55 protein-coding genes, 1 pseudogene and 2 riboswitches (1 of these 58 only partly in view) are annotated in these 57671 nt (G+C 47.6%); of the genes and pseudogenes, 20 read left to right on the top strand and 36 right to left on the bottom strand.

Translation table 11 applies throughout. From position 1 onward, the window contains the following. Positions 1–96, bottom strand: partial view of an HD domain-containing protein gene (locus tag AC3B4V_RS09790; protein WP_488378290.1) — the beginning only. Its footprint begins 1212 nt before the window's first position; only the first 96 of its 1308 coding nucleotides appear in the window; the start codon lies at positions 94–96; the stop codon falls past the left edge of the window. A gap of 145 nt (positions 97–241) precedes the next feature. Here AC3B4V_RS09790 and lipL point away from each other — a divergent pair, with 145 nt between their 5' ends. Then, positions 242–1063 carry an octanoyl-[GcvH]:protein N-octanoyltransferase gene (gene lipL / locus AC3B4V_RS09785; protein ID WP_488378289.1) on the top strand — a complete coding sequence of 274 codons (822 nt, stop codon included), beginning with the start codon at positions 242–244 and terminating at the stop codon, positions 1061–1063. A 16-nt stretch (positions 1064–1079) separates the two neighbouring features. Continuing rightward, positions 1080–1928 carry a DegV family protein gene (locus tag AC3B4V_RS09780; protein WP_488378288.1) on the top strand — a complete coding sequence of 283 codons (849 nt, stop codon included), beginning with the start codon at positions 1080–1082 and terminating at the stop codon, positions 1926–1928. A gap of 65 nt (positions 1929–1993) precedes the next feature. Here AC3B4V_RS09780 and AC3B4V_RS09775 read toward each other — a convergent pair whose 3' ends face one another. The 8 genes from AC3B4V_RS09775 to AC3B4V_RS09740 all read right to left on the bottom strand — a co-directional run bounded on the left by AC3B4V_RS09775 (position 1994) and on the right by AC3B4V_RS09740 (position 8837). Next, positions 1994–2209: a hypothetical protein gene (locus AC3B4V_RS09775; protein ID WP_087681793.1), complete on the bottom strand. Its 216-nt coding sequence runs from the start codon at positions 2207–2209 to the stop codon at positions 1994–1996. A gap of 49 nt (positions 2210–2258) precedes the next feature. After that, positions 2259–3779: a flotillin lipid rafts scaffold protein FloT gene (gene floT / locus AC3B4V_RS09770; protein WP_410755802.1), complete on the bottom strand. Its 1521-nt coding sequence runs from the start codon at positions 3777–3779 to the stop codon at positions 2259–2261. After that, positions 3776–4297 (bottom strand): NfeD family membrane protein, encoded by a 522-nt coding sequence (locus tag AC3B4V_RS09765; RefSeq protein ID WP_488378287.1) that lies wholly within the window; start codon positions 4295–4297, stop codon positions 3776–3778. The genes floT and AC3B4V_RS09765 overlap by 4 nt, the downstream gene beginning before the upstream one ends. Beyond that, positions 4287–4514 carry a hypothetical protein gene (locus AC3B4V_RS09760; protein ID WP_488378286.1) on the bottom strand — a complete coding sequence of 76 codons (228 nt, stop codon included), beginning with the start codon at positions 4512–4514 and terminating at the stop codon, positions 4287–4289. The genes AC3B4V_RS09765 and AC3B4V_RS09760 overlap by 11 nt, the downstream gene beginning before the upstream one ends. A 152-nt stretch (positions 4515–4666) precedes the next feature. After that, the gene (locus AC3B4V_RS09755) at positions 4667–5854 is read right to left on the bottom strand and encodes a multidrug effflux MFS transporter (RefSeq protein WP_488378285.1); all 1188 of its coding nucleotides are present in this window, start codon (positions 5852–5854) and stop codon (positions 4667–4669) included. Positions 5855–5865: 11 nt separating this feature from the next. Next, positions 5866–6999, bottom strand: coding sequence for a YfbR-like 5'-deoxynucleotidase (locus AC3B4V_RS09750; RefSeq protein ID WP_488378284.1), 1134 nt, complete (start codon positions 6997–6999; stop codon positions 5866–5868). 51 nt (positions 7000–7050) lie between these two features. Then, positions 7051–7815, bottom strand: coding sequence for a TerC family protein (locus tag AC3B4V_RS09745; protein ID WP_410755806.1), 765 nt, complete (start codon positions 7813–7815; stop codon positions 7051–7053). 164 nt (positions 7816–7979) lie between these two features. Beyond that, positions 7980–8837 (bottom strand): TerC family protein, encoded by an 858-nt coding sequence (locus tag AC3B4V_RS09740; protein WP_041255251.1) that lies wholly within the window; start codon positions 8835–8837, stop codon positions 7980–7982. A 328-nt stretch (positions 8838–9165) separates the two neighbouring features. Between AC3B4V_RS09740 and folE2 the strand changes: the two genes are divergently transcribed. From folE2 to AC3B4V_RS09720, 4 genes are all read left to right on the top strand, one after another. Then, positions 9166–10071 carry a GTP cyclohydrolase FolE2 gene (gene folE2, locus AC3B4V_RS09735; RefSeq protein WP_035399184.1) on the top strand — a complete coding sequence of 302 codons (906 nt, stop codon included), beginning with the start codon at positions 9166–9168 and terminating at the stop codon, positions 10069–10071. Between the two features lie 109 nt (positions 10072–10180). Further along, the gene (locus AC3B4V_RS09730; protein WP_488378283.1) at positions 10181–11947 is read left to right on the top strand and encodes a LytS/YhcK type 5TM receptor domain-containing protein; all 1767 of its coding nucleotides are present in this window, start codon (positions 10181–10183) and stop codon (positions 11945–11947) included. Then, on the top strand, positions 11928–12623 hold the full coding sequence (locus tag AC3B4V_RS09725) for a LytR/AlgR family response regulator transcription factor (protein WP_029343193.1): 696 nt from the start codon (positions 11928–11930) through the stop codon (positions 12621–12623). The genes AC3B4V_RS09730 and AC3B4V_RS09725 overlap by 20 nt, the downstream gene beginning before the upstream one ends. A gap of 139 nt (positions 12624–12762) precedes the next feature. Then, positions 12763–14556, top strand: a complete 1794-nt coding sequence (locus AC3B4V_RS09720) for a carbon starvation CstA family protein (protein WP_195866192.1) — start codon at positions 12763–12765, stop codon at positions 14554–14556. A 61-nt stretch (positions 14557–14617) separates the two neighbouring features. Here the strand turns inward: AC3B4V_RS09720 and AC3B4V_RS09715 are convergent, their stop codons facing one another. The 12 genes and pseudogenes from AC3B4V_RS09715 to pta form a co-directional block, all read right to left on the bottom strand. Continuing rightward, a complete protein-coding gene (locus AC3B4V_RS09715) occupies positions 14618–15442 on the bottom strand; it encodes an energy-coupling factor transporter transmembrane component T family protein (protein ID WP_488378282.1) in 825 nt (274 codons plus the stop codon). Further along, on the bottom strand, positions 15433–17136 hold the full coding sequence (locus AC3B4V_RS09710) for an ABC transporter ATP-binding protein (RefSeq protein WP_488378281.1): 1704 nt from the start codon (positions 17134–17136) through the stop codon (positions 15433–15435). Before AC3B4V_RS09710 ends, AC3B4V_RS09715 begins: the two co-directional genes overlap by 10 nt. Before the next feature lie 70 nt (positions 17137–17206). Continuing rightward, positions 17207–17758 (bottom strand): ECF-type riboflavin transporter substrate-binding protein, encoded by a 552-nt coding sequence (locus AC3B4V_RS09705; protein ID WP_058704610.1) that lies wholly within the window; start codon positions 17756–17758, stop codon positions 17207–17209. Beyond that, entirely contained in the window at positions 17755–18612 is an 858-nt protein-coding gene (locus tag AC3B4V_RS09700; protein WP_411212032.1) for an SAM hydrolase/SAM-dependent halogenase family protein, read from the bottom strand. The genes AC3B4V_RS09705 and AC3B4V_RS09700 overlap by 4 nt, the downstream gene beginning before the upstream one ends. A 372-nt stretch (positions 18613–18984) precedes the next feature. Next, positions 18985–19428, bottom strand: coding sequence for a GDYXXLXY domain-containing protein (locus AC3B4V_RS09695; protein ID WP_047391952.1), 444 nt, complete (start codon positions 19426–19428; stop codon positions 18985–18987). Continuing rightward, positions 19425–20612, bottom strand: coding sequence for a DUF2157 domain-containing protein (locus AC3B4V_RS09690; RefSeq protein ID WP_488378280.1), 1188 nt, complete (start codon positions 20610–20612; stop codon positions 19425–19427). Before AC3B4V_RS09690 ends, AC3B4V_RS09695 begins: the two co-directional genes overlap by 4 nt. Before the next feature lie 168 nt (positions 20613–20780). Beyond that, complete coding sequence (locus AC3B4V_RS09685; protein WP_488378279.1) at positions 20781–22760, bottom strand: methyl-accepting chemotaxis protein; 1980 nt, start codon at positions 22758–22760, stop codon at positions 20781–20783. Between the two features lie 155 nt (positions 22761–22915). After that, a complete protein-coding gene (locus tag AC3B4V_RS09680; RefSeq protein ID WP_023466762.1) occupies positions 22916–23215 on the bottom strand; it encodes a rhodanese-like domain-containing protein in 300 nt (99 codons plus the stop codon). Between the two features lie 120 nt (positions 23216–23335). Then, positions 23336–24712 carry an amino acid permease gene (locus AC3B4V_RS09675; RefSeq protein ID WP_064300494.1) on the bottom strand — a complete coding sequence of 459 codons (1377 nt, stop codon included), beginning with the start codon at positions 24710–24712 and terminating at the stop codon, positions 23336–23338. A gap of 220 nt (positions 24713–24932) precedes the next feature. Next, complete coding sequence (locus AC3B4V_RS09670) at positions 24933–26234, bottom strand: nucleobase:cation symporter-2 family protein (RefSeq protein ID WP_488378278.1); 1302 nt, start codon at positions 26232–26234, stop codon at positions 24933–24935. Then, complete coding sequence (locus tag AC3B4V_RS09665; protein ID WP_023466757.1) at positions 26231–26815, bottom strand: xanthine phosphoribosyltransferase; 585 nt, start codon at positions 26813–26815, stop codon at positions 26231–26233. Before AC3B4V_RS09665 ends, AC3B4V_RS09670 begins: the two co-directional genes overlap by 4 nt. A gap of 75 nt (positions 26816–26890) precedes the next feature. Continuing rightward, a riboswitch (purine riboswitch) is annotated at positions 26891–26990 on the bottom strand. 70 nt (positions 26991–27060) lie between these two features. Continuing rightward, positions 27061–28046: pseudogene (pta, locus tag AC3B4V_RS09660) on the bottom strand (phosphate acetyltransferase). A gap of 344 nt (positions 28047–28390) precedes the next feature. Here pta and hemQ point away from each other — a divergent pair. Both hemQ and AC3B4V_RS09650 read left to right on the top strand, forming a co-directional pair. Further along, on the top strand, positions 28391–29167 hold the full coding sequence (gene hemQ / locus AC3B4V_RS09655; protein ID WP_488378277.1) for a hydrogen peroxide-dependent heme synthase: 777 nt from the start codon (positions 28391–28393) through the stop codon (positions 29165–29167). Between the two features lie 103 nt (positions 29168–29270). Continuing rightward, the gene (locus AC3B4V_RS09650; protein ID WP_023466754.1) at positions 29271–29420 is read left to right on the top strand and encodes a hypothetical protein; all 150 of its coding nucleotides are present in this window, start codon (positions 29271–29273) and stop codon (positions 29418–29420) included. A gap of 97 nt (positions 29421–29517) precedes the next feature. Here the strand turns inward: AC3B4V_RS09650 and AC3B4V_RS09645 are convergent, their stop codons facing one another. Further along, complete coding sequence (locus tag AC3B4V_RS09645) at positions 29518–29886, bottom strand: DUF423 domain-containing protein (RefSeq protein ID WP_023466753.1); 369 nt, start codon at positions 29884–29886, stop codon at positions 29518–29520. Between the two features lie 2 nt (positions 29887–29888). Next, positions 29889–30494: a trimeric intracellular cation channel family protein gene (locus tag AC3B4V_RS09640; RefSeq protein ID WP_023466752.1), complete on the bottom strand. Its 606-nt coding sequence runs from the start codon at positions 30492–30494 to the stop codon at positions 29889–29891. Between the two features lie 165 nt (positions 30495–30659). On the opposite strand from AC3B4V_RS09640, the gene AC3B4V_RS09635 reads away from it, so the two are divergent. The 4 genes from AC3B4V_RS09635 to AC3B4V_RS09620 all read left to right on the top strand — a co-directional run bounded on the left by AC3B4V_RS09635 (position 30660) and on the right by AC3B4V_RS09620 (position 35092). Then, positions 30660–32288, top strand: a complete 1629-nt coding sequence (locus AC3B4V_RS09635) for an ABC1 kinase family protein (protein WP_058265463.1) — start codon at positions 30660–30662, stop codon at positions 32286–32288. A gap of 142 nt (positions 32289–32430) precedes the next feature. Further along, positions 32431–33282 (top strand): GRP family sugar transporter, encoded by an 852-nt coding sequence (locus tag AC3B4V_RS09630; RefSeq protein WP_174514744.1) that lies wholly within the window; start codon positions 32431–32433, stop codon positions 33280–33282. A 17-nt stretch (positions 33283–33299) separates the two neighbouring features. Further along, positions 33300–34085 carry a glucose 1-dehydrogenase gene (locus AC3B4V_RS09625; protein WP_075642779.1) on the top strand — a complete coding sequence of 262 codons (786 nt, stop codon included), beginning with the start codon at positions 33300–33302 and terminating at the stop codon, positions 34083–34085. A gap of 32 nt (positions 34086–34117) precedes the next feature. Continuing rightward, the gene (locus AC3B4V_RS09620) at positions 34118–35092 is read left to right on the top strand and encodes a cation diffusion facilitator family transporter (protein WP_488378276.1); all 975 of its coding nucleotides are present in this window, start codon (positions 34118–34120) and stop codon (positions 35090–35092) included. Between the two features lie 44 nt (positions 35093–35136). Here AC3B4V_RS09620 and AC3B4V_RS09615 read toward each other — a convergent pair whose 3' ends face one another. From AC3B4V_RS09615 to AC3B4V_RS09605, 3 genes are all read right to left on the bottom strand, one after another. Then, positions 35137–35832 (bottom strand): thermonuclease family protein, encoded by a 696-nt coding sequence (locus AC3B4V_RS09615; RefSeq protein WP_488378275.1) that lies wholly within the window; start codon positions 35830–35832, stop codon positions 35137–35139. Between the two features lie 90 nt (positions 35833–35922). Continuing rightward, positions 35923–36573, bottom strand: a complete 651-nt coding sequence (locus tag AC3B4V_RS09610; protein WP_336449457.1) for an SDR family NAD(P)-dependent oxidoreductase — start codon at positions 36571–36573, stop codon at positions 35923–35925. Positions 36574–36633: 60 nt separating this feature from the next. Then, positions 36634–36900 carry a DUF5327 family protein gene (locus AC3B4V_RS09605; RefSeq protein WP_058265458.1) on the bottom strand — a complete coding sequence of 89 codons (267 nt, stop codon included), beginning with the start codon at positions 36898–36900 and terminating at the stop codon, positions 36634–36636. A 57-nt stretch (positions 36901–36957) separates the two neighbouring features. On the opposite strand from AC3B4V_RS09605, the gene AC3B4V_RS09600 reads away from it, so the two are divergent. Both AC3B4V_RS09600 and AC3B4V_RS09595 read left to right on the top strand, forming a co-directional pair. Beyond that, positions 36958–37926 carry a Gfo/Idh/MocA family oxidoreductase gene (locus AC3B4V_RS09600; RefSeq protein WP_411212025.1) on the top strand — a complete coding sequence of 323 codons (969 nt, stop codon included), beginning with the start codon at positions 36958–36960 and terminating at the stop codon, positions 37924–37926. 32 nt (positions 37927–37958) lie between these two features. Continuing rightward, the gene (locus AC3B4V_RS09595; protein ID WP_058265456.1) at positions 37959–39620 is read left to right on the top strand and encodes a glycerol-3-phosphate dehydrogenase/oxidase; all 1662 of its coding nucleotides are present in this window, start codon (positions 37959–37961) and stop codon (positions 39618–39620) included. Between the two features lie 46 nt (positions 39621–39666). Here AC3B4V_RS09595 and bcaP read toward each other — a convergent pair whose 3' ends face one another. The 6 genes from bcaP to AC3B4V_RS09565 form a co-directional block, all read right to left on the bottom strand. Beyond that, a complete protein-coding gene (gene bcaP / locus AC3B4V_RS09590) occupies positions 39667–41103 on the bottom strand; it encodes a branched-chain amino acid transporter BcaP (protein WP_488378274.1) in 1437 nt (478 codons plus the stop codon). 225 nt (positions 41104–41328) lie between these two features. Next, positions 41329–42624: a DUF2252 domain-containing protein gene (locus AC3B4V_RS09585; RefSeq protein ID WP_488378273.1), complete on the bottom strand. Its 1296-nt coding sequence runs from the start codon at positions 42622–42624 to the stop codon at positions 41329–41331. 67 nt (positions 42625–42691) lie between these two features. Then, positions 42692–43639 carry a peptide-methionine (S)-S-oxide reductase MsrA gene (gene msrA / locus AC3B4V_RS09580; protein WP_214772003.1) on the bottom strand — a complete coding sequence of 316 codons (948 nt, stop codon included), beginning with the start codon at positions 43637–43639 and terminating at the stop codon, positions 42692–42694. Between the two features lie 69 nt (positions 43640–43708). Continuing rightward, complete coding sequence (locus AC3B4V_RS09575; protein ID WP_035399267.1) at positions 43709–43891, bottom strand: hypothetical protein; 183 nt, start codon at positions 43889–43891, stop codon at positions 43709–43711. A 60-nt stretch (positions 43892–43951) separates the two neighbouring features. Next, on the bottom strand, positions 43952–45712 hold the full coding sequence (locus tag AC3B4V_RS09570) for a solute:sodium symporter family transporter (RefSeq protein WP_488378272.1): 1761 nt from the start codon (positions 45710–45712) through the stop codon (positions 43952–43954). A 150-nt stretch (positions 45713–45862) separates the two neighbouring features. Next, complete coding sequence (locus AC3B4V_RS09565; RefSeq protein ID WP_055969897.1) at positions 45863–47344, bottom strand: amino acid permease; 1482 nt, start codon at positions 47342–47344, stop codon at positions 45863–45865. Between the two features lie 131 nt (positions 47345–47475). Beyond that, a riboswitch (Lysine riboswitch) is annotated at positions 47476–47664 on the bottom strand. 166 nt (positions 47665–47830) lie between these two features. On the opposite strand from AC3B4V_RS09565, the gene AC3B4V_RS09560 reads away from it, so the two are divergent. Together AC3B4V_RS09560 and AC3B4V_RS09555 are read left to right on the top strand one after the other, a co-directional pair. Then, positions 47831–48286: a MarR family winged helix-turn-helix transcriptional regulator gene (locus AC3B4V_RS09560; RefSeq protein WP_058265451.1), complete on the top strand. Its 456-nt coding sequence runs from the start codon at positions 47831–47833 to the stop codon at positions 48284–48286. A gap of 138 nt (positions 48287–48424) precedes the next feature. Continuing rightward, positions 48425–49516, top strand: a complete 1092-nt coding sequence (locus tag AC3B4V_RS09555; RefSeq protein WP_488378271.1) for a diguanylate cyclase — start codon at positions 48425–48427, stop codon at positions 49514–49516. 42 nt (positions 49517–49558) lie between these two features. Here the strand turns inward: AC3B4V_RS09555 and AC3B4V_RS09550 are convergent, their stop codons facing one another. After that, entirely contained in the window at positions 49559–50113 is a 555-nt protein-coding gene (locus AC3B4V_RS09550; RefSeq protein ID WP_488378270.1) for a TetR/AcrR family transcriptional regulator, read from the bottom strand. 242 nt (positions 50114–50355) lie between these two features. Here AC3B4V_RS09550 and AC3B4V_RS09545 point away from each other — a divergent pair, with 242 nt between their 5' ends. The 4 genes from AC3B4V_RS09545 to AC3B4V_RS09530 all read left to right on the top strand — a co-directional run bounded on the left by AC3B4V_RS09545 (position 50356) and on the right by AC3B4V_RS09530 (position 54302). Beyond that, positions 50356–51012, top strand: a complete 657-nt coding sequence (locus AC3B4V_RS09545; protein WP_035399222.1) for an HlyD family secretion protein — start codon at positions 50356–50358, stop codon at positions 51010–51012. 12 nt (positions 51013–51024) lie between these two features. Then, positions 51025–52716 carry a DHA2 family efflux MFS transporter permease subunit gene (locus tag AC3B4V_RS09540; RefSeq protein WP_064300480.1) on the top strand — a complete coding sequence of 564 codons (1692 nt, stop codon included), beginning with the start codon at positions 51025–51027 and terminating at the stop codon, positions 52714–52716. Between the two features lie 345 nt (positions 52717–53061). Beyond that, the gene (locus tag AC3B4V_RS09535) at positions 53062–53619 is read left to right on the top strand and encodes a hypothetical protein (RefSeq protein ID WP_023466728.1); all 558 of its coding nucleotides are present in this window, start codon (positions 53062–53064) and stop codon (positions 53617–53619) included. Positions 53620–53744: 125 nt separating this feature from the next. Next, positions 53745–54302: a nitroreductase family protein gene (locus AC3B4V_RS09530; RefSeq protein WP_023466727.1), complete on the top strand. Its 558-nt coding sequence runs from the start codon at positions 53745–53747 to the stop codon at positions 54300–54302. A gap of 120 nt (positions 54303–54422) precedes the next feature. On the opposite strand, the gene AC3B4V_RS09525 is transcribed toward AC3B4V_RS09530, so the two are convergent. From AC3B4V_RS09525 to AC3B4V_RS09515, 3 genes are read right to left on the bottom strand one after another with little or no spacing between them, the layout of a single operon-like run. Further along, positions 54423–55625: a CDP-glycerol glycerophosphotransferase family protein gene (locus tag AC3B4V_RS09525; protein ID WP_082874235.1), complete on the bottom strand. Its 1203-nt coding sequence runs from the start codon at positions 55623–55625 to the stop codon at positions 54423–54425. A gap of 31 nt (positions 55626–55656) precedes the next feature. Next, positions 55657–56682 (bottom strand): ribitol-5-phosphate dehydrogenase, encoded by a 1026-nt coding sequence (locus tag AC3B4V_RS09520; protein ID WP_064300479.1) that lies wholly within the window; start codon positions 56680–56682, stop codon positions 55657–55659. Further along, positions 56679–57392, bottom strand: coding sequence for an IspD/TarI family cytidylyltransferase (locus AC3B4V_RS09515; protein WP_056064491.1), 714 nt, complete (start codon positions 57390–57392; stop codon positions 56679–56681). The genes AC3B4V_RS09520 and AC3B4V_RS09515 overlap by 4 nt, the downstream gene beginning before the upstream one ends. Between the last annotated feature and the right edge of the window lie 279 nt (positions 57393–57671).

The raw sequence follows: 57671 nt of genomic DNA, 5'->3' as shown, positions 1-57671 counted from the left end.
CAGTTGCCAAATCAATTGATCACTGACATAGATATAGCGGTGAACCGGATCCTTGAAGACCTTCGTTTCCTTTAATTGTCCTAATGATTGATACATATGTTTCTCTCCTTTAAATCGTGTCTATGTCGTTGTTGTTCGGTTTTGTTTCCAAGGATTCCTGTCTCCCGCGGCGCTTCGCACAGAAACTTTACACACCCTGTGCTATAATGATGTCGCAAATCTACAATAAAGGAACGAGCCTATGGGAATCGAACTCTTAAAACAAGAACATTATCGTATTTTTGATCAAACGTCACTCGGAACTGCTTTCCATGCGACACAATCGTTTGCGATGGACGACACATTATGTGCTTCCGTTGCAACAGAAGGAGCCGCACTCCGCTCTTGGATTCACCACGAAACCGTCGTCCTCGGCATTCAGGATGCCCGTCTTCCTTATCTTGCTGACGGTGTAGCCGTCCTGCATGAACATGGTTTCTCGCCCGTCGTCCGTAACTCAGGTGGTCTTGCCGTCGTCCTCGACGCCGGTGTCTTGAATATTTCACTCGTCCTACCGGAACGCGGTGGCATCGATATCGACAGTGGTTACGAAGCGATGCTTGCGCTCGTCCGCAGCATGTTCGCACAAGAAACGGACGCGATTGTCGCTGGTGAAGTCGTCGGATCGTATTGTCCCGGTTCTTATGACTTATCGATTGCGGGTAAAAAATTCGCTGGTATCTCCCAGCGTCGTGTCCGTGGCGGAGTTGCCGTTCAAATCTATCTTTGTGTCAACGGAAGTGGAAGTCAACGCGCCGCTTTAGTCCGTGACTTTTACGAGGCAGCGCTTCAAGGTGAGACGACGAAATTCGTCTACCCGACCGTCGTGCCAGAAACGATGGCGTCACTCGAGGAACTGCTTGGTACTTCCTTGACAGTCGAGGAGTGCTTACGTCGTGCATATGAAGCGTTACTTGCGCTCGGCGCTGATTTGACGCCCGCAACTTTGACGGAACTCGAGAATGAGCGTTTCGGCGTCAACTTGAGTCGGATGCTTGATCGAAACGAAAAAGCCCTAGGTTAAGAAAGGAGAGAACGTGATGATCCGATTGATCACAGACAGTGGTGCTGATGCACCAAAAGACATGTTAGATGCTTATGATTTTACGGTCATGCCATTCGGCGTATTGATCGATGAAGACACGTTCTTCGACGGAGAATCGATATCTCCAAAACAACTGTATGATAAGATGCGTGACGGTGCAGCACCGAAGACATTCCAGGTCGAAGTCAGCCGGATGGTCGAGGTTTTCACGCGTCACTTCGAACAAGGGGATCCCTTCCTCTATCTCGCCTTCTCAAGCGAATTATCAGGAACGTATCAAACAGCGAAGATGCTTACGGAGGAACTCGCGGAAAAGTATCCGAACGTTCCTTACCTAGTACTTGATACGAAAACTGCTTCGACAGGACAAGGATTGTTCGTTCTTGACGTCGCAGAATATGCGAAGACGCATTCGTTTGAAGAAACAGCGGCTTATGCTGTAGCCAAGGTGAATACGATTCGTCATCTGTTTACAGTCGAATCACTCGAATATTTGATGCGCGGTGGACGCGTTTCGCGAGCTAGCGCCTTCATTGGTGGTCTCTTATCGATCTTGCCACTGTTGACAGTCGAAGACGGGAAGTTGATCCCAAAAGAGAAGATCCGTGGTCAGAAAAAAGTCATGAACCGGATCGTCGAGTGGATGGAAGAAGCACGCCCAGCGATTGACGGACATCGAATCATGATTGGTCATGGGGATTCGATCGAACGGGCAGAACAGTTAAAACAATTGATTGAAGCACAATTTTCACCAAACGAAGTTATCTTGACGATCGCCGGCGCAGCGATCGGTTCACATACCGGACCGGGACTTGTCGTCATTGGGTATGACCTACCACGTTAATGGCACTCATTCTTATCTTATAGTACGACAAAAGGGACAGACTCTGTTTAGAGCCTGCCCCTTTTTTATGAATTGTATCCGAAAAACAGCAGTGCCATGCTTAATCCAAGCGAAGAGACGATGAACACGATCGCCATCCCACCCATTCCGAAAACTAACAGCTTCGGTAAATCACGTCGCTTCTTCAGAAGGGCTGTCAATAACCCGACGTTGATCAAGAGGACGACGAGGAACGGAAGCAACAGCATCCAACGATCTTGCAGTAATGCCAAACCATCCATGATGAGATATCCTTTCAGAAACTACTTCTACGAGTGCCGAGTAATTATATCAGTCTTCTGTTTTCGATGCTGCCACCGCATCATGGGAATTCAAGTTGACCGTCAACGGCTTTGCTGTTCCTTTACCGGAGAAATTCTCAATCAACTCTTTGACATCTAATCCGGACGACGCCTTTAATGTTTCTTGCAGTGACGCCATCAAATCCGTCGCATAACCGGTGACACGGTTCGCACCGCCACCTTCACTACTACCTGTATCAACGACTGTGATTTTATCGATGTTACCGAGTGGTGCAGCGATCTCTTTCGCGTACTCTGGCATCATCCGAATGACCATGTCGAGAATCGCTGCTTGTCCGAATTGTTCGAACGCCTGCGCGATTTTTTCTTTTGCTTCTGCTTCCGCAAGACCTTTCAAACGAATGATCTCCGCTTCTGTTTCCCCTTGCGCCCGCTCCGCGTCCGCTTTCGCAAGACCATCCAGACGAATTCGTTCTGCATCTGCTTTTGCCGATGCCTCGATCCGGTATTTCGTTGCATCTGCTTCCGCATATTGCTTCGCACGGTCCGCTTGGGCAGCTTGCTCAATCGAGTAACGATCGGCATCGGCGCGTTTTTTGACTTCCGCATCATATTGTTTCTCACGACGGAGGATTTCGCGTTCTTCGAGCTCGATTTGTTTTTGACGCTCGATGATTTTGATTTGCATCTGTTGCTCCGTGACTTCTTGTTGTGCGCGTGCATTCTCAAGATCATACGCTTGGTCGGCTTTCGCCTTCGCGATATCTTGTTCACGGCGGTAATCTGCCATCTTCAATTGATTTTCTTTTTCCGCTTCAGCGATCTCGGTCGCACGTTCAAGTTCTGCTTTTTTCGCATCTTTTGAAGCTTCCGCCCGCTTGATGCGTGTCTCTTTTTCCGCGTCTGCCGTTGCGATGTCCGCATCCCGGCGCACCTGTGCAATCCGCGGTTTCCCGAGGGATTCTAAGTATCCGTTCTTGTCACGGACGTCTTTGATCGTAAACGAAACGATGACGAGTCCCATCTTCGCCAGGTCTTGAGACGCGACACGCTGGACTTCTTGTGAGAACTTATCACGGTTCTTATAAATTTCTTCGACGGTCATCGACCCGAGAATCGAACGCAAGTGTCCTTCAAGAACTTCACGCGCTTCCCCTTCCCGCTCTTCCTTTGATTTCCCGAGGAACTGCTCCGCTGCCGTTGCAATCTCAGAAATCGAGCTACCGATCTTGATGATCGCTGTACCGTCTGCCATGACCGGTACACCTTGCTCCGTATAGACTTCAGGTGTCGTGACTTCGAGTTTACTCGATAACAAACTTAGTGGTGTCGCCTGTTGGAAGACAGGTAACACGAATGTTCCGCCACCTCGAATAATTTTTACTCGGTTGCCGGACTCATCGGTATTGACGTTGCGTCCTCCGAGATAACTACCGGATACGATCAACGCTTCTTCTGGACCGACCGTTCGGTACTTCGTAATGAATAAGACGATCAATGCAACGATCAACGCGACCGCGACGATCGATACGATTAATACTGGATTCATAAAAACATCTCCTTTTTCCATTGATGGGGATACGTCACGACAGACGCGACGCCTTGTTTGATTTCGATGACGAGCACCTTCGTGCCTTGTGGTAAAGCAGGTCCTTCAAACAGGACGGCTGACTTCGATACGCGTCCTGAGACGTCATCGAGTAAGATTTCACCATATCCTTCAGTCGGAATCGGCACGATGACGGTTGCACTGCGTCCTTCTAGCATCTGTTCCGAAAATCCAAGCGACTGTTCGGCTTGTGCCATCGGAACGAATAAAAAGATGTGCATCAGCGTCGTCACTAATAACGCAATCACACTGCTGATGATTAAAATCAACATCGAACGCAGCGGACTGAGCTGTTCGAGTCCGAATCCGATGGCTGACGTGATGATGACAAAAGATAAGATCAACGTGGGATGAAAGATTTGATCGACGCCTGGAATGACGTCTGAGAATAGGATGGACACAAACACACCACAAGCAGCGGCCGCTAACGCATATAAATAAAGTGTACTAACGTCCATCTTCGTTCACCTCGATGTAAGGATGTGAGCCATACAGTTCGTGGTAAGCCCTTTGATAAGCAGCCCGGTTTTCCTCAAACAATAAACGAGCCATTTCTTTGTCTCGTTGATCGATGGCCTCTTCTTGACGACGTAAGTATTTTTTCTGTGCGGCAAAATGACGTGCTAATCTTGCCTCAATCGACGGCTCTCGTTCACGCTGCAACTCCTGTTTCATCGCTCCACTCCTTTCTGAAGTACTGGCTTTCTTTCTCTTCTACGCTTATTTTTTAGAAAATGTTTCAAAATGAATTCCAATTCTTTTCCTTTCATTAAAAGAAAAAAACGTTCATCCCCTACAGAGGACAAACGTTTTTGAATAATTAGCGTTTATGAACGATTCGGTCGACGAACAATCAGACCATAATAGAGAATGAGCGCCAGGCAATCTAAGGTCATGATGATCAGTCCCATCGGAACAGCCGATTGTTCTCCCATGATCCCGACGAGTGGTGACACGAGCGAACCGACGAGCATCGGCAAGAGCCCTAAAAGAGCCGAGGCACTGCCTGCCGTTGCTCCGTAATTTTGCATCGCTAAAGTAAAACCGAGCGTCGAGATCAAACCGACGCTCGAAACGACGAAGAACAGTGGAATCATGACGAAGATCAGCTGATCCGTTAACGTCAAGGCGAGGAACAATAAGATACTCGCACTCGCAACGATCGTCAAACTGATTCGCATCAGCCGCTCTGAATCGACACGACCAGCAAGGCGACCAGCGATCTGTGCTGCTAAGATGATTCCGATTCCGTTTAAACCGAACAAAAAACTGAACTGTTGCGGCGAAGCGCCATAAATATTTTGTAAGACGAATGGTGAACCCGAGATGTAGGCAAACATCGCGCCCATGACGAATGCTTGCGCGAACGCATAACCGATGAAGACGCGATCCGTCAACAAGCGTCCGAACGTCTTCAACGTCGTCGTCAGGTTTCCTTCGACACGTCTATCAAGCGGAAGCGTTTCCGGTAAACGGAGTGCGACGGCAAGTAACATCATCGTGCTTAAAATCGCAAGCAAGTAGAAGACGAAATGCCAGTCACCGAACCGAAGCAACTGTCCCCCGATGACGGGTGCGAGAATCGGTGCCGTTCCGTTGACGAGTGACAAGGCAGCAAAAAACCGCGTCAATTCAGGTCCGTCAAACAAGTCACGAACGATTGCCCGGGAAATGACGATTCCTGACGCTCCAGCTGCCCCTTGGATGAATCGAAGCGCGATCAACACTTCGATCGTCGGTGCCATCGCACAGGCGAGAGAAGCGAGCAGATATGCGAGCAGAGCAATCATCAGCGGTCGTTTACGACCGCGAACGTCACTCAGCGGACCAACAATCAATTGTCCGAGCGCCATTCCGAGCATACAAGCCGTCAAACTTAATTGGATCAGTGATGCACTCGCATCAAATGAGCGTGACATATCCGGAAAAGCAGGTAGATACATGTCGATCGAGAGCGGTCCGAGTGCAGCGAGTGAACCGAGGATCAAGATCAACGTTAAGCGGCGTGGGGTCATGGTTTCTTTCGTCATGACGTCACGTAATCCAAATCATGCAAGACATAAGCGAGGAAAAAGACGACCGATGGATTTTCATATGTCATCTGAACCTTTTTGAGTTGTGCCCGGTAACCGGTCTCATACTCGACCCCGTTCAACTTCCGTTCCATGTTCATTTTAATCAATGCATCGAGTTTATCAATTACATCAACCATCTGTCCTTCGTATGTCTCGTCTTTTGCTTCCACGACGAACCGACGGAATGGTGCTCGGATTTCTTTCGGTAAATTATTGATCAATGTCTCTCCTTCTGCCCGTTCGTAAGCTTCGAAGGCTGCTGCTGTGACCGGTGTCGCATGTTTAACAGGTCCAAGAACATCTCCCGTCGTTCCTTCAACGAGATCATGACACAAGAGACGCGAGACGACTTCTTCGATGTCGATCGTGACGCCGTACTTCTCTGATTCAATCAGACCATTGAAGATACCAAGCGAGGCTGCTCGAAACGCATGTGTCGCGTCGTTATCATCAATCGTATTGAAACGTCCTTTCCAGCGCCGAATCGTATCCATCATCAAGACGTTTTCAATGAAATGAGACATCTCATCCTCTTCCATGACCGACTGTGTCAAGCGACGGATTGAAATGAGTGGGTGTCGTTCTAGAACAGCCTGTAATTCCGCTGCTTTTTGTTCGAAAAAGACGGACTCCGTCATCCGTGCTTCCCTTCGTGCGTACAACATCGCATCGAACGTATCGATGGCTTCGACGATCCGCCCTTCCGGCGATTCATCCTCTGCATGCACAAGGTATGTCGTGAACGCTGGTTGAAGCGACTTCGAGAGTAAGGCAACGAGCTGTTCACTTGCTTGTTGTTCCATTGCCTGAATGTGTGCATGTAACGTTGGCTCTTTTTTTGTCCGGTGTTTGATGGGTCCGGTGATGACTTCGTTCATGTCATGGAATAAGGCTTTTCCGAGCAATGTCAGGCGATCGACTGGTGGTTGCCCGTCTGCTTCTTCTAAATAGCTTGCCATCAAACTGAATAAGGCAACACGAAAACTGTGACTAGCTGCGTTATCCGGAAAACGTGGTGCGTATTCATCCCACCGTGGAACGTTTTGCATCCGCGTCAGCATCCGAATGAAATTACCGTTTTGCATGAAATCTCTCCTAACGAAAGACGGACAGAGAGTACCCTGCCCGCCATTGTATTATTTTGCTGATTTGGTTGAACTACTTCCGCTACGGAACCAACCAATGATTAAAATTAGGGCAAGTACGACCCAGAAGATTGTTTGCCATAGTGTACTCTCTGGAAACTCATGCGGCAAGATGTCGATCGACGGATGCGCGAGTGTCATGACGACCAGTTTTACACCAACCCATGCGACGAGCCAAAAGGCAGCTTCTTCGATACCTGGTCGCTTTTGGAGCAAGACGACGAACCAGCTCGCGAAGTAACGCATGATGACGAGCCCGATGATTCCACTGAAGAAGACGACCCAGAATTGTCCTGTATTCAGACCACCGATCGTTCCACCAATCATCGGTAATGTCGTTGCCATGGCGACAGCAGCAAGCGTTGAATCGACAGCGAACGCCAAGTCAGAGAACTCGACTTTAACGACCGTCCACCAAAAATTCGGTGAGGCTTTTTGTGAGGCAATCGTGTCCGGTACTTGGTGTTTATTCGATCGTGCCTCGACGATTCCTTTAAACGCGACATAAAAGAGATAAATCGCCCCGAGTGCTTGAAGTTCCCAAATCGTCGCTAAGTACGAAGCAAAGAAGATTGCCACGAAACGTAAGACGAGTGCTCCGACGAGGCCATAGAAAAGCGCCTTTTTACGTTGGTCGTCTGGTAACGGTCGGACGAGGACCGCCATGACCATCGCATTGTCGGCGGATAGTAATCCTTGCAAAATGATCAGTACGAGCCCGACGGTCGCATACTGTGTAATTAATCCAATATCCATACTAACGAATCCCCTTTATTGTTCAGTCTATTTATTATATGCCGGTCGTCCGGAAAGAAAAAGATACAAGCTCGACTCAAGTACTTAACCTTGTGTTTTATTCCCATTGTTTAAGAAAACCTAACACAAAAAAACGACCCGTCATCGACGGATCGTTCCATTTTTTATAAGTTTTGATCGACTTTCTTTTCAGCATCTGGATTTGGTTTTGTTTTTGGTGAAGAGAACCAACCCCAAAGAGCAAGACCGACCATGACTGTCCAGAAGAATGCCTGCCACGGTGTACTGTGGGCGAATCCTTCCGGAAGCTTCAAAGCTTCAAAGATTGTTCCTTCGATTGATGCGTGGTATTTCGGGTGTTCGAGCGCCAGAACAGCTAGCTTCACACCGACCCAGGCGACGATTGCAAAGGCTGCTGTCTCAAGACCTGGGCGATCTGCGAGTAATTTAACAAAGACACGTGCTGCGAAACGCATCAAGACGACACCCATCAAACCACCTGTTAAGATGACGATGAAATGACCTGTGTTCAAACCACCGATTTCGCCTGATCCCCAGTTTGGAAGCGCAACGGCAAGGGCAACGGCAGCAAGAATCGAATCGACTGCGAACGCTAAGTCTGCGAACTCGATTTTCGCAACTGTCCGCCAGAATTCACCTTTTGAAACTGGCTCTTCCGACTTCGGTTCTTCATCTAGCTCATTTTCAGCCCCATGGTTCTCACCGAGCTTTCTGGCTTTAACGGTCTTATAAATATGCCGTAGTCCCATGATGAGCAAGTACGCCGCTCCGAGTGCTTGGATTTGCCAAATATCGACGAGGAACGAAATCGCGAACAATGCCGCGAATCGTAAGACGAATGCTCCAGCTAGTCCATAAAAAAGTGCTTTCTTTTGTTGTTCTCCTGGTAAGTGCTTGACCATGACCGCGAGTACGAGTGCATTATCCGCTGAAAGTAATCCTTCAAGCGCGATCAAGACGAGTACGACCCAGGCATACTGTAATAGTAACTGCCAATCCATCTCTGTCATCCCTTTCTTTAACTACCTGTAAAATAAAAAACTTCAATTACTGACCATGACAAAAAAACAATGATTACACGTTCACCTGAACATATACTATAGGATAGTATACCCGATTGCAAGTAAGTTATTCCTACAGATGTAGAATGTGTCGATTTTGAGTCGTGCGAGTTTCGTTTATCGAACGTTCGTGATAAAATTCAAGACAATACTTCTAGTGATGAAAAGATGAAACACATTTGCGGAATCATCAGACTTGCTCGTCTCTAGCATTCCTGTCATGTTATTACTATTGAAACACTACAAAAGGACAAAGGGGCCAATGAATATGTCTACCTACCCGATTACTTTACCAACGAAAGAAGAGCGCCATAAGCTGTTCGGTTCGGTACCACCGATCAAAGGAACAAAACCGACTGAAAAAGATAAGATGGTCGACTTGCAAAATACACCGAAGAACTTCCTGTTCGCACTAGATGCTGTCGGAATCTCGAACGTCAAACATCCTGTCGTCATCCAAGACGGAGACAACACACAAGCGACAGTCGCGACATTCGAATTGTCGACATCACTCGTACAAGACCGTAAAGGGATCAACATGAGCCGTTTAACGGAACAACTGGATCAATACCACAACGAAGGTTGGACGGTCACGAACGAGTCACTCATTCAATTCGCGCGTGATTTAGCAGACCGCATGGAACAAACGGAAGGTCAATTGACGATCCGTTACCCATGGTTCTTCACACGTAAAGCACCTGCAACAGGTCTTAGCGGCTTGATGAATGCTGAAGTATGGCAAACGGTCAGCGTCAACACGGAAACGGACGAAGCGACGTTGTCTGTCGGCTTGACGATCAACGTCACGACACTTTGCCCATGTTCAAAAGAAATCAGCGAATACAGTGCTCACAACCAACGTGGTTACGTCACGATGGAAGCATCGTTACGTGATGAAGCAGAAGACTTTGACTGGAAACAATCATTGCTTGATGCAGCTGAATCCAATGCCTCAGCGCCACTCCACCCAGTACTCAAACGTCCGGATGAAAAACGCGTGACAGAGATGGCATACGAAAACCCACGTTTCGTAGAAGACATGGTTCGCTTGATTGCTGCTGACCTGTACGAAATGGACCCAATCGCTTCGTTCTACGTCGAATGTCGTAACGAAGAAACGATTCACCAACATGACGCGATCGCACGGATCACGTTCGATAAAGACGCACAATAAGTAAGTCTGCCGTACTCTCTCTTAAACCGAGCGAGTACGGCTTTTTTGTATACCGGCATTGCTCTCCGTTTTGCGAGCGTTTACACTTAACTCGAATGGAGGAATGCACATGTTGGAACTGATTCCTTTTTTACTCGAACGACTCGGTATCATGATCATCTTAGCGTTCATCCTCGCCCAGTGGGGACCGACACGACGGCTGCTGCGTCAACCGGAAGCGGGCTGGCAATTTCGTGTCCTCGTCCTGTTTTTTGCGACGTACGGTATTTTAAGCAATTATACAGGGGTCAAAGTCGACTTAGCTGAATTCTTACCCCATGCTTGGCTCGAAGAAGTCGACGGGACATCAGCGATTGCAAACACACGAACGATGATCGTCGTCATCAGCGGATTGCTCGCTGGTCCGCTCGGTGGATTGATGACCGGACTCATCGTCGGGGTTCACCGGTATTCCCTCGGCGGATTCACAGCGTTCGCTTGTGCGCTTTCGACCGTCATCGCCGGCGGTGTCAGCGGTCTCTTCCGATCCTATTGGCGCGACCGCCTCAGTAGCCAAGCGTTATTGCCCGTGTGTCTAACTGCTTTTTTAATGCTGTTTGAAATGTCGTTGATTTTACTATTCGCCCGCCCCTTTGATGCGGCAGTCGAACTCGTCCAGTTCATCTTCTTACCGATGACACTGATCAACGTCCTCGGTGTCTGGTTGTTTTTATCGATCATCCGCCTTGCTGCACGAGAAGAGGAAACGGTTCGGGCACGAGAAGCTGAACGCTCTCTCCACATCGCCGATTTGACACTTCCGCATCTGACGCGTGGTCTACATATCCATACGGCAGAAGCTGTCGCGGAAATTCTGTTGCAGCAAACGCGAGCCGAAGCCGTCTCACTGACAGATCGTTCCGTCATCCTAGCCCATATTGGTATCGGGAGCGATCACCATCAAGCTGGCAGTCACTGGACGACGAAACCGACCGAGCATGTCTTGCAGGACGGACAAGTTCGTCTTGTGGCGGAACGACTCGATATCGGCTGTCCCGTAACGGATTGTCCGCTTCAAGCCGGCATCATCGCTCCGCTCATCGTCGGGGAAACGACGATCGGGACGTTGAAAGTCTATTATCCTCATGCCGAATTGCTCGACGCCGTCGAAGTCGAACTCATTGAAGGGTTAGCGAAATTGTTCTCGACACAACTAGCACTCGGGAACGCAGAGCGTCAAGCCGGTTTACTGAAAGATGCCGAGATCCGGGCACTCGAAGCACAAATTCACCCCCACTTTTTGTTTAATGCGATCAATACGATTTATGCGCTGTGCCGGACGGATGTCGAACAGGCACGCACGTTGTTGCTCGAATTGTCGACGTTCTTCCGCAGTAACCTCCAAGGCGCACGATCGACGAAAATTCCGCTCCAAAAGGAACTCGAGCACATCGAAGCATACACATCTCTTGAAGCCGCTCGTTTTCCGAATCGTCCGTTTCTCGACATTGATTTAGCAGACGAGACGACGTCTTTACTCGTTCCACCGTTCATCTTACAACCGTTGATCGAAAATGCGTTCCTTCATGCGTTTTCTTCTGAACAGACAGGATATGTAGGTGTGACGGCATGGTGTGAGGCAGACCAGCTGTGTCTCGAAGTCGTCGACAACGGACGCGGCATTGACGCTTCGCGCCTTGCTCGTCTCGGTCGAGAAGTCGTTCCGTCCTCGGGCACCGGTACCGCATTATTTAATACGGCAGAACGGATTCGAAGTTTATATGGTGAAAAGGGACAGTTTACGATCACGAGTGACGGTCAAAACGGCACAACGATCGCGATTCGTCTCCCGATTGAAGTCAGAAAGGAGATCCAGCATGCGCACCTTGTTGATTGAAGATGAACCGCTCGCACGCGACGAGCTCCGTTATCACGTGACCGCAGCCGGTCTTGAAGTCGTCGGGGAAACCGGCAGTGTCGAGGAAGCCGAACGACTCGTTCGCTCCCTTCAACCCGACTTAGTCTTTCTCGATATCGAGCTAACGGACGGAAGTGGTCTTGAAGTCGCCAAACGCTTGAAATCGATGCCACGTCCTCCGGCTCTTTTGTTTGTGACGGCATATGATGCTCATGCGCTTGAAGCGTTTGAGCTCAATGCCTATGACTACATCTTGAAACCGTATGATCCGGCTCGGATTGTCCGTGCGATTGAAAAAGTTGCGCGACCGCTTCCGAAAAAAGCACCTCGACTTGAACGTTTAGCCGTCGAGACGGGCGAACAACTGAAATTATTGTCTCCTCAAGATATCGATTACATCGTCGCTGAGAACGGGAAAACAAAGATTGTCACGGAACATGAGGCGTATCCATCGAACGAGACTTTACTCGAACTTGAACGAAAGCTTCAAGATCATCGCTTTTTACGGGTTCACCGCTCATACCTCGTTAACTTATCAGCAATCGATGCCATCGAACCTTGGTTCAACGGAGCCTATAATTTAAAAATTCATCAGATTGATGTGCCAGTCAGTCGGACGTATGTCAAACTACTGAAAGAAGCGCTCGGGATTTGAGCGCTTCTTTTTTGTGATTCAAGGTCCTTTTTCAACCTTTCATCGGACAAAACCGACAACTCATCTAAAAATCAAAGAAAGCGCTTCCATAACTTGTATACTAAATCCATCATAGTTCATTCAAGAGGAGGAATTTTAGATGAGCGCTACTCCAATCGTTATTGCTGTCATCTGTATCTTATTAATCGCGTATCGTCTCTATGGCACGTTCATGGCCGCAAAAGTCTTAAAAATCAAAGATGATCGCGAAACGCCCGCTCATAAACTAGCGGACGGAAAAGATTACGTCCCAACGAACAAATGGGTCTCGTTCGGACACCACTTCGCAGCGATCGCTGCTGCCGGTCCACTCGTCGGACCTGTCCTTGCTGCGCAGTTCGGATATCTTCCCGGCTTACTGTGGCTCTTAATCGGTGCCGTCATCGGTGGAGCGGTCCATGATATGGTCGTCCTTTTTGCTTCGATGCGCCAAGACGGTCAATCGCTCTCTGAAGTCGCTAAAAAAGAATTAGGTCCCGTCGCTGGTTTTTGTGCCGGTCTTGCGATGCTCTTCATCATTACAATCACGATGGCTGGTCTATCGATGGTCGTCTTGCACGCCCTGGAACATAACCCATGGGGTACATTCGCTGTCTTCTCGACGATTCCGATTGCGATGTTCGTTGGGATTTACTTACGTAAAGGTGGTAACTTAGCACTTGCTTCAACGGTTGGGTTCTTACTGATTCTAGCTGCGATTGGTTTTGGTCCTCAGTTAACGGAAACATTCATCGGCGATTGGTTCGATCTTTCGTCACGTCAACTCGCGATTGCTTTACCGATTTATGCATTCTTCGCTGCTGCACTGCCAGTGTGGCTCTTACTCGCACCTCGCGACTATTTATCGAGTTTCATGAAAATCGGTGTCTTCCTTGCCTTGATCGTTGGTGTCTTCATCATCAACCCGGACATTCGATTCCCAGCATTCACGAAGTTCGTTGATGGCGGTGGTCCAATCATCGCTGGTCCTGTCTGGCCATTCATCTCGATCACGATTGCCTGTGGTGCGATTTCTGGTTTCCACGCTTTCGTTGGTTCTGGTACGACACCGAAGATGATCAACCGGTGGAGCGACATCAAACCGGTCGCCTTCGGTGCCATGCTTGTCGAATGTCTTGTTGCCGTCATGGCATTGATCGCCGCGACATCTCTTGAAGTCGGTGACTACTTCGCCATCAACTCAACTCCTGAAGTATTTGCGACGCTCGGTATGAGTACAGTTTATCTCGATGAGCTCTCACGTGAAATCGGTCTTGATCTGGCAGGTCGAACAGGTGGTGCCGTCTCACTCGCCGTCGGTATGACGTTCATCTTCCGCGCCATCCCATGGTTCAAAGAGATTGCCGGCTTCTTCTTCCAATTCGTCATTTTGTTCGAAGCTGTTTTCATTCTGACAGCAATCGATGCCGGAACACGCGTCGCCCGTTACTTGATTCAAGATTTCTTCGGGGAGTTTTACAAACCGCTTAAACGTGTCGACTGGATTCCAGGTGCGATCTTCGCTTCAGCACTCGGAACGTTCTTCTGGGGCTATCTCCTGTTCTCGGGTGACATCGGCTCGATTTGGGCATTATTCGGGGTATCCAATCAGCTGATGGCGTCGATTGGCTTGATCATCGGAACGACGATCATCTTGAAAATCGCCGACAAAAAAGTCTATGCATTGACGACGTTCATCCCGCTTGTCTATCTTCTGATCACGGTAACGTTCGCAGATATTTGGATGGTCGCAAACGTCTATGCAAACCCGGATTCTCCAGGTTTCAGCATCTTGAATACAGTCTTGTCGGTAACGATGGGACTGCTCGCGATCGTCATCACGATCTCAGCCGTCAAGAAATGGATTGAACTGTTGAATTCACCACGTTGGGAAAATCAAAAACGATCTGCGTAAGCGGATTGGTCATATGACAAAAGGCAGTGGACGCATCCACTGCCTTTTTCGTATCTCGTACTTAAAAAGGATTATAAAAGCGGTTGCCATCATAGAAGGTGACGACGAATGAAAAAATCGTCAATAGTACTATGCAACTGATTGCGACATAATCGATTCGTGTCATCGTCTGTTGGTTGTACCACGTCCGCTTTCGTCCGGCACCGAATCCACGGAGATCCATCGCATTACTGACCGTCTCAATCCGCTCGAGACTCGTAAATAGCAACGGAAGTAAAATCTGGATGCTATTACGTGCCCGTTGCCAAAGGGAACCATGCGAGACGGCAATCCCCCGTGCTTCCTGAGCATTCGCGATCGTCCGGAAATCAGATTGAACGTCCGGAATGTAGCGGAGCGCTAAGGAGACCGCAAAGGCAATCTTATACGGAACACCAATCCGATTCAAAGAAGAAGCGAACTCCGTCGGATGGGTCGTGACGAGAAACAACACAGCAATCGGAACGATCACACTGTATTTTAAGATTAAATTGAACAGATAAAATAATTGTTCTGCGGTCATCGTAAATCGTCCGATTCCTTCAAGTAAGACGTGACGCGATCCGTAGATCGCTACGCCTTGCTCTGGTTCGAACAGATAAACAGCGAGCGCATTAATCAGGACGAAAATCGCTGTAAAGATCAAGACGAAGCGGACTTCCCGAAACTGGATACGCGACAAGCGGAATAATACGATACTGACTAACCCCATCACAAGTAAGACACGTGTATCATAGGTGAACATCGTCGCTGTCGTAAATAACAAGAATCCGATTAGTTTCGTCGTTCCCGTCAAACGATGAATCGGTGACGTTTTTTCAATATAACCAAGCATTTCTACAGCCATTGTTCCCGCTCCTTTCGCTCCGTCGTAATCACGGACTCGACGAATCGTTCCGGGTCTATATCAAGATATTGCGCTATCGTAAAGAGTGATGTTTGTTTTAAATGGGCGTGATGCAGTAATTGTTCTTGATTCAGCAGTCCAAATGATGTCCCAGCATAACGAATACGCCCGGCTTGCACGAGGCAGACTTGATCGCTGTATTCTAAGACGAGATGCATGTCATGCGTGATGATGAGTAACGTCATCCCGTCCTGCTTCAATCCTTCTAAAAAGTCCATCATATCCGAATAATGCCGATAATCTTGACCGGCTGTTGGTTCATCGAGAATCAAGATATCCGGTCGTCGAACGAGAATCGAAGCAATCGTCACTCGTTTCTTCTGACCAAAACTCAGTGCTTGAATCGGCCAATTACGAAACGGATATAATCCGCAACGACGTAATGTCTGCTCGAGACGCTCGTTTTCTTCCGCCTCACTTAATCCGAGCGCCTGCATCCCGTAGCGGATTTCCTCCTGCACGAGGTGCTTCGAAATCATATGATTCGGATTTTGCAGAACGAATCCGATCGCCCCCGCCCGTTCTGCGATCGATTGGTTCGTGATGTCGGTTCCGTCAAGTAGGATCCGACCACCTGTCGTCCGTTGGTAACCACTCAACACTTTCGCAAGCGTGGATTTCCCGGCACCATTCTGACCGACGATCGTCGTCAGCGTTCCCTTTTGAAAAGAAGCTGTCACGTTCTCAAGCACCGGCGTTCCTTGGCGATAATGAAACGCCAACTGTTCAAGTTCGAGCCATGCAGTAGAGGTTACAATCTCTTTTTGAGGCGCTTCCTCTAAACGCTCCAACACGTCCGTCTGATTGAACTGCTTTAAAAAGGGGTCGATGCGGCTCGGCTGACCTGAAGGTTGAACGGCAAGCCCAGCCCAGCGCGCGGCACTGACATAGAGAGGTTCACGTAAAATCGCTTGTTGAAGCACGCCATTGCTTAAGATGACATCCGGATGGTCATCGGCAATGATTTCCCCATCGACCATGACGATGATGCGGTCAAACGGAATGACGAGTACATCCTCGATTCGATGTTCGACGACGATCAGTGTGCGGTTCGTATCACGTTGCAGTCGATCCATTAACATCATCGCCTCTTGTCCTGCTACCGGATCGAGATTCGCGAGCGGTTCATCAAACAGTAAGATGTCCGCATCTTCGACGAGGACTCCGGCTAATGCTGCCCGTTGCCGTTGTCCGCCTGATAGATCATTCAATCGTGCGTGTAAGAGCGTCTCGACATCCGTCATTCGTGCGACGCGTTCGACGATTTCCTGCATTTCTGGTCGCCTAGTCTGTTTGTTCTCGAGCGCAAAGGCGATGTCTTCGCCAACCGATAAACCGACGAACTGCGCATCTGGATCCTGTAACACCGTGCCAATATGCAACGAACGATCAAATAACGATAACTCCCGGGCATCTTGTCCTTTGATCAGGACCTGTCCTTCCCACGTTCCCGGGTACGAGAACGGAATCAACCCATTGATGCACTGGGCGAGCGTACTTTTTCCTGAACCCGACGGTCCAACGATTAAGATGCGTTCTCCTGCTTGAATCGTTAACTGAATCTGCCGGAGTGTCGGTTCCGACTGACTCCGATATGTAAATGAAAAATCCTGAAATTCAATCACGTTTGTCATGTCTTTCTCCCCCCAAGCCAAATGAGCTATGATCCTGCCGACTCTTCGCACAGGATCATAGCTCATTCGGTCAAACTTCGCGTTTCAAGCTGCCTGCTTTACTTCTTGTTTTGGCATACGTGACGAGCAACAACGTTCCAATGACACCGACTGTCAAGATATTTGATGTCGCAGCGACAGCACCTTGGACGAAGACTTTATTCGCTGGCTCCGAGTAAATTAAGATATCGAGTACCGGTGCAATGATGATCCAACCGATCGCTTGCACGATGGCTTGTGTCGCATTGAATAAGACGATTTTACGTGTCGTCAATCCACCTTCTTCTAAGCGAATCCGGTTAGCGATCAATCCGATACCAAACCCGACGAAGCCGGAGACGATGACCCAACTCCACCACGGGGAACCATATAAAATCGCATCTTTTAATCCATGACCGATTAAACCAATCAAACCGGCTGTGACCGGTCCGAACAAAACTGCCATGAATGCGAGAAATGCATAGGCTGTCTCGATTGACGTGTTCGGTACGCCTGTCGGAATCGCAGCGAATCGACTTAAAATGATGAATACAGCTGCTCCGATCCCGGTTGCGACGATCTGTTTTGTCGTAAATCCTTTCATGTTCGATCTCCTCCTTTGATTTGTTGTACGTTAACACTCCAATCATTTCCGATCCCAACCTCAAATGCATGCGCAAACGAACCTTGATTTAAGGCAAGAGCAATCTGATCCAGCGAATTGATGTAAACGACGCCTGAACCGACTGGTACGTCGGCGAACGAATGACCAAAGAGCAGTGTCTGTTCATAGACGATTCGTTCCCGATACGAAATCATTACCTTGACGTGGCTGCCGATGTCGAGACCCGCCTGACGGACGAGAGTGACCGGAATATTCGTCCAGACATTTCCGAAGCGAACATCGAGAATCTCGACGATACCAGTAACACCGCTGTCCGACGACGAGGCAACTGTCCGATCGAGCAAAACGATGTCCGAAGCAGGTAAAACGGGTCCCACTTCCTCGAAGTTGATGACATGGCTTGATAATCGAGCTCCCGTGAAGGCAAAGATATCTCGTCCGTGGAACGTATACGATTCCCCCATCCGCGGTAAGCGATGCCGTCGATCATCGAGTTGCCTCACTTCAGCAATGTATCCGGCTTGCCAAAGATGCGTCAACGTCCCGTTATCCGGTGTGATGATGTATTGATTCGCATGCGTCCGCGCGACGACACTCTTTCGACTTGATCCGACTCCTGGATCAACGACAGAAACGAACACCGTTTGCTCCGTCCAGTACGGTACCGTCTGCAGTAACCGATAGGACGCTTCCCAAATGTGGAAGGGCGGAATGTCGTGCGTCAAATCAAAAATCCGAATCTCTGGATTGATGCTGTGGGCTACTCCATACATCGCACTCACTGCCCCGTCACTCACGCCAAAGTCTGATTGCAATACCAATGCTTCTGCCATCTCGTCATCCTCCTCCTGCGCGAACGTCCCCACAAAAAAGACACCACGCCCTCATCTCTCAGGACGTGATGTCTGATCACGTGGTACCACCTTCGTTCATGGCTCAACTCACGTTCAGCCACCTCTAGGAGTACGAGACTCCATGGAATGCTAACGGTATCCGTCCTACCGGTCGGTTCTACTGATGAACACGGTTCACGTTCTTCCGACTGCTCCGGGACCATCTTCAAATGACGAAATCGTCTCATTTCCAGCAACAGAGACTCTCTATCGATTTCTGATCACTTTACTCTTCCCGTCTACGCATGCAGATTTAGTTGTCTGAAAATTTAAATTAATAGTACAACCGTTTCATTCCTGACGCAAGGTTTTTTATTCAGAAATTTTTAAATTCGTCGTCCGGATCGTTCCCCATGGTGACACATCCGCACGGACTTCTAGTGCTTTAGCTTTCTCGTATTGTTTTCCGCTTCCCTGTTCGACATAATACTGCGTCAACTGCGGAATCGACACGTATTGATCGTAATAGTCGCCAGCAACACTTCCGAAGAATCGTTCATTCGAAATCCGGTCGATTTGAGCATAACCAGAAGCATCTGTCTTGAAGCTGACATAAACACGCCCATTTTGAATCGTCGGACCTGGTTTTAAATCCGGATACTGAAGCATCACGTATTCACCGTAAACGGGATCAAACGGATCAAACGGCTCTGCCCGAAAACGGTACGATGTTCCGAACCAGGAGGTCGCAAAAAAGCTGACGATCAACAGACCAACGGCGCACGTCTGCAATACAGGCATTAAATAGCGCTTCATGACGTCACACCTCCTCTACGGCGTAACCACCATAAGACACCGGACAATAGGAAGATGAGGAGCGCACCGATGAGGAAAAACAAAGACATGTTCAAACGATCCCACGCATAGATGACGTATATCGCGAGTTGAACGAGAATGAAATAGAGGAAGGCTGGCCAGATGATCGCATGACGACGTTCTTGATACAACAGATACAGTAGCGCGGATAGTTCAACGAGAATGGCGAGTAGAATGGCCTGTTCATCAAGCCACAGGACTCCAACGAATCCAAGCGGAACAATAAACAATAAGGAGCGACGTTTTTGATAGAGGAAAATTCCTAACCCGATGGATACGATAGCTAGCAGAATCGCTTCTGTCATGGATGGTAATGCGGCATTTGATTCCGCACGTACAGACAGATAGACGATCGAACTGATGGCAGCGACGACCAGATAGACCATTTCGACAATCCGACGATTGGACTCCTCACGAACAAGCCAGAGAACGGGAACGAGTAAAAACAGCGACCAGACCGGCCACAGAAATCCGTCATACGATACAAGGAGAAACAAGGAGAGACCACTGAAGAAGAGAAACAGCCAGCTAAACAAAAGCGATGGCAGACGTTGGCTGAAGTAAAACCAACTGAACGACAGCACGACCATCAGACCGAACGATGTCCAGTCGAGATAACTCGCCTGTTCTTGACCAAAACCACCGAGACTCGTGAAGATCGTCCATCCGGAAAGGAAGGCTACGACACCGTATGCTTCATGACGCCAAAGCATATAATGCACTAATGCGGCGACAAACATACACCAACTGAGCAGTGATCCTTCCATCGGCAAGTGAAAACTTTGAACAACTACGAGAATCGAGGCGCCAAACGCTAGGATTCCACCGATTCGGAAGACAATCGGATGCAACATACTCCGACGTTCCGAAAAATCCGCCATGACGTAACAGCTCCACATGAGTGCTACGACAAGTCCGATTTTCCATCCGATCGGCATGACTTGCCAGTTAGCGGCTAAAAAGCTGAACACAGCCAATACGACGAACGTACCCCCTACAATCAACAAGAGCGGTAGACGTTGCTTTTCCTTACGATTGTTCTCATAATCGATGATTCGTTTGACGGTTGCTTCGTCCAAAAGCCCCGCTTCACTCCACTCTCTCATCTTGCGTAACTTCTTCATCGCACCCACCTCCTTCGAAGTGTTTAGATATTTATTAAATTCCCGATTTAGTACCATCTCAAGCCCGGATTCACAAGGATTCCAAGCTATTTGTTCAGTTCGTCACAAAATGGTGACAGACAAAAAAAGCAAGGAAGACTAGCTTCCTTGCTTTGTGTAATCGATAGGTTAAACACGGAAACGAGCAACGAGTACCTGTAGCTCTTCTGCCATATCGGATAATGCTTTGGCTGATTGCGAAATCTCTTCCATCGCACTCAACTGTTCTTCCGTCGTCGCCGCCACTTGTTTCGACGCCGATGAATTCTCTTGCGCGATGTGGGCGATTTCGGTTGCAGAGGCAGAAACCTCTTGAACGTTCGCTGCGATTTCCTCGACAGTTGCCGTCACGTCTTCGATTCGTGGTGTCATCTCTTGTGTCCGTTCGAGAATCTTCTGGAATCGTTCTGCTGATGCTTCCGTCGTCGACAAGCCAGCTTTCGTCTGCCCTGAGACTTCCTTCATCATCGTGACTGATTGATCCGTCTCCTGCTTGATGTTTTGAATCAGCTGTGCAATCTGCTTCGTTGAGTCCTGTGACTGCTCTGCTAGTTTCCGTACTTCGCTTGCGACGACGGCGAAGCCTTTTCCGTTTTCGCCTGCGCGTGCTGCTTCAATCGCCGCATTCAATGCCAATAAATTCGTTTGTTCGGCAATGCCGTTGATGACATCGACGATTTTTCCGATCTCATTCGAACGATGGGCGAGTGAACTGATGACGCCACCAAAGTTTTGAACAGAGGCATCGATCTCTTTCATCTGCTTAACGTTCTGCAGGACAGCAACCGTCCCGTTCTCAGCTTCTGTTGCCGTTGAACGTGATAGCTCTGACACGTCCGTTGAGCTCTCAGCGATCCGCATGATGCCGACCGTAATCGACTGGAGCGAGACCGCATTCGCATCGAGTTGACGTTTTGACTGATCGGCTCCCGCTGCAACCTGTTGAATCGATCCCGCAATTTGTTCCGATGCGGACGTCGTCTGGGCAGAGTTCGCCATTAATTCCTGCGACGAACCGGCCACTTGTGTGATCGACTGGTCGAGATTGATGATGATCGAGCGGAGTGAATCGACCATGACGTTAAAGCTTTGTGCGACCTGTCCAACTTCATCGTTTGATTCAACGATGACCGGTTCCGTTAAATCACCAGACTGAATCCGTTCTGCTCCACGTGTCAAATGACCGAGTGGGCGAAGAATCGAGCGAAGGATGAAGTAAATGAAGATGGCTGCGACGAGTAACATTCCGCCAATGACAGCAAGTGTCGTCCAAAGAATACTCGACGTCGCATCGGTGATTTCATGATCGTACAGGGTTCCAGCAACCTTCCACTTCGTCAAATCATTCGTCATAAAGTCCATCTGTTTGCCTTCATTTTCGAATTCATACGAAAATTGTCCAGCTGGGTCCGCATAGAGTGGCGCAACCCAGTTCCCTGTCGCTTTTTCACCTGGTTTTAACGTTGGGTGCGTGACGAACTTCTTATTCGAATCGAGAATCGTCACGTAACCTTCCTTACCAATTTTAATCTTTTTCGCGATTTCCGCGATGCGGTCGACATCGACATCAATCGCCACGACACCTCTTCCGTTGCCCGTCGTCTGCGAGAGCGTGACCATCATCTTGTTCGAGGCCGCATCGACGTATGGATCGGTGATGACGACTTTTCCACCTGCTGCTTCCGCTGATTGATACCAGGGACGCTCACGTGGATCATAATCCTCAGGCATGACCTGTTCCGGGAAAATGTTCATATCCCCTTCCGTCGTCGCGAAGTAGATGTTCGTTGCCTGCGGATGCATGTCGAGGTATTCCGTCATTTTTTCCTTCAACGCTGCATTTTGTTTTCCTTTTTGATAAAGCGTCCCGTCAATCCGGTCCGCAAAAAAGGCGACATCGCGTCGCATCGGATCAATGATATTCTGGATCTCATCGTTCATCCGATCGACTCCACCATGTGCCGATTGTAGAATTTGCTCCGTCATCGTTTGTTTCGCCTGATTGTAGGCGACGAATCCGATCACGAGTGCTGGAATTACTAATAATAGAATCGATGTCAGAATTAATTTTTGTTTGATGCTCATCGTTCGTTTGATCTTTTGTTCCATGTGTCACTCCATTCCCGAGTGCAAGGACTCGCTATTCTACCTTCTTTATCGGAAGAACAGCGAAGAATATTCATAGTAAAAATAATAATCGTTCATTGATTCACATGAAAAAAAGACGACCCGTATGGAGTCGTCTTCCTTGGTAGACCTTACCCTTATGCTTCTTGATCGCCCTTCCAGTTCATCATGCCGCCTTCGACGTTGACGATATCGTATCCATATTGCTCGAGGAAACGACCGACGTTTTCGCTTCGCGCGCCCGCTTTACAGATTAAGTAGTAGGTTTCACCTTCTTGCAGCTCCGTATAGCGTTCACCGATCTCAGACATCGGAAGGAAGCGGACGTTCGGAATATGTCCTGCATCGTATTCATCCTGCTCCCGGACGTCAACGACGTGTAACGCCTCGCCTGCCTCTAATCGCTCTTGTAACTCGTCTACATGAATCGTTTTCATTTCGTATGACCTCCTGTATGGTTCTGCCGTAAGTGTAGCAAATTCATCATCAAAACAAAACGAAACCGTTTGAAACGAAGTGATGAAAAAGCGGACCCGCTTGCGGATCCGCCCGTTTCATTATTCCCCTGATGCTTTCCGGATCGATTGACGTGTCTCCTTATGCATTCCCCGTGCATAATAGACGGCAATCAAAATCGCGTACCACAATGGTCCAACGACCAAAGCGATGCGTGTACTTGCGTCAAATGCCATTAAGACGATGACACCAGCAAGTGCCGCGAGTGCGATATAGTTGGCGACCGGGAAGAACGGAACAGCGAATTCTGCTGAACCATGTACTTTCCGCGCCCGCATCTGGGCGATCAGAATCATCGCCCACGTCCAAACGGCTCCAAACGTCGCGATACTCGTAACGATCGCAAAGACGTCTTCCGGTAAGAAGTAGTTCAAAGCGACACCAACGAGCAACGCGACACCTGAAAGAATCGTCGCCAGTGCCGGGACACCGTTTTTCGAGATTTTCGAGAAACGACGTGGTGCTTCACTGTTCTCGGATAAGTTCATCATCATCCGGGCTGTCGAGAAGATACCGGAGTTACATGACGAGAGTGCTGCCGTTAAGACAACGAAGTTGATGATGCCGGCTGCTGACTCAATACCGAGCGATTGAAATAGTAATACGAACGGACTACTATTGTTCGCACCGACTTGATCCCACGGATAAATCGATAAAATGACGAAAAGCGCTCCGATATAGAATACTAAGATCCGAAGGAAGACGTTATTGACGGCTTTTCGAATCGTTTTCTTCGGATTCTTCGCTTCCCCTGCTGTGACCCCAATCACTTCAATTCCTAAGAACGCAAACATGACCATCTGCATGGCAAGAAGTACTCCACCGAATCCGTTCGGCAGGAATCCACCATGTGACCACAGGTTCGAAATCCCAACCGGTGTGCCGCCGTTTCCAAGACCAATGACAATCGTCAAGGTCCCTAAGATGATCATGGCGACGATCGCGACGATTTTAATCAACGCAAACCAAAATTCGAATTCACCATAAAATTTAACAGCAATGAAGTTGATGCTCGTCATCAAGACAAGTGCTGCTAGTGCCCATACCCACCCCTGAGAATCCGGGAACCATACTTTCATGTAAATACCGACTGCTGTGATTTCCGCCATACACGTAAAAATCCAGAGTAACCAATAATTCCAACCTGTTAAAAAGCCAGCTAATGGACTGACATACTTCCGGGCATACTCCGCAAAACTACCAGCCACCGGCTCCCGCACTGCAAGCTCCCCAAGTGCTCGCATGATAATGAAAATGATGACACCACCAATCAGATAACCAAGTAAGATCCCTGGTCCTGCTAATTGGATCGCTTTTGCTGACCCTAGGAAGAGTCCGACACCGATTGCCGCCCCCAGCGACATCAGTGTAATATGACGTTCTTCCAGTCCCCGATTCAACTCTGTCTGTTGTTTCATTTTTACGACGTCCTTCCCGTCTCTGTTTGTTTCTTAGCAGTTCCCCGTACCGCTACGTTGTCAGTATAAAGAAGATGTGTCGATTTTGTAAACGTTTTCAATGTATATTTCTTACCAAATCCACATACTCGGAATATTCTGATTACGTTAGCAGCATAAAAAAGGAACCACCTGCTACTATGTAGTATACAGGATGGCTCCTTTCGGAAAGTTACAATTGTTATTCAACTTTAGCAAGTGGTACATCCGGTGACTCCGACTTACTCGTCAATCGGAAGATTCCATTTAGCAATAATGCCGTTAGCGATCCTGCGACGATTGGGCTGTCCGTCAAGACACGGATTTGCGATGGTAGACCGGCGACGATTTCTGGATTCATACTGATTCCTAAACCAATTCCGAGCGCGAGTGCCACTGTGATGACGTGTTCATTCTTCGAGAAATCCACCCGCGACAGAATACGAATCCCGCTCGCTGCGACCGTTCCGAACATGATCAACATCGCCCCACCTAGGACAGGTTTTGGAATCAACGTCGTGAACGTCGCCACTTTTGGTAAGAAGCCGAGCAAGATTAAAAATCCGCCCGCAAATAAAATGACTTTACGTGTCTTCACGCCAGTCAACTGAACTAGACCGACGTTTTGGCTATAGGTCGTATACGGGAAACTATTAAAGATACCGCCAACGATCGTCGCGACACCCTCTGCCCGGTAGCCACGTGCTAGGTCTTTATCCGTCAAACGGCGATCCGTGATCTCACCAAGTGTCAAGAACACACCTGTCGATTCGACCATTGAGACGAGACCAACGAGCGTCATCGTCAAGATCGCCGTCGCATTGAATGTCGGAACACCGAAGTAGAATGGCGTCACCATTTGGAACCATGACGCTTCCGCCACCGGACTGAAGTCGATCATCCCCATGCCAAACGCAACCAGTGTACTGATCATCACAGCAATCAAGACGGCTGCTGCTTTTGAAAAGACCGTGCCGTAGCGATTCAAGATTAAAATCAAGACGATCGTTAGTCCGGCGAGTCCAAGATAACGTGCGTCACCAAAGTCCTTCACCCCTTGTCCGCCCCCGATATCGTTGATTGCAGCCGGAATCAAGGAAATCCCAATGATCGTCACGACAGAACCAAGGACGACTGGCGGGAACAGGACTGCAATCTTACTAAACCAGCCTGAGATGACGAGAATGATCAAACCACTCGCAATTAAAGCACCATAAATCGCCGTAATCCCTTGAAGACTACCGATCGCAATCATCGGACCGACTGCGGTGAAGGTACAACCAAGGACGACAGGAAGACCGACGCCTGTATATTTCGTGACGAGCACTTGTAGTAAGGTCGCTACGCCACACATGAAGAGATCAATCGCAATTAAATAAGCAAGTTCTTCTCCCGACAATCCGATCGCACTACCAACGATCAGCGGAACGACAGCTGCTCCTGTGTACATCGCGAGCACATGCTGAAGTCCGAGACTAGCGGCTTTGAAGTTCGATAGTCTCATACGGTCACCGAGTCGACGAACGTCGCTTTTCCGTCCTTCAATGACTCCACACGAGCGAGTGACTCGACGCGGAACCCGGCTTCGATTAACTTTTGACGTCCCGGTTGGAACGACTTTTCAATGACGATTCCAAAACCGGCAACTTCCGCACCTGCCTGCTCAACAAGACGAGCAAGACCAAATGCCGCTTCCCCGTTCGCGAGGAAATCGTCGATGATCAAGACACGTTCACCCGGTTGTAGGTATTTTTCTGCAACCGTAATCGTACTCGTCTGTTGTTTCGTAAACGAGAAGACTTCAGCTGAAATCGTTCCTTCATTCAAGGTGACGGATTTCGTCTTACGAGCATAGACCATTGGTACCCCTAAACGGAGCGCCGTCATCATTGCCGGGGCAATACCACCCGCTTCAATCGTCAAAATCCGCGTGATACCGGCATCTTGGAAGCGATCCATGAACTCATAGGCGATTTCCCACATCAAGGTCGGGTCGACCTGGTGATTTAAAAAGGCATCCACTTTCAATACTTGATCCGATAAGACGATTCCCTCTTGATTAATCATGTCGTGTAGACGTTTCATACATGCATTCTCCTCTTTAAAAACGAAAAAACGTACAGCCGCTACCCGGGGGCAGCCACTGTACGCCAAAAAAGAGAGCAGTAACTCACCACCCGTAGTCGGACCGTTACGGCGATCCGGTAGAGACTCGTGGGCCAATTCCCACTATTATACGAGCGTTGCTATACGTTTACGTTTCGTGATTTTCGTGATGTGTACCATTGTACGGGGTTTAGCGAAAAAGTAAAGACTTTTTCACACCGTGCTTAGGCTTGGCGTTCTTCGACTGCTTGCGCTGCCGTGATGATCGCAAGTTTGTAGACATCTTCTTCGTTACAACCGCGTGAAAGATCGTTGACCGGTTTGTTCAAACCTTGAAGGATCGGACCGATTGCTTCGAATCCACCAAGACGTTGTGCGATTTTGTAGCCAATGTTTCCAGCTTCAAGACTTGGGAAGATGAAGACGTTCGCTTGACCTGCGACATCTGATTCTGGTGCTTTTGATTTCGCGACGCTTGGAACGAATGCTGCATCGAATTGGAGTTCTCCATCGATTGCAAGCTCTGGTGCACGTTCTTTAGCAATGCGAGTTGCTTCAACGACACGCTCTGTCTCTGGTGATTTTGCTGAACCTTTTGTCGAGAAGCTGAGCAATGCCACTTTCGGATCGATCCCGAATGTTTTCGCTGTTTTGCAGATGCGATCGCGTTCTCTGCTAGATCGTTCGCATCTGGTGCGATGTTGATTGCGCAGTCTGCGAAGACGTATTGCTCATCGTCACGTACCATGATGAAGACGCCTGATGTTTTTTTATAGCCTTCTTGCATTTTGATGATTTGAAGTGCTGGACGAACTGTATCGCCTGTTGCGTGCATCGCACCCGATACAAGACCTTCTGCTTGTCCTGTGTGAACGAGCATCGTACCGAACGTGTTCACGTCTTTTAAGATGACAGCACGTGCTTGCTCTTCTGTTGCTTTTCCTTTACGACGCTCAACGAACGATGCGACGAGCTCATCGATTCCAGCGTAAGAAGCAGGATCGATCGTATCAAGTCCCGTGACATCGATTCCGTTCGCTGCTGCTGTTTCTTCGATTTGTACACGTGGTCCGATGACGATCGGTGTGACGAGACCGTCTTTCTTCAAACGGACAGCTGCGCCAAGAACACGCGCGTCAATTCCTTCTGGGAAGACGATTTTCGGTTGGTGCGCTTTAATCTTTTGTTCTAACATATCGAATAATTGCATGAGTTTCTCTCCTTTTAGGTAAACACGACGTCGTCGATTTGATCGATTTTCTTTTCCATCGTTTATTATACACAGTTCTCAATCGTTGTTAAAACAATTTGCAAAAAAGTTATCTAACAAAAGCACTGAAGCCATATTCACCGACTACTACAGTCATTTTCAAGAATGGTACAGAGACTATTTCCAAGCAACGTAATCTCCACTTCCCCTTTTACCCACTCTCTGCTTTTTTCATGTGTTACGATCTCATGGACAAAGACCTTTTCGGGCGAAGCGTTTCAATAGAATGTGATAAGATAGGATATGGAAAAAGACAACTTATTTCAGACTCAGGAGGTCATCCCATGCAACATCAAACATCTGAACCGACTGCTACGCAACAAGCCGCTGAAACACTCGACGGCTGGTATACATTACATGATTTCCGCCGGATCGATTGGTCACGCTTAAAACAAGTCGACGCAACAGACCGCGCGCACATGATTGAAGAGTTCCAAGCCTTCCTCTCAGAGCTTTCTGGTGTCGAAGCGACAAAAGACGGAAGCCATGCACTTTACACGATCATCGGTCAAAAAGCCGATCTCGTCTTGATGGTTCTTCGTCCAACGATGGAACAAATCCAAGACGTCGAAGTCAAAATGCAAAAACTCGATCTCTATGATTACTTGATCCCGACGTATTCTTACGTTTCTGTCGTCGAACTCGGTACGTACCGTGGTTCAGGCGAAGGAAACCCATACGAGAACCCTTACGTGCGTGATCGTCTCTATCCAATCTTGCCGCAAGCGAAGCACATCTGCTTCTACCCGATGAGCAAGTCGCGTCGCGATGGCGACAACTGGTACACGCTCTCGATGGAGAAACGAAAAGAACTCATGTATCGTCACGGTATGATTGGTCGGAGTTATGCTGGGAAAATTCAGCAAATCATCGGTGGATCAACTGGATTTGACGATTGGGAATGGGGCGTTACACTCTTCTCAGACGACATTCTCCAGTTCAAGAAAATCGTCTATGAAATGCGTTTTGACGAAGTCAGCGCGAAGTACGGTGAGTTTGGTGAGTTCTTCATCGGGAACCGTCTCGAAAGTGAACAATTAAATACTCATTTTGCACTTTAATGTGTTGAATGACGTTTGATTGAAATATCTCATGGGAATATACTCCTTGCGGCTACAAAACAGGCTATAAAATAGTAGGTTGATTACGTAAGGAGGAATTACCATGGGGAATGCTATGAACCGATCGACACGATCGCGTGAATTGCAATTCGCTGTGCTTTCAAAAGAGCTGAAACCGGTTGCAGATCGCGTACTGGATCGCTATGAGCAAGCATTATCGAAGCTAAACAAAACTCAAACGACAAAACGATGAATTCGTTTTGATACCTACGCCTACTCCATCGCGAGTAGGCGTTTTTCATACAAAAAAAGACCGTTCTTCTCCATGACGGAAGAAAAACGGTCAATCCTCATAATCCTTTGTAGGCACCAATCGCGACAAAGATCCATGCAGCGATGAACAAGACGCCACCAATCGGTGTGATAGCTCCCAGTTTCGTTACATTCGTCAATGCCATAACGTACAGACTACCGGAGAAGAAGACGATTCCGGCAAGCATTAGCCATGCTGCTAATGACCATTGCGGGATCGATGCTTTTAATAAGAGTCCCCCGAGTGCTAGGATACCGAGCGAGTGTACCATCTGGTAAAGTACGCCTGTTTGCCAGTTCGCGAGCATCCGTTCCGTCAACATATCTTTTAAGGCGTGTGCACCGAATGCACCTAGTGCGACCGATAACATCATCGAGATCGCGCCAATCATAATGAAAACTTTCATGCTTATTCTCCCCCTAACCGTCGTGCTGGTAAATTCCATTCATAATAATACGATAGCATACGTAAAACAGTGATGAGTCCGAGCAATGTGAACAAATGTAGAGGATTCGTCAATTGGAAACGATCAATCACAAGTGCTGCCATGACGGCCCACATCGCATAAATCTCTTTATGCAAGACGAGTGGTTTCCGACCAGCGAGTAAATCACGAATCACTCCACCACCAACACCAGTCAGTACAGCAGCCGAAATCGTTGCTGACAATGGCAGTCCTTTTGCTGTAGCCATCAAAGCACCTTGAATCGCAAACGCAGACAATCCGAGCGCATCCGCGAGGACGCCCCAACGTGTCCAGTGCGGCAAGAACAACTGGGGTAACATGAAGATCAACAACGCAACGAGAATCGCGACTAAAAAGAGACCACCTTGCGACCAGAGAGCGGATACCGGTACACCAATCAGTAAATTACGAATGGCACCACCGCCGAATGCTGTGATCAAAGCAAGTAACCAGACACCGAATAAATCATATTTTTCTTCCATCGCAACAATCGCACCACTCATCGCAAAAGCGACCGTGCCGATGATATTCAATAAGTCCCAGGACATGCGCACATTTCACCTTTCTACAAAGAAATTCCAATACTTACTATACTCTCTTTTTAGTTTCCGTAAAGCATTAATTTTCTGTCACCGTTTCGACCGTTTGCGAGTGACGTTTTTAGGTAAAGTAACCTATACTGAAACAAACTGTACAGGAAGCTAGGTGACCGTATGAAACGTTGGGCGCTTTATCGCATCGTCGTCATCGTGACGATGTTCGCACGTTACATCTTTACGATCTATCGATTCACCCGGAAAAACCGGCCAGGTACGAACAACGAAGAGTTTGAGCGCATCATGATCCGAATTGCGCGTGACTATAAGAAAAAAGCATTACGGTTAGAAGGGTTACTGATCAAGCTCGGTCAGTTCTTGTCGATTCGAGCCGATCTATTTCCTCCGTCCGTCTTGATGGAACTGACCGAACTCGTCGATAAAGTTCCTTCAAGTAAACTTGGAGAGTCACGTAAGATCATCGAAGAGGATTGGGGTATGCCGATCGAAGAAATCATCTCGGATATCAGTTCCCGTCCTGTCGCTTCTGCCTCGATTGGTGAGGTGTACAGCGGAACCTTAAAATCAAATGGTAAAAAAGTTGCGATCAAAGTTCAGCGACCGAACATCGAACAAATCATCAAAACCGATTTCCGTGCCATGCGTATCGTCATTGCCATGTTACGCCGGACTTCATTAAACAAATCGACTGATTTACAAAGTCTGTATCGCCAAATGGTCTTCGTCATCGGTGATGAATTGAATTACCGAACTGAATTAAAAAACGGTCTCTACTTTAAAAAAATGTATGAGACGAATCCTGTCATCTATATTCCGAGTTATTATGAAGAACATTGTACGAATCGTGTGCTCGTCATGGAATGGATTGACGGGACACGTATCACCGATCTCGATTATTTAGCGGAACATCAGATTGATCGTGACGAACTAGCGCGTAATCTCTTCTTGAACGCTGGTGAGCAATTACTGTTCGGCGGGAAATTTCACGCCGACCCACACCCGGGCAACGTCCTCGTCCAGTCCGACGGCAAAATCGTCTTGCTTGATTTTGGGATGATTGGAGCGACGACGCCTGATGACATGCGAGCGATTCAACGAATCCTCCAATCCTTCGTCACATTAGATTATGATGCAATCGTCGATGGTCTCGAAGATTTACGATTCCTGTTGCCGAATGCGAATAAGCAAAATATCCGACAAGCAATTGAAAAAGCGGTCACGTTCTATCTCGAGAGTGATATGGAAAACGTCGATACGAAACTGATTGAGAAGGTCTTATCCGATATCGAATTGCTCGTCCGAAACGAACCGATCCAGCTCCCTGCCGAGTTTGCGTTCTTCGGTCGTGCTGCCTCGACGATTCTTGGGATTCTTCAGATTCTTTCACCGCAAATCAACCTACTCGAGTTAGCCAAACCCATGGTTCGGCGTTGGCTCGATGATGAAGGAAAAAACCAAAATCGTTATCTTCAAATCGCTGGATCGTACGGCGCGCGATTGCTCGCCTTCCCGCGTCTTGTCAACGACGCTCTCAGCGAACCGACACGTTGGCGGATCATGGAGCAACAAAAGTTCTCTCGTGTCGCGAACATCGAATCACTCAAAATCCGGCAGTGGACGAGTTCACTCGTCGGGATCATCAGTCTTCCCTTTAGCTATCTCGGCTATTATTTTACGCAGTATGACGTCATGGGCATTTCTTTGACGATCGCCGTCATCGCATTATGGAATGGTCGACGGATCGGACGACAAATCGTCCGGATTGCTGACGAACCGTTCCGATAAACGAAATATCAGTAAACGTCCATTTCGATGGGCGTTTTTTTATTTCAGAATAATTCTTCTTCACGCTTCGAGGTTTTTCCTCGCGTCTCGCGGGGTACAGCTTCAAGTAGAGAGATAACAGTAAGGAGAGGTGAAACACTTGATTGATATTTTAATTGCCATCGTTCCTGCATTAATGTGGGGATCGTTGCCGCTCGTCGTCTCAAAAATCGGAGGTTCAACGGCGCAACAAATTATCGGTACGACTCTGGGTGCGTTGCTTTTCGCGATCGTCACCTTCTTTTTTGTCAGCCCAGAGCTGTCGACGACTGCTTGGGTCGCTGGATTCTTTTCTGGTGCCTTCTGGGCGCTCGGTCAAAAAAATCAGTTTGCCGCATTCCGTCAAATGGGTGTCTCAAAGACGATGCCAATCTCAACAGGGATGCAACTCGTCGGAACATCGTTGTTTGGTGTTCTCGCTTTTGGAGAGTGGTCAACGACAACTGCGTTGATTCTCGGAATCAGTGCCCTTGTATTGATCATTGCCGGAGCAGCTTTCACGTCTTACAAGGAAGATAAGAGTAAAGAAGATGAGAATATCGGAAAAGGACTGACGCTTCTTCTCATCTCGACTGTCGGGTATGTCGGCTACGTCGTCATTGCCCGTTGGTTCGATATCAATGGATGGGAAGCAGTCTTACCACAAGCTGTCGGGATGGTCGTGAGTGCGATTCTCCTTTCTTTACGAGAAGGAGATCTCTTCACGAAGAAAACAGCCGGCAATACAGTCGGTGGACTCATGTGGGCTGTCGGGAACGTCGCTTTACTGTTTGCCACAGCAAAAGTCGGAGTCGCAACGAGCTTCTCCTTATCTCAAACAGGAGTCGTCATCTCAACGATTGGCGGTGTCCTCTTACTAAAAGAAACGAAGACAAAGAAAGAAATGACCTTCGTCATCATCGGTTGTATTTTAGTCGTTGCTGGTGGGATCATGATTGGATTTACGAAACAATAATGAAGGAGTGAAGCATCATGTATGAAAGTTTAAAGGGAAAAGTAGCCATCGTGACAGGTGGATCAATGGGAATCGGTGAAGCCATCGTCCGCCGTTATGCAGAGGAAGGCATGCGTGTCGTCATCAACTATCGCAGTCATCCGGAAGAAGCGAAGAAAATCGCTGAATCGATTCAAGAACAGGGTGGCGAAGCCATTACGATTCAAGGAGATGTCTCGAAAGAAGACGATATGATCAATCTCGTCAAAGAGACTGTCGCTCACTTTGGTCAGTTGGATGTTTTCGTCAATAACGCAGGAATCGAGATGCCGTCAGCATCTCATGAAATGTCACTCGAAGACTGGCAAAAAGTCATCGACGTCAACTTAACAGGGGCATTCCTCGGCGCGCGTGAAGCACTGAAGTACTTCGTCGAACATGATGTCAAAGGTAGCATCATCAACATGTCGAGTGTTCATGAAATCATTCCATGGCCAACGTTCGTCCACTACGCTGCAAGTAAAGGTGGCGTTAAATTAATGACACAAACCCTTGCGATGGAATATGCACCAAAAGGAATTCGGGTCAATGCGATTGGACCTGGTGCGATTAATACACCGATCAACGCTGAAAAATTCGAAGATCCGGAACAACGAAAAGAAGTCGAGAGTATGATTCCAATGGGCAATATCGGAAAACCTGAGGAAATTTCAGCCGTTGCCGCATGGCTTGCGTCGGACGAAGCGAGTTATGTCACTGGTATCACACTCTTTGCGGATGGCGGAATGACACTTTATCCATCGTTCCAAGCAGGACGCGGTTAACCTATTTTGAATAGACAAGGAGAGAACCGCTCATGGTCACTTTTTTCTCATTGATCCGTCGCGGCAATAAGTCAGCACTAGCTGCTGCTGTCGTCAACACGATCATTGCTATCATCAAGTTCGTCGCTTATATCTTGACTGGGAACGTTGCAATGTTCGCTGAAATGATGCATACGATCGGTGACGCGGCGAATCAGTTTTTCGTCTATATCGGTTCTGCTCTCAGTAAAAAAGCACCGACGAAACGGTTTCCGAATGGATTCGGCCGGCTCGTCAATCTCGTGTTACTTGCTGCAATCATCGTCGTCGCGTTGCTTGCGTATGAGACGATCCGGGAAGGCATCTTGCATATCACACATGGTCCTGGCGAAGAGACGACTGGGCTTTGGATCATTTTGACGGCACTTGGAATTGGTGTTGTACTCGAAATCGGCGTCTTTTATAAAGCGATGATCGAGATTGCTCATGAAACAGGGCTTAAGTCTAGAGGGCTGACACTCGTTGGTCAAAGCTTCACCCATCTTGGGCAGGCAAAACCAGCGACACGTCTTGTCTTCATGGAAGATCTTGTAGCGACTCTCGGTGGTATCATCGCAATCATCGCCGTTCTGATTTCACACTACACATCGTTTTATCAAGCAGAGGGCATTGCATCGATTTTGATTGGTCTGATGATGTTCTACGTCGTCTATAATGTCTTTATTCAAAATGCTGCCGGTGCGCTCGGTGAGATTGATGAAGTACTGACTGCTAAAATCGGTGAAATCCTATTACGTGATGAAGCGGTTCGAGACATCGAAAAACTCGAAGTCATCAAAGAAGGCGATCACTTCCATGTCGAAACGGAGATTGAAGTCGATCCCAACTTGACGATTGCGCAAGCGGACGATATCAAGGATCGACTTGAGCTACAAATTCGGATTCTTAAAGGGGTCACGGATGTCACGATTTCCTTTGATGAAGATGATAACGTACAACAGTATCAACCACCACCGCCACCTGTATGATCGACAAAAAGCCATCGCTTCCGATGGCTTTTTGTCTGCGCTTATCAGCGTGCAGCGCGGACGAATCCAGCTTCTTCTGCTTCTTTTTCCGTACAGAACCGTTGCTCTGGCTTCACTTCATCGTAGGACTGACCTCCCGGTACATGGTAGATTTTTTTACCCGAACGATTGATGTTGCCTTTGATGTCGCAGGATTTCGTTTCTGTAATCGCTTGAGCATCGAAGCCACGATTCGTGACGTAGCCATCGTGCTCCCAAATCTTTTTCTTCGCCTGCTTGGCTTCCTGTTCAATCTGTTCGAACATATCGACATAACGTGTGTCCGGCTCATAGACGAATGCTACACGTGCGAGTCCTTTTCGTAGTAACTCCTGATTCAACATCTTATCGCCGTACCAGACGTATGCGAGCAGTCGTCCGTATCGATCGCTCCTGGAATGATCACGCTCCAACCGAATCGCTGTCCCGCTCGGTAAGGTCTCTTTCGTAAACGCTGAAGCTTCCGTTCCATACGGTTGAACCGGTGTATCCGGTTTGACGGTTTCCGGTGTATCAACGAGCAATAAACGAACGTCCTCCGTTTTCCCATCCGCCAACTTTACTTTTAACGTATCCCCATCAATGACGCGCTCGACCGTCGCCTTTGTAACCTTCTCGTCATCCGGTTGCTTGATGCCAAGCAAGTCTGTCTCCTCTGGTGCACAACCGATGAGAACGAATAGAAAAAGTAGACTCATCATTGCGTATCGTCTCACTTCTGTTTCGCTCCTTTCCATGAAAATACGGATTCGGTCAAAGCCCGAACCCGCATACGCTATCTTGTTTATTCGTTAGTCTGCTGAAAGAACCGTTTCGACTTCATTTCGGTTTGTATAAAGTTGATAGAACGCTTCCGCTACATTTTTCGGATCAAGTGCCGTTCCACGCTTCACTTCCCCGGCAATCGTGACGGTTCCGACGTAGACACCGTCTTCCTTCAACGTATCGTGTAACATATGCGTCACTTGGCGAACGCCTGCCTTCCCGATTGAAAGCCCTGGTAACGATTTGATTGCTTGCATCGCAGCGCCGCCTCCAGTAATCAGGATAGCGCCGTCTTTCCGTTCTTTCATCGACGGAGCAACGAGTTGTGCGGCATGCAGTGCACCGAGCACGTCGATTTCGAACTCTTTCGTAATCTGTTCTGCCGAGACTTCGAGGACAGACGCTTGATGTAAAATCGAAGCATTGTAGACTAAGACATCGACTTGCCCGTATTGCTCCTCTGTCCATTCGATGAGGGATGCGATATCAGCTTTTCGTGAAGCATCACATTCCACTCCGACCGCTTCCACGCCCGCTTCTTTTAGTTCCGTGATGACGGCTGCGAGTGTTTCTTGCGTCCGCGCCGCACAAACGACTTGAAAGCCTTCTTGTCCGAATCGTTTACTGATTTCATATCCGTTTCCTGGTCCTGCTCCGATGACGATTACTGTTTTCATGACGTATCTCCCCTTCTCGTTTCAACTGTGATGGTTATTCCCTGAATCGCATCATTTCATTCAAAAATCGAGCAATGAAGTGCCTTTTTCTTCTTTCTCCTGCGAAACACCCATGAAACGCGCTAACATCGGATCGACTGTTGGTGTTGCCTGAGGTGTTGACGTAGGTAGCGATATCGTTGAACTTGATGTCGCCTCAGATTCAAGTAATAGTTCACAGTACGCCTTCATTGCTGCAATCTGCTCTTTCTGCGCGGCTCCTGTCGTTTGCTCAATGCGTTGCATCGCTTGACGCATCTTTTCGATGATGTGTTGTTCCGTAATCATCTTGTATTCCTCCTTATGGTAGATTGAGGGTATGAACTTGAAAAGGATGTGTTTTCCATGATTCGTACCGCTTTAGTTGGTTTTGGTATTGCCGGTGAACATTTACATGCTCCTTATTTACACGCACCTGATTATCAGTTAGTCGCTGTTCAGTCGAGTCGTCCGGAAGCAGTCGCTGCTTATGACGCGACGCTACCTGTTTATTCGACACTTGAAGCCCTGCTCGCTAAAGAACAGATCGATTTAGTCGTCATCGCGACAGCAAATGAACGACATTATCCACTTGCGCGCCTCGCTTTGCTATCGGGCTGTGATGTACTCGTCGAGAAACCGTTCACTGTCACGCTCGAAGAAGCCGAAACGTTGACAGAACTAGCACGTGTACACGATCGGTTACTGACAGTTTATCATAATCGTCGGTATACGAAGGACTTTCGAACGCTGATGAACTTACTCGAATCCGGACGTCTCGGCACTCTCCAAACGTTCGAAGCGCATTATGATCGCTATCGTCCAGACGTTGAGGATCGTTGGCGCGAACAGGACGTACCCGGTGCTGGTCTCTTGTACGATCTTGGATCACACTTGATCGATCAAGCACTCGTCGCCTTCGATGAAATTCCGGATCGCGTCTTTTGTGACCAAACGATTCAACGGCAAGGTGGTATCGTTGATGACTATACACATCTGATTTTAGCATTCGGTACGCGACGCGCTATTTTACACATCGGTTCCATCGTTCCGGCTGTTGGTCCTTCGCTAATGGTACATGGGACAAAGGCTAGCTATTTCGTCGATGAAGTCGATACGAAACGCGCGACGTATCAATTGGCTGAAGCAAACGGCCCCCTTGAAGACTTTCCTTTTGTCTCCGGGCAATTTGGGGATTATTATACAGACCTTGCGCCAACCATTCGACAGCGAACAACCCCACCTGTCTCTCCGAAACAGGCTGAACTCGTCATGAAAATCATTGATCGTGCTCAAAAGAGTGCAAAATCGGGTACATGGATAGAAGTAGACTAACTATCCATTCAGACGAACAGGGGGAAGACAAGATGTTTTCAAGTACAGAACGGACAGCTTGGTTAGAAGAGATGGGACAAGAACTTTTAGACGTGCTCGTCATCGGGGGCGGTATCACAGGAGCCGGTATTTTGCTTGACGCACAAAGTCGAGGCATGCGGACAGGATTGATTGAGATGCAGGACTTCGCCGAAGGGACATCGAGCCGATCGACGAAACTCGTCCATGGTGGATTGCGTTATCTGAAGCAGTTCGAAATCAAACTGGTTGCCGAAGTCGGAAAAGAACGTGCCATCGTGTATGAGAACGCCCCACACGTGACGACGCCGGAATGGATGATGCTTCCACTCGTCGAAGGCGGAACGTTCGGCAGCTTCTCGACATCAATCGGCCTACGCGTCTATGACCAGCTCGCAGGCGTCAAACGCAATGAACGCCGGACGATGCTCAGTAAAGAAGAAACATTACGTTACGAGCCACTATTACGTTCGGAACATTTAGTCGGTGGTGGTCGTTATGTCGAATATAAAACGGATGATGCCCGATTGACAGTCGAAGTCTTAAAGGCAGCCGTTGGTTACGGTGGACGTGCCGTCAACTATACGAAGGCTGAATCGCTCGTCTACCACAATGGAAAAGTTGTCGGTGTCGAAGTCCGTGACGTCTTAAGTGACAAAACGTATACGATTCGGGCGAAGAAAATCATCAATGCAACCGGTCCGTGGGTCGACGAACTACGTGAAAAAGATGGTTCGAAAGCTGGGAAATCGCTCCACCTGACGAAAGGGATTCATCTCGTCATCGATCAAGCGCATTTCCCACTCCAACAGGCTGTTTATTTCGACGTTCCAGATGGTCGGATGATCTTTGCGATTCCACGCGAAGGGAAAACCTATGTCGGAACGACTGACACGAACTATAAAGGAGATATTCTTGAGCCGGGTGTCACTGTCGAGGATCAGGATTATATCCTAGAGGCGACGAATCAAATGTTCAACGTCGAGTTACGACCTGAACACGTCGAATCGACATGGTCTGGACTACGCCCACTCATTCATGAAGATGGAAAGGACCCGAGTGAACTGTCTCGAAAAGATGAAATCTTCGTCTCGAAATCCGGTCTGATGTCAATCGCTGGTGGGAAGTTGACCGGGTACCGGAAGATGGCAGAACGAATTATCGATATGGTCGCAGACCAATTCAAGACAGAAGAAAATCGGATTTACCTCGCTTCTCGTACGCACGATATCTTGCTTGGTGGTGGTCATCCACAAGGAAGTAAAGGATTTGCCCGCTACTTGAAAGAACAACAACCAAAAGGAGAAGCACTCGGATTGTCACCGAATGAGGCGACATGGCTCATCCAACGTTACGGTACGAATGTCGAACGTGTCTACGAATTGATTCGGACACGTGGTGACGAGGCGGCTCGTTATCAATTACCGTTACACTGGTTCGGCGCCCTTCTATATGGATTAGAAGCTGAGCTCGTCATGCAACCCGGCGACTTCTTGAACCGTCGTGCCTCGGCCGTCTTCTTTGATTTCCCTCACGCTGAACAGTACGCAGATGGTGTTCTCGCCTTGATGCGTAGCGAACTCGGCTGGTCGGCAGAAGATGAAGCGAGAGCCAATGAAAGCATTCGTCGTGAATTTGATGCGGTCCGCGTCAAAGGACCTGTTCCACTTTCATAACATCAGAAGACCCGATCGCCTTCAGGCGACCGGGTCTTCTTGTATGTTACTGTTCTTCTTTCGAAGCAGCGAGTTCCGCTGCCGGCATGTTGCCTGGGTGTAAATTCGAACTCTTACGTGCAAACGTAAAGTAAAGGACTAAACCAATAGCAAGCCAGATTCCAAAAGCAATCCATGTCTCGAGTTTCAAGTTGAACATCAAGAAAAGACATGCAGCGATTGCTGCGATCGGCACATATGGCATACCTGGACATTTGAACGCACGCGGGAGATTGGGCTGTGTCTTACGAAGAATCAAGACAGCGACAGAGATCAAGACGAATGCTGCGAGTGTACCCATGTTGACGAGGTTTGCGATGACATCGAGCGGAACGAATCCAGCAACGAGTGAGCTACCCAGTCCGATCATCCAAGTCGCCTTGAATGGTGTTTGGTACTTCGGATGCACTTCAGAGAACACTTTCGGGAACATTCCGTCACGCGAGATGGCGAATGCAAGACGCACCATTCCGTAAGTCATGACGAGAATAACTGTTGTGATCCCGAGGATCGCACCGAGATCGATGAATCCAGCTACCCAGCTTTGACCGGCCATTTGAATCGCAAGTGAGACTGGATGATCGACACCAGCGAACTGTTGGTACGGTACGATACCCGTCATGATGGCTGCGACGATGACGTAAAGGACTGTACAAACAGCGAGTGAACCGATGATCCCGCGTGGCAAGTTTTTTTGCGGATCGCGGACTTCTTCAGCTGCTGATGTGACGGCATCAAAGCCGATGTACGCGAAGAAGACGATTGCGGCACCCGAGAAGACGCCTCCCCAACCAAATGGTGTGAACGGTGTCCAGTTCGATGGCTCAACGTAGCCGACACCAACAACGATGAAGAGAATGACGACTGCGACCTTGATGACGACCATGATGTTGTTGACACGTTTCGTTTCCTTGATTCCCATCGACAACAATGCCGTAATGGCAAAGAGGATTAAGAATGCTGGAAGGTTGAAGTATGTCTTGGCTCCTTCGACTGCTCCAGGAGCTGCTGATAAGGCTGTTGGCACATGGATGTTGAATCCTGCAAGTAAGGACTGGAAGTACCCAGACCAACCGGCTGCAACGGCACTGGAGGCGAGTCCATATTCGAGGATCAAGTTCCAACCGATGATCCAAGCGAAGATCTCTCCCATCGTTGCGTACGTGTACGTATAGACGGATCCACTGACCGGAATCGTTGATGCGAATTCAGCGTAAGCAAGAGCAGCTAGACCACAGGCGATGGCAGATAGAATGAATGATACGATAAGTCCTGGTCCTGCAGTCAATGCTCCTGTTCCTGTCAAAACGAAGATTCCGGTTCCGATGATGGCGCCAATTCCTAAAAACGTTAAATCCATCGCGCCAAGATTTCGAGCAAGTCCACTATTTCGTTTACTTGCAGCAATCATAGCGGAAACATCTTTTTTCCGCGTCAAGCTCATGATGTACTTCCCCCTATGTCTCTTTTGATTTGTCCTACGGAGCGAGTCGTCCGTAAGAACTTAATCAAAAATTTACGAAGTTTTCTGATAAATTGATATAGGTCATTATACCTATTTATATTTTGTTGAACGCTTTCATTCGTTAAACAAAAAAATCTGCACAAAAAAGATGGATATGTAACACATGTTACACACCCATCTAACGAGCCTTAGTTTGTTAAATTTTCAAATTGTTTTTCGGGTCTTCATCCACTCTAAAAACACTTGGTAATCCAGCTTTGTTCGTGTCACGTAGGCTTCTGACCAACGCTCGATTTGTTCTAAAAAAGCAGTGTCTGAAACACCAATGGATTGGATGATTTCAACATCCGCATGATGTGTTAAAATTTTTTCTTTAATCCCAGCATCCTGATCCGCCCGTGCATGGATTTTCGCGGTAATTTGACCTTGAATACACAACACGTTCTCAAGGTCTTCCTGACTTTTGATATGCTTTGCTTTTAGTTTTTTCTTATATGGAGAGCGCTCACGTACATAATATTCCTTTTTCCCAATCGTCAGGTAGCCAAGATATGGATCCTCATGTGCCTGCATCGCTTTTTGGGACGTGATGATCCGGCGTCCTTGATGAACTGTTTCTGCTTCTGGACGATAGACGGGAAGGAACAACGAAGGGACAGAAGTCTGAGCTTGTTTCATCTCTAGAATCAAATCTTCTTCCCCTCCCTCCCCCTCAATCAAGATGTAATAGCGTTCAAGACCAATCGATGCCGTTCCACTGTCTAGTTTCCGGACGATATCCTTGATTGTATAGAACGCTTCGTCACGACGATCCTCTTCGTCAATCGTCTCGATATAGGAGGACCAGGCAGACTCAATCGCTATTCGCGTCGTATCATCTATCGCTTGCATATCCGGTAATGTACAAAAACGTCTCACGCCATCCACCAGTTCCGTCCGCTCTCCCATTAATTCCTCACGTTTCTTTTCTGCTTTTTTGATCAACTTCTTGATTGGTCCTTTCGTATTATCCCGCGTAAAACAGACATCACTCGGATCTTTTCCGAGAGCGTACTTTTTTAAATCGTGTAAGTATTCCAGAACATAATTTCGAATCGCAGGAGTCGGATCGTATCCTGCCTCTTCAGCGAACAACCGGACGGAGACCGCCATGCGAATCAAATCGTATAGATAAGATCCTAAGTACCCTTCATCAAAGTCATTGACGTCGTAGATGATATCTCCCTTCGCATTGCCATGGACACCGAAATTCTCAAAATGAAGATCTCCCTGAATCCACGTCGGTTTATCACGAGGCGTATCAAAACCAAGGGGGATTCGCGTCACGTCATAATAAAACAGATGCGAACTCCCACGGAAAAAGCGAAACGGACTCAAGCTCATCTTGTCGTACTTTTCCTGACGTGCTTGCTCATCGAGCTGACGGATTTCGTGATCGTAGAAATCAAGTACCTTCGCAATCGTCATTTGTCGAATCTCTTCATATACGGGTCGAAACATTCGATTCTCTCCCTTCCATTTGAAAAAAGAGCAGTCAAAACGAAATCGTTTGACTGCTCCTTACGTGTTACTCGAAATGTTTTTTATATTCCCCATATCCTGCCGAATCAAGCTCTTCAAGCGGAATAAATCGTAATGCTGCTGAGTTGATACAATAGCGAAGACCACCAAGTTCTGTCGGACCATCATCGAAGATATGACCGAGGTGACTATCCGCATTCGCAGAACGCACTTCCGTCCGCGTCATCCCGTGACTCGTATCGAGTTCGACTTCCATCTTGTCTTCTGAGATCGGTTTAGCGAAACTCGGCCAACCACAGTTTGACTGGAATTTATCTTTTGATGTGAAGAGTGGTGTACCATCGACGATATCGACGTACAGTCCTGGACGTTCTTCATCCCAGTATTCGTTACGGAAAGCGGGTTCTGTCCCGTTCTCTTGTGTGACTTTATACTGAATTGGTGTCAGACGCTCTTTCAGTTCTTTTTCCTTACCGTGGTCCTTCCACGCTTCCTTGATGAATTTCGCGCGACCTGAGCCGACACTATACATCTGATAACGGAACGGATTCTTTTTATAATAATCTTGGTGATATTCTTCGGCTGGCCAAAACGGCTTTTCTGGACGAATCTCTACCGCGATCGGACGCGAGAAGCGTCCTGATGCGTCAAGCGCTGCTTTCGAACGTTCAGCTGCTTCACGCTGTGCTTCATCGACATAAAAGATAGCCGGTTGGTACGATTCACCACGGTCATTGAATTGACCTCCACCATCTGTCGGGTCGATTTGACGCCAGAAGATCTCGAGTAATTCTTCGTACGTAATGACGGACGGATCGTACGTGACTTCAACCGCCTCCAAGTGACCTGTCGTTTCCGAACAGACCTCTTTATAAGTCGGGTTCTCTGTATGACCACCGGTATATCCTGAAATGACCTGCTCTACCCCATCATATTTATGGAATGGCTTGACCATGCACCAGAAACAACCACCTGCAAATATTGCTTTTGCCATCTATCTTCCCCTCCTCTGTATGTGTCTATTTTACCGCGTTCAGAGAATGGACTCGACTTTCCTGCTCATTCAATCCTCTGGATTCGCTTTTAGACGACGCATGACGAAGTAAATCGCTGCAAAGACAAGAAGAAGTCCTCCAAGCGAATACCAGATGTTATTCAAACGATAAATCATTTGGTACAAGGCAAGCGTCACAAGCAATAATGCGATCGGTAAGAAGGCACGCTTGAAGTGGTACCAGTAATTCACGAAGATCGCCTCCTGTTTTTCTTTCATCTTACCCGATATGTCATGCCTTCTGCGAGAGGATTATTCGGCTTGACGGTACTCTTCTTCGAGATAGGTCCGGTACTTCGCTTCCCAAGCGTTTAGCGACACACGCCATAATACGATCGTTGCAATGACAAGTCCTAACGTGACCGGCCAGAACCAAATCGATACGATTCCTGCTGTCGAAGCCAGTCCGATTTTTGAAAACAGAACGTACGTCCAAATGATGGATGTGCATAATAAGATCGAAACCGGAATCGCGAACTTCCATGGAGTGAGCTCGACAGACTGTCGTCGATTGACCTTTCTTGACTGGACGACCGGGTAACGATATCCCATGAATATCATGAACAGCACTTCAATCACGAGTAGAATACCGTACCCATGAATATAGCTAATGCCATGATCCCAGCCGAACAGTTGTTTGAAACCGAAGACGAATAAGTAATACGCGAACACGTGAAAGACGATGACGATTTTCGCTGCAATCGCCGGAATTCGTTTCATGAAAATCCCCATTAATACGATGACGAGAATCGGAATGTTGAAAAAACCTGTGAATTGCCGGATCAAACTCCATAAGCCGTCCGGCGCGTACATCAAGAATGGTGCGATGACGAAAGAGATTAAAGCAACGATCGTTCCGAACCATTTACTGACACGAATCAAATGTTCATCACTCGCCTCTTTCGCAAACACCGGCTGATATATATCGAGAACGAAAAGTGTTGCAATACTATTTAGCAACGAGTTAAACGAACTGAAGACGGCTCCAAGTAAGACAGCTAAGAAAAATCCCATCAGCGAGACAGGCAACAACTCCGTAATGAGACGAGGATATGATAAATCACCGCTCGTTAGTGTGTTCCCATACAAGTGATAGGCAATGATCCCAGGAATCAGCATGAAGATTGGAACTAATAACTTCAAGAATCCTGTCATGAGGACGCCCTTCTGTCCTTCCTTCAAATCTTTTGCCCCGAGCACACGTTGAATGACATATTGATTGAGTGACCAATAAAATAAGTTCGCAAATAGGATACCCGTGAAAATCGAGAAGAACGGAACGGCATCGGTTGAGCTTCCAATTGCGTTCAACTTCTCCGGTTGAACGGTCGCAATCGTCTTCATCCCTTGAAGTAAATTCCCGTCACCCAGTGCAATAAAGCCAAGCACCGGAACTAAGAATCCGACGAAGACAAGCCCGATCCCGTTCAAGGTATCCGAGACAGCCACCGCACGTAGCCCTCCAAAAATCGCATAAATTGCTCCGATGATCCCGACGACCCAGACGACTAACCAAAGGGATTGCGTATAACTGAGACCAAAGAGTTCCGGAACATCGAATAGCTGCAAGACAGCAATCCCACCTGAATAAAGCATCGAAGGAATCGTGACGCACATATATCCGAGCAAAAAGAGTAATACTGTCATCCGGCGAACCGTCTCATCATACCGGTGACTTAAGTATTCCGGTAATGTCGAGATACCAAGCCCGAGAAACTTCGGGAGCAGATAGATGGCCATGATGATGGCAGCAAATCCCGCCGTGACTTCCCACGCCATACTCGACATGTTCCCCATGAAAGATTGTCCATTTAGTCCAATCAACTGTTCTGCCGACAAATTCGTCAGCAGTAGTGATCCGGCAATGAAAACGCCACTTAGCCCTCGACCTGCTAAGAAGTATTCATCGACGCCTTGTGTTTTTCCACGCGTCAATCGGTAGGATATGTAGGCAACGAGCAACATGAAAAACGCTGCAGAACCTAATGTAAAAAATAAATCAGATGTAGTCATGCGTCTTCCCCCTATTTTTTATTCATATTTTCTATTTTTGAATATGTATTCATTGATTCCTTTTTTATACTTTTTCAAAACTATATTTTAGAAAACGTTTTCATTTAAGAGAATAAAAAACCACCTTCATTCTAGAAGGTGGTTCACATATTACGATTGACGTGGATGTTCCGGGAAGTCCATCTCGTCATAACGAACGATCGACGTTCGATTTTTGAATTTATGTCCTAACCAGAAGGCAAGGAATAATGGAATACCAACATACGTTGCGGCAATTCCGACCCAATCGATTTGATCCGCGAGGAATGCGGCATAGTTTTGACCGACGATGACGAGGAAACAAAGACCGAATGCGAACAGCGGACCGAATGGGAACGCTGGTGCCACATATGGTAAGTCTTTCAACGAGTGACCTTGTGCAAGGAATCCTTTACGGAAACGATAGTGACTGATTGCAATCCCGAGCCATGCGATGAATCCTGTCATACCGGAAGCATTGAGTAACCACAAGTAGACTTGTCCACCAAACATTGACGTCAAGAAACAGAGGGCACCGATTGCTCCTGTTGCGAGCAAAGCGTTACGCGGTACACCGTTTTTCGATACTTTCGCGAACAACTTCGGTGCATCTCCTTGGCGAGCAAGCGTATAAAGCATCCGAGTCGAAGCATACATACCTGAGTTTCCGGCAGATAGAACAGACGTCAAGATGACGGCGTTCATGAGTGCTGCTGAAAAGGCAAGACCCGCTTTTTCAAAGACGAGCGTAAACGGACTAACCGCTACGTCCGTAATGTCATTCGAAACCAAGTTTGGGCTCGTATACGGAATGAGCATTCCGATGACGAAAATCGCGAAGACGTAGAAAAGCAAGATGCGCCAGAAGACTTGTTTGACTGCTTTTGGAACATTCTTTTTCGGATCTTCCGATTCACCCGCGGCAATCCCGACCAGCTCCGTTCCTTGGAAACTGAATCCGGCAACGAGAATGATACCGATGACGGCAGGAATCCCACCGACGAACGGCGCATCGCCAAGAGCAAAGTTTTTAAAGCCAACCGGTGGCTCTGATGTAAAGACACCAAAAATCATCGCAACACCGACGACTAAGAAGACGATGACGGTAACGACTTTAATCATCGCAAACCAATACTCCGCTTCCCCAAATCCTTTAACGGAGAAGTAGTTCAAGCCGATCATGAGTAAGAGGAACAAGGCACTGAAGTAAAATCCAGGAACATCCGGGAACCAATATGTCATGACGATTTGTGCTGCGACGAGCTCGACTGCGATCGTGACTGCCCAGTTGTACCAGTAGTTCCAGCCGAGCGCAAAGCCGAATGATGGATCGACGAATTTCGTTCCATAGGTCGAGAAGGATCCGGCGACCGGCATATACGCTGCCATTTCACCAAGACTTGTCATGAGGAAATAGACCATCAGACCAACGATTGCATATGATAGGAGCGCTCCACCTGGTCCTGCTGCTGCGACGGAAGCACCGGACGCAATGAAGAGTCCTGTTCCGATCGCTCCACCGATGGCGATCATCGACATATGACGGGCTTGTAATCCACGTTTTAATCCTTCTGCTGTCGAATCTGTTGTTTGTTTCACATCTAGATTGTTCATTTCGTTCGCTTCTCTCTTTAATAAATTTTTGAGAGGACACTTTTTGAATGAAAAAACAAAAAGCGCCCTCATCTTCCAGATGGAAGATGAGAACGCAACATAATAAAATGGATGCGCCTCATTCTACCGTCGTGAAAGATAGCTCTCCACAAGTAGGTGATACCCGACTTGTGACAGTATTAGACCTATTTGATCTAATCCCAATCGATCATCTTCAAAGCGATGATTGATTTCGGCAATTCTTCCTTTCAGGTCACCTCATCTGTCGCTTGACGACATCCGTAACCGTACTCTTAAGAACTGCAACCTCCATCCCACTGGTTGAGTGAGAACTGAATTAAGTTAGTTATTACTACGCCATATTACACAAAACGCCACGAAATTGTCAATTGCCTTTTTTCGAATCTGGGGTAGTCGATGGTAAAAATCCGATATGTTTAGTACACTAAATGGTAGAAGTCCACTGAGAGAAAGGATGCTGCTTGCATGCCACAGGAACGTGATTTGCTAACTTATCGACTCGAGGAACAAATGCGTGTCATTCTTCGTACCCTGCGACGTGAACTTAACCGGCTATTTGAAGGAACGGCGACCCGGAGTGAGTTTTTCATCTTACGAAGCCTTTCAGAAAATGGTCCTCAGCGCCCGACGCTTCTTGCGGAACAATTTGAGCTCGCGACGAGTCAAGTCACTGCTTTGACGGATAAGCTGTATAAACAAGGATATGTCACACGGACACGTTCGACGGAAGATCGTCGTTCAATCGTACTCGCTTTGACGGAGGACGGGGAACGTGCATTTCGGGATCTCGAAATCGTCCGGAAAAACTATTTACAAGACCGCTTCGGTACATTGACGGAAGAAGAGCTCGAAACGATGGTTCATGTCTTTGATAAAATTTTACAGACGATGGATGAGGATACCCTTACTTCATCTTCTTAAAAACGGTAGATTTTCTACCGTTTTTTCTATTTTGGTCTAAAGATTTCCCTCTGTCTAACCGTTATCTACTTGAGTATACTGGAAGTATATATATGGAAATCTGTTAGCTGGGGGAGTTGGGAGGATTTGTTGTCCATCATGAATCAATTCATCATTAACTTTTGTCTACTGTTCACAACGATTACTCTCTTGTTCTTACCGTTTCGGAATCAACCGCGTATTTCATTGAACTCCAAATGGAGCATTCGACTTATACTCGGAGCAGTCTCTGGTCTGATTGCGGTCTTATTAATGTTCAATGGGATCCAAATCGATGTCGCCCGTGTTGATTTACGTATCGTTCCCGTCGCGATCGCCATGCTGTTCGGTGGTTTCCCAAGCGCCATCGTTGCAGGAGCAATGATCATCGGGACACGTTACTTTTTAACACCAGTTGATCAAATGGAAGGATTTTATTTATCTACGCTGATCATCGTCTTATTCATCACGACGATTGGGATCATTCGTCGATTCGTCCATGTCTCGATTCGTCATTTTCAACTTATGGTGTTGGTCGGTATTCTCTATTCGTTACCCGCCATCTACATCTTGACGCACAGCTGGTCGACATTCTTTAAAATCTCGATTGCGTACGTCTTCTTTAATTTATTAGCTGGCTTTGTTGCCTTTCGATTACTGACGGAATTACGCCGTCACTTCGAAAACATCCAGTATCAGCAGAAACTCGCCATGACGGATGCTTTGACAGGGCTCGCCAATCGCCGTCGTCTGGATGACTCGCTATCGCTTGTCGGTTCGACCGATCAAGGCTATTCACTTGTGCTCATCGATATCGATTTCTTCAAGCATGTCAATGATACATATGGTCATGATGCGGGCGATGATGTGTTACGCCAACTCGGCATGACTCTCGCTTCCTTGACGCGTCCAGACGACCTCGTCGGACGGTACGGTGGTGAAGAATTTTTAATCATCTTACCAAGTACTTCGGCGAAAGAAGCGCAAAAAATAGCAGAACTAGCTCGGCTCACGGTCGCACGTAACCTGTTCCCGACAGCAGATGTACCTGATCTACAAATTACGATCTCACTTGGGATTTCACATTCCAGTGGTTCGCATACGTCACTTGAAGCATTACAACAGGCAGATAAAGCGTTGTATTATTCAAAAGAAAGTGGACGGAATCGGAGTACGATCTATACGAAAGAACTCGCATTCCGACAGGCTTAAACTGATTGGACACTTCCGCAGGGAAGTGTCTTTTTTACGTCCTCATTCCGTCTCTTTAGGAAAACCGATACTCTCAACCGTTCCAAAGACGATCATCCGACTTAATTGTTCTGCCATATACTCTGATGAATACGGTCGACCGTTTCGTAACCAAGAAATCAACAATCCCAACTGTCCACCAATGACATAGTTCAATAATAAGTCCCGATCGACGAACGTAGCTTCTTCTGTGATTTGCGGTCGAAACACAATTCGATAATTCTCTTTCAAAGTATCGAGAAAACGAGAGATGAACGTTTTGATCGGTCCTTGAACGAGCATCGTCTGATAGAATAGTTCATTTTCTTCGATATGAATGAACAAACGAGCAAAATAGCGACTCACCTGCTCGACTGTCGGAAAGACAGTTCCTGTACCCGTGATCCGAATTGCTTGTTCAAGTGCCTTCATTTGCTCCTCAACGACTTGGTCGAGCAAGTCATACTTATCTGTATAGTGTGCGTAGAAGGTCGAACGATTCACACCTGCTCCATCCGTCAACATTTTAACAGTAATGCTCGAGAAGCTGTGCGTCTTCAGTAAACGAAATAATTCCATTGTAATACGGTCACGTGACGTTTTGGTCGGGGATCACGGCTCTCATTCATCCATATTTCACTCCTTTTTCACCATCTTTTCATTAATGAATCCGTTATCATCTATTTTTCCAACATTTTGTCGGAAATTGTCGGTTGTTTGTTAGCTAACGTTCCATATAATTAACTATATTAATTACTCCTCCCCCCAGAGGAGTACTTTTTTTGAATCGATTGTACACAAGAAAGGATGCTAACACACCCATGAGTATGAAAAAATTATTGATCATCAATATCGTGACACTCATCGTTTTAATCGGTGGTGGTGTTGTCGGATACTACTATTACGATCAAGCAACGAGCTATGTCAAAACAGACAATGCGAAAATCGACGGTAAGATGATAACGGTTGCGAGCCCAAGCGCTGGTAAATTAACAGACTGGTCTGCGAAAACAGGCGAATCACTTGCCAGTGGCGCAACAGTCGGACACGTCATGACGGCACAAGCCGGACAAAAACCGACGGATCTCTCGGTTTCAATGCCCTCAAAAGCAACGATCGTTCAGTCGATGGCGACAAAGAACGGCTTCGTCGCAGCAGGTACACCTCTCGCATATGGTTTTGACTTAAACGACCTTTGGGTCACAGCGAACATCGAAGAAACAGAAATCGATGAAATCAAAGTCGGACAAACAGTGGATGTTTACGTCGACAGCTACCCGGACACGACACTTTCTGGTGAAGTCGAGCAAATCGGTATGACGACGGCTTCCACGTTCTCAATGATGCCTTCTTCAAACGGAAACGCGAACTACACGAAAGTCGCACAAGTCATTCCAGTTAAAGTATCACTCTCGCAAGAAAAATCACTCGACATTCGACCTGGTATGAATGTGACCGTCCGCATTCATAAGGATTAAGGAGGGACGTTCATGTCTACTACCTTCTTGTTCGGATACAGTGCGTTCACGATTCTGATCATCATCGGCGTAAACTGGATTGCCCGTCGAAGTCGCTCATCCGACACGGCACTGGCGACGGACGGACCGACACTTGAGGAATCCCTCGAGACGGAACCGACGATGACCGTGACACCACCAGTCGCAGCACCTTCTAAACAGGTATCGACTGAAAACGTCAGTATTCCGAAAGTACTGACGGTCTTACTCATCGGTATGTTCATTGCTATTTTGAACCAAACGTTGATTAATGTCGCGTTACCAGTTCTGATCAATGACTTCAACGTGTCGACGTCCACTGCCCAGTGGTTGACGACGGGCTTCATGCTCGTTAACGGGATTTTGATTCCGATCAGTGCCTTTTTGATGCGAAGCTATACGTTCCGCCAGCTGTTCCTCGCTTCGATGACACTGTTTTTCTTCGGATCGGTCATCTGTTCGATGGCAATGAACTTCCCGGTCATGATGATCGGTCGTGTCGTTCAGGCAGCGGGGGCTGGTATCTTGATGCCACTCGGATCAAACGTCTTCATGACATTGTTCCCACCGCATAAGCGCGGTGCTGCCATGGGAATGCTCGGAATCGCGATGATTCTGGCTCCTGCTGTCGGACCTACGATCACGGGATATGTCATCCAAAACTATGACTGGCACGTCATGTTTTATGCGATGTCCTTCTTTGGATTAGTGACGTTGTTACTCGGTACGGCTTGGTTCCGCCTGACGCAGCCACTCTCGAAACCTTCTTTTGACGCACTGGGCGTCTTATTCAGTACGATCGGATTCGGGAGTCTCCTTTACGGATTCAGTGAAGCCGGGAATGACGGCTGGGATAGCCCGATCGTCATCAGCACGATCGTCATCGGCTTAATCGGAATTGCTGCTTTTGCGATGCGTGAGCTGTCGATGGAAGATCCGATGTTGAATATTCGTGTGTTGAAAGTACCGGAATTTTCGTTCACCCTCTTCATCAACGTCATCGTCACGATGGCGTTGTTCGGTGGGATGTTACTTTTACCGATTTACCTTCAAAGCATTCGCGGTTTTTCACCGGTCGATTCAGGTCTTCTCCTTTTACCCGGATCACTAATCATGGGAATCACCGGACCGATTGCCGGTCGTTTATTTGACCGTTTCGGTATTCGTCCGCTCGCTATCTTCGGTTTGACGTTGATGACGTACGGGACATGGGAATTGACGCAATTGAACATGGATACGTCGTATTATTCCATCATGGGCATCTACATGCTTCGGTCATTCGGTATGGCATTCATCATGATGCCGATCATGACTGCCGGTATGAACGCTTTACCGATGAAGATGATCCCGCATGGAAACGCGACCCAAAACACACTTCGTCAAGTCGCCGGCTCCATCGGAACGGCAATTCTCGTCACCGTCATGACCCGTCAAACGACGGCTCACTTGGCAGACGACGCGAATCAGTTTACGACGCTCGACCCGACGCTTTCACAACATTTAAACGATCTTGGACAACAGCTGGGTAGCTCACAAGCCGCTTCAACGAGTTGGTTTACGATGTTGACGAAACAAGCGACGATCCAAGGGATCACCGATGCGTTCTGGATTGCGACCGTCTTATCTGCGCTTGCACTGATTCTGTCCTTCTTCTTGCACGGAAAAAAAGAACCGAATCTGGATTGATTGACGAAAGGGACTGACTCAAAAGTCAGTTTCCACAAAGGTAAGGGTGGCAGAATGATGATCTGCCACCCTTATCTCATAACAAAAAGAATGACGCGTTTCACGCAACTCCTACAGGAAAAAGCGCATCTTTGCGCTGTCAGAGACAAACAAGACCCGCTTTCCTGCTTGAATGAAGCAGGAAAACTGGCTTGTGTCTCGCCTGAGGAAAGGGCGTGAAAAGACGCGTCATTCTTTTTTGAGTCAGCCTCTTTTCTTATACTTTACGAAAAGTTCTTCTTTGCACTTCAGCCTTAAAATCGATACACTAGGAACAATGAGTTTCATATCTAAAGGAGATGCTTTATGGTTGCCTTTCTGCAATTTTATGCGTTCATCTTTGCTTGTTGTTTTGCTTGGCAAGTTGGTCGACCATCCCCTTGGTCACAAAAGATCGTTCGTGCCTTTTTAACAAGTGTCAACGGGCTCTTCGTATTCGCACGTGCCTCGATTTCAATTTTTTTATTGGTTGGACCACTATTACTCGTCACCTATCTTGTCTTCCCACGGTTAATCGCTTTTGAAAATGGTTTAGCGATGGTGATCAGCGTGCTCGTCATCGGACTGGTTGATCGTCTCGTCAGTCTCGTCGTCCTGCCACTCATGCGTTCCTTTTTCTTAAAACGTCAACGCGTCATGCCACAATCGGTGGAAATGGTGCTTTATACGATGGCAATGGCTGTCTTGCTCTTCATTCAGCTTCATGCTGTTCCTGGCGTTCAAATTCATGTAGCATTAACGATTTTCCTTGGTTTTACGATCTATTTCGCCCATTATCTATTTGCCCTATACCGGATTCGTCTTATGAAAAAAAAGCTAACGACTGTTGCTCAAGATCAAGACGAGGAACGAAAAGCCTCTTAATCCGAATGCAACGAAAGATGATTTCCTCACGGGAATCGTCTTTTTTTGTTTTCTGACAAATAACGTTGACAATGATAATCGTTATCATTTATAGTGAAAAAGTACTCAGTGAGGAGATGAAACGGATGCATGCCCAACAAGTGATTGAAACACGCCGGTCGATCCGGTCCTATACGGAACAACCCGTTCCGGTCGAATTGGTAGAAGCATTACTCGACACGGCGATTTATGCCCCGAATCATAAATTACGAGAGCCTTGGCGCTTTGTTCTCGCAATCGAAGACGGACAAACACGGTATGTCGATGCCTTGATGGAATTGCTGACAGCGCGTGGTCAATTCGAGACGAAAACGTCTGAACAACGTCAACAGGCTGAACAAAAATTACGGGAAGTCCCGGTTTATTTAACGGTACTTTGTCAGGTACAAGGGACGCCGGATCAACAGCTAGAGGATACACTTGCAACAGCTGCGATGATTCAAAATCTGCAGTTGGTAGCAACAGAACGAGGTCTTGGATGTTGCTGGAAGAGCGGAAAACACTGGTTCACACCAGAGTATGCCTCACTCGTTGACGCTTCTGAAAACGAACGCGTTCTCGGCGTCATTCAAATCGGCTGGCCTGCCATCGTTCCACCTGTCAAACCTAGAACGTCTGCAAAGGACAAGTTGACGCACTTTTAAGAGGTGCGCATTCTGCGAGCTACCCCTGCTCGCGCCAATCAAGCCCCAATTCAAAAATAAAAACGTTCCGATGACGTCTCTCTCCCCAAACGGAGACGCAATCGGAACGTTTTTCTGTATTCACACTGGTGTTTTCGTATAGACAGGCGCCTCTGGAATCGTGTCATATAACATATGGTCGACGATTCGTTTGGTCGCTTCTCCGTCCTGATACGTAAAGAACTGATTCGCAAATGTCTCGATTTTCTGTGTATCGAATTGCCCACGTTTAATCCAAGCAATGACGTCTTCGAACGTCGACACGATTGGTCCCGGTACGAACGTTTCATATGGGAAGTAGAAATCGCGTTCTGCTTTATACGACTGAAGATCGTTAACGAGAAAAATCATCGGCTTCTGCAACAAGGCAAACTCGAAGATGACAGACGAATAATCCGTAATCAGAATATCCGCAATCTGCATCAGATCATTGATGTCCGGGTAGTCTGTCATGTTAATGATTTGATCCGCATACGCGTCCGGTACGACTGGTGGATTGAGAACGAACGGGTGCATGCGAAGCAAGAGGACTGTATCCGGTCCAAGCTCACGACGGAACTTCTCAAAATCGAGCTCTTGATCGTAATGTGCCGTTGTTTGTCCATTTCCTCGGAACGTCGGCGCGAGTAAGATGATTCGTTTCTTGCGCCATTCTGGATATCGGTCATAGAGCTTTTCTCGAACACGGGCTTGGCGTGCTGTGTTCAGTAGCTGATCCGTCCGTGGAACCCCTAATGGATAGATCCGTTTCTGCTCCATTCCGAAAGCATCCGCATATGGTGCGATACATGCTTCACCGGAAACATAGACCTTGCTATAGTTCCGGTGAATCTGGACCATCTTCAAATAATCATCATCCGGCGAATAGGATTTATCAAGCACACTATAGCCGAACTTTTTAAAGGCTCCACAGGCATGCCATAGCTGAATGACTTCTGTCCCTTCCCGTAAGGACGACACATATACAGGGTAATAATAATCATCAATGATGAAGTAACGAGCAGTCGCTAATTCGTACGTCGCTCGCATCATATGAAAGACATATTGAATTTGCCCCGCCAACGATTGAGGGAATCGCTTTAACAAAAAAACGTATTCATACCCTAAGTCGCGACGTTCGAGTTCATCGTAGACGGCACGAAAGTTATCGACAAGACGATCGGAACGATACGTCGCAAAGACGACTTTTTTCGGTTGAATTGGTAACCGTTTCGTCAACCAGTACGTCATAGCAAGCAGATAGTGGACCGTCCGTCGTTGCAATAACCGAATTTTTTGTTTCATAGACGATTCTCCTCTTTTTCAGCGCACATCGTTACATGCACCATTCCATGACCGTCTTTCCGAACCGGTTCGTCAAATCGTTTTCAAACGCTTTATGAATGTCTTCGATTTGTCGGATTTGGAATACGCCTGAAACCAGGTTCGATAAATAAGCTGGAATATCAGGATGTGCTTGATACAATTCCATCGTCCTTGCGAAATCAGCCGGTGTACTCCGACTTGAACCGTAGACACGAAGTCCTTTTTCAAGAATCATCCGCGTGTTGATCGCGACGGCATCTTCTGATACGCCAAGTAACGCCATCGTGCCTTCCGGAATAATATAGTCGATCATCTGATTGATCGCATATTGGCTGCCAATTCCCCCAACACATTCGAAACCGTGGTTGAAGGAGACATCGGCTGGAATCTGATCGATGTGGTACGTCTCGTCTGCAAACGAGAAATAGTCAAGCTTCGACTGCGTTTTGCCAAAGACGAGTAATTTCGCTTCCGGATACAACTTACGTAGCAAGAGTGCTGTGATGAAGCCAAGATTCCCGTCACCCCACACTCCGAACGTCTCGCGACGAGGATGGGCAATCTTTTCGAAACGAGTCAAGGCATGGACCGATACACTGACGAGTTCAGTGAATGCCGCGACTTCAGGGTCAAGATCAGCCGGTACTTCGACAAGGCGGTCTGCTTTTAAGAACACATAGTCTTGCATATAGCCATCGTATCCACTCGAACGGAAACGACTCGTTCGCAAATAGTTTTCACCGATGATGTCATCTTCTTCCGTCGGTGTATTCGGAACCATCGCGACGAGTGTTCCCTTCTTGAATGTTCCACTCGGATCATGTACGACTTTTCCTATGCCTTCATGAATCATGGCCATCGGTAATTTTTTCGCCAATACTTCCGCACTACGGCTACCCGTGAAGTAGCGTTGATCGGCGTGACAAATCGATAAATACGTTGGACGCACGACAACACGATCGGTATTCAATGACCGTTCATCATACGTCACTTCGATTTGACGCGGGGCGACGAGTTGATAGACTTGGTTAATCATTGATGAATCCGCTCCTTCAAGATAGCATTCGCAATCCGTAGGTCGTATGGTGTCGTCACTTTAATATTGAACAGTTCACCCGTGACGAGCGCCACATCTTCTCCTTTAAGTAAAAGAATCTTACAAGCATCCGTCAAAATCGCTCGTTCTTCCGTCGAAAGCGACTCATAATGCGATTTCAACTTCGTGATCTGGAAACTTTGTGGTGTCTGTCCTTGATACATTTGATCACGAACCGGAATATCCGTGATCGTTTTACCGTTCGTTGAAGCGACGATCGTATCGATTGCTGAAATGACCGTATCGCATGAGCCGAATTCTTGTGCTGCTTCAATGTTTTCTTTAATAATGCGGTGCGTCAAGAACGGACGGACGGCGTCGTGTGTGACGATGATATCTTCCTCAGACAGACCGTTTTTCTCTTCGATCCAGTTCACCGCTGCCATGATCGATTCATTTCGATCCTGTCCACCCGGTGTAATGACGAGGCGTTCATCTTTTCCGATGTATTTCTCCAAAATATCGCGCGTATAGTTAATCCAAGCAGTCGGTGTGACGATGATGATGCGGTCAAAATCCTCATGTAATAGGAATTTCTCTACTGTATGGACGATGATTGGACGTTCTCCGATCGATAAGAATTGTTTCGGTCGATCGACATTCCCCATCCGTGTTCCTTTTCCTCCAGCTAAAATGGCTGCATAAATCATCTTCTGACGCAGTGTCTCGTTGGCTCTTTCAAACGAGACGACCTGCTTCCCTCCCTTATGAAATAATCGAATTTCGGTTTTCTTTCCCTAGCGTTCAGGGTATGTGTAATGATGCAGTCTGTGTTGAAGTGTTATTTTACAAAAACACAAAAAAATAAAGAAATCCCTATTAATTTTAATGTCTCACGATATAATGAGTGGTGATTTCTAGTTTCACTATACTATGTTCAAGTAAAATTTAAAAATCTATCATGATTGTGTAAATGCATTGTAATTATT

It is taken from the genome of Exiguobacterium sp. E17S (assembly GCF_057772545.1).
Note: the sequence above shows the minus strand (reverse complement) of the source record. Positions and strands in the feature narration are given on the sequence as shown.

Bases quoted from the DNA above. Each gene is read 5' to 3' on its own strand.
- AC3B4V_RS09570 (WP_488378272.1), bottom strand. From the start codon at position 45,712: ATGACTACATCTGATTTATTTTTTACATTAGGTTCTGCAGCGTTTTTC.
- AC3B4V_RS09540 (WP_064300480.1), top strand. From the start codon at position 51,025: ATGTCTACTACCTTCTTGTTCGGATACAGTGCGTTCACGATTCTGATC.
- AC3B4V_RS09560 (WP_058265451.1), top strand. From the start codon at position 47,831: ATGCCACAGGAACGTGATTTGCTAACTTATCGACTCGAGGAACAAATG.
- AC3B4V_RS09740 (WP_041255251.1), bottom strand. From the start codon at position 8,837: ATGGATTGGCAGTTACTATTACAGTATGCCTGGGTCGTACTCGTCTTG.
- AC3B4V_RS09750 (WP_488378284.1), bottom strand. From the start codon at position 6,999: ATGCAAAACGGTAATTTCATTCGGATGCTGACGCGGATGCAAAACGTT.
- AC3B4V_RS09535 (WP_023466728.1), top strand. From the start codon at position 53,062: ATGGTTGCCTTTCTGCAATTTTATGCGTTCATCTTTGCTTGTTGTTTT.
- AC3B4V_RS09760 (WP_488378286.1), bottom strand. From the start codon at position 4,514: ATGAAACAGGAGTTGCAGCGTGAACGAGAGCCGTCGATTGAGGCAAGA.
- AC3B4V_RS09690 (WP_488378280.1), bottom strand. From the start codon at position 20,612: ATGAAGAAGTTACGCAAGATGAGAGAGTGGAGTGAAGCGGGGCTTTTG.
- hemQ (WP_488378277.1), top strand. From the start codon at position 28,391: ATGCAACATCAAACATCTGAACCGACTGCTACGCAACAAGCCGCTGAA.
- AC3B4V_RS09585 (WP_488378273.1), bottom strand. From the start codon at position 42,624: ATGTTTCGACCCGTATATGAAGAGATTCGACAAATGACGATTGCGAAG.
- AC3B4V_RS09700 (WP_411212032.1), bottom strand. From the start codon at position 18,612: ATGGCAGAAGCATTGGTATTGCAATCAGACTTTGGCGTGAGTGACGGG.
- msrA (WP_214772003.1), bottom strand. From the start codon at position 43,639: ATGGCAAAAGCAATATTTGCAGGTGGTTGTTTCTGGTGCATGGTCAAG.
- AC3B4V_RS09640 (WP_023466752.1), bottom strand. From the start codon at position 30,494: ATGTCCTGGGACTTATTGAATATCATCGGCACGGTCGCTTTTGCGATG.
- AC3B4V_RS09520 (WP_064300479.1), bottom strand. From the start codon at position 56,682: ATGATTAACCAAGTCTATCAACTCGTCGCCCCGCGTCAAATCGAAGTG.
- AC3B4V_RS09605 (WP_058265458.1), bottom strand. From the start codon at position 36,900: ATGATTACGGAACAACACATCATCGAAAAGATGCGTCAAGCGATGCAA.
- AC3B4V_RS09695 (WP_047391952.1), bottom strand. From the start codon at position 19,428: ATGAAGCGCTATTTAATGCCTGTATTGCAGACGTGCGCCGTTGGTCTG.
- AC3B4V_RS09565 (WP_055969897.1), bottom strand. From the start codon at position 47,344: ATGAACAATCTAGATGTGAAACAAACAACAGATTCGACAGCAGAAGGA.
- AC3B4V_RS09715 (WP_488378282.1), bottom strand. From the start codon at position 15,442: ATGGCTGTAGAAATGCTTGGTTATATTGAAAAAACGTCACCGATTCAT.
- lipL (WP_488378289.1), top strand. From the start codon at position 242: ATGGGAATCGAACTCTTAAAACAAGAACATTATCGTATTTTTGATCAA.
- AC3B4V_RS09620 (WP_488378276.1), top strand. From the start codon at position 34,118: ATGGTCACTTTTTTCTCATTGATCCGTCGCGGCAATAAGTCAGCACTA.
- AC3B4V_RS09545 (WP_035399222.1), top strand. From the start codon at position 50,356: ATGAGTATGAAAAAATTATTGATCATCAATATCGTGACACTCATCGTT.
- AC3B4V_RS09705 (WP_058704610.1), bottom strand. From the start codon at position 17,758: ATGAAAGGATTTACGACAAAACAGATCGTCGCAACCGGGATCGGAGCA.
- AC3B4V_RS09555 (WP_488378271.1), top strand. From the start codon at position 48,425: ATGAATCAATTCATCATTAACTTTTGTCTACTGTTCACAACGATTACT.
- AC3B4V_RS09685 (WP_488378279.1), bottom strand. From the start codon at position 22,760: ATGGAACAAAAGATCAAACGAACGATGAGCATCAAACAAAAATTAATT.
- AC3B4V_RS09720 (WP_195866192.1), top strand. From the start codon at position 12,763: ATGAGCGCTACTCCAATCGTTATTGCTGTCATCTGTATCTTATTAATC.
- AC3B4V_RS09600 (WP_411212025.1), top strand. From the start codon at position 36,958: ATGATTCGTACCGCTTTAGTTGGTTTTGGTATTGCCGGTGAACATTTA.
- folE2 (WP_035399184.1), top strand. From the start codon at position 9,166: ATGTCTACCTACCCGATTACTTTACCAACGAAAGAAGAGCGCCATAAG.
- AC3B4V_RS09755 (WP_488378285.1), bottom strand. From the start codon at position 5,854: ATGACCCCACGCCGCTTAACGTTGATCTTGATCCTCGGTTCACTCGCT.
- AC3B4V_RS09625 (WP_075642779.1), top strand. From the start codon at position 33,300: ATGTATGAAAGTTTAAAGGGAAAAGTAGCCATCGTGACAGGTGGATCA.
- floT (WP_410755802.1), bottom strand. From the start codon at position 3,779: ATGAATCCAGTATTAATCGTATCGATCGTCGCGGTCGCGTTGATCGTT.
- AC3B4V_RS09530 (WP_023466727.1), top strand. From the start codon at position 53,745: ATGCATGCCCAACAAGTGATTGAAACACGCCGGTCGATCCGGTCCTAT.
- AC3B4V_RS09550 (WP_488378270.1), bottom strand. From the start codon at position 50,113: ATGGAATTATTTCGTTTACTGAAGACGCACAGCTTCTCGAGCATTACT.
- AC3B4V_RS09780 (WP_488378288.1), top strand. From the start codon at position 1,080: ATGATCCGATTGATCACAGACAGTGGTGCTGATGCACCAAAAGACATG.
- AC3B4V_RS09765 (WP_488378287.1), bottom strand. From the start codon at position 4,297: ATGGACGTTAGTACACTTTATTTATATGCGTTAGCGGCCGCTGCTTGT.
- AC3B4V_RS09610 (WP_336449457.1), bottom strand. From the start codon at position 36,573: ATGAAAACAGTAATCGTCATCGGAGCAGGACCAGGAAACGGATATGAA.
- AC3B4V_RS09595 (WP_058265456.1), top strand. From the start codon at position 37,959: ATGTTTTCAAGTACAGAACGGACAGCTTGGTTAGAAGAGATGGGACAA.
- AC3B4V_RS09670 (WP_488378278.1), bottom strand. From the start codon at position 26,234: ATGAGACTATCGAACTTCAAAGCCGCTAGTCTCGGACTTCAGCATGTG.
- AC3B4V_RS09645 (WP_023466753.1), bottom strand. From the start codon at position 29,886: ATGAAAGTTTTCATTATGATTGGCGCGATCTCGATGATGTTATCGGTC.
- bcaP (WP_488378274.1), bottom strand. From the start codon at position 41,103: ATGAGCTTGACGCGGAAAAAAGATGTTTCCGCTATGATTGCTGCAAGT.
- AC3B4V_RS09635 (WP_058265463.1), top strand. From the start codon at position 30,660: ATGAAACGTTGGGCGCTTTATCGCATCGTCGTCATCGTGACGATGTTC.
- AC3B4V_RS09775 (WP_087681793.1), bottom strand. From the start codon at position 2,209: ATGGATGGTTTGGCATTACTGCAAGATCGTTGGATGCTGTTGCTTCCG.
- AC3B4V_RS09745 (WP_410755806.1), bottom strand. From the start codon at position 7,815: ATGGATATTGGATTAATTACACAGTATGCGACCGTCGGGCTCGTACTG.
- AC3B4V_RS09650 (WP_023466754.1), top strand. From the start codon at position 29,271: ATGGGGAATGCTATGAACCGATCGACACGATCGCGTGAATTGCAATTC.
- AC3B4V_RS09615 (WP_488378275.1), bottom strand. From the start codon at position 35,832: ATGATGAGTCTACTTTTTCTATTCGTTCTCATCGGTTGTGCACCAGAG.
- AC3B4V_RS09675 (WP_064300494.1), bottom strand. From the start codon at position 24,712: ATGAAACAACAGACAGAGTTGAATCGGGGACTGGAAGAACGTCATATT.
- AC3B4V_RS09525 (WP_082874235.1), bottom strand. From the start codon at position 55,625: ATGAAACAAAAAATTCGGTTATTGCAACGACGGACGGTCCACTATCTG.
- AC3B4V_RS09725 (WP_029343193.1), top strand. From the start codon at position 11,928: ATGCGCACCTTGTTGATTGAAGATGAACCGCTCGCACGCGACGAGCTC.
- AC3B4V_RS09730 (WP_488378283.1), top strand. From the start codon at position 10,181: ATGTTGGAACTGATTCCTTTTTTACTCGAACGACTCGGTATCATGATC.
- AC3B4V_RS09515 (WP_056064491.1), bottom strand. From the start codon at position 57,392: ATGATTTATGCAGCCATTTTAGCTGGAGGAAAAGGAACACGGATGGGG.
- AC3B4V_RS09680 (WP_023466762.1), bottom strand. From the start codon at position 23,215: ATGAAAACGATTCATGTAGACGAGTTACAAGAGCGATTAGAGGCAGGC.
- AC3B4V_RS09665 (WP_023466757.1), bottom strand. From the start codon at position 26,815: ATGAAACGTCTACACGACATGATTAATCAAGAGGGAATCGTCTTATCG.
- AC3B4V_RS09710 (WP_488378281.1), bottom strand. From the start codon at position 17,136: ATGACAAACGTGATTGAATTTCAGGATTTTTCATTTACATATCGGAGT.